The sequence below is a fragment of the Citrobacter sp. TBCS-15 genome, assembly GCF_005280815.1.
GTDB classification, from domain to species: domain Bacteria; phylum Pseudomonadota; class Gammaproteobacteria; order Enterobacterales; family Enterobacteriaceae; genus Citrobacter; species Citrobacter werkmanii.
In genome coordinates this window covers 283,853-341,523 of sequence record NZ_SZWK01000313.1, presented here as the reverse complement: position 1 = coordinate 341,523, position 57,671 = coordinate 283,853, and the positions used below count along the sequence as shown (strand labels likewise).

Genomic DNA, 57,671 nt, shown 5'->3' with positions numbered 1-57,671 from the left:
CGGCTACCAGGGGAAAATCGGTGGCTATTTTCGGCGATACAGGCCCGTGCGCAAGCGCCCTCGAACTGGCAAAAGGCGTGGATGTGATGGTGCATGAAACTACGCTGGACTCGTCAATGGAGGAGAAGGCCAATAGTCGTGGACACAGCTCAACCCGACAAGCCGCGCTTCTGGCGCTTGAAGCAAGTGTCGGACGCTTGATCATGACCCACGTTAGCTCACGCTACGATGAAAAAGGCTGTCAGCGATTACTCGAAGAGTGCAGAACGCTGTTCCCGGCAACAGAACTGGCTCACGATTTCGCCATTTTCACCGTTTAATGCTCTATTTTTTCGCCTCAGTGCCGATAACAGTGAAAAGGCTGGCTTTCACACTGAGGACAGGATGAACAATTTCCAGAAAGATATTGATGACAGGACCAACCTAACCCTGTCTAACCGTTTTGAACTGCTACTGTTTCGCCTCGGCAAATCTGTTGAGGAGCAGAAATCAGAGCTGTTTGGCATCAACGTATTTAAACTACGTGAAATCGTGCCGATGCCGACGTTTACGCGTCCGGCGGGAATGAAAGCTCCGCTGTTAGGTATGGTGAACATTCGCGATCAAGTGATTCCGGTGATTGACCTGCCGGCGGTGGCGGGCTGTAAACCCGAGACCGGACTCAACATCCTGCTCATTACAGAATACGCCCGCAGCGTACAGGCGTTTGCGGTGGAATCAGTGGAAAACATTATGCGTCTGGACTGGCAACAGGTGCATACCGCCGAGAAAGCCGTCAACGGCCGCTACATCACCAGTATCGCCTGCCTGGATGACGATAAAGAGACCAACAACCTGGCGCTTGTGCTCGACGTTGAGCAAATCCTTTACGACATCGTACCGTCCAATCACGATTTACGCGCGACAGACCTGAAAACCAGTAAATTCAACATCACGCCGGGTGCGGTGGCGATTGTAGCAGAAGATTCGAAAGTCGCGCGCGCGATGCTGGAGAAAGGGCTTAATGCCATGGAAATCCCGCATCAGATGCATGTGACAGGTAAGGATGCATGGGAAAAAATCCAGCAGCTTTCCGCAGAAGCGCAGGCGGAAGGCAAGCCAATCACCGAGAAGATAGCCCTGGTGCTCACCGACCTGGAAATGCCGGAGATGGACGGTTTTACGCTTACCCGTAAGATCAAGACCGACGAACGCCTGAAGAAAATCCCGGTCGTTATCCACTCCTCGCTTTCCGGTAGTGCCAATGAAGATCACGTTCGCCGGGTTAAAGCTGATGGCTACGTGGCAAAATTTGAGGTCAATGAACTCTCTTCTGTGATTCAGGAAGTCATGGAGCGCGCAGCGAAAGACATTAGCGGTCCGCTGGTGAGCCGTCAGCTTTCGGCCTGACGCCCAACCATCCCCCCTTACTCTGCGGTTCTCCAACGAGTAAGGGAGTCGTTCCCCCACAAAAATAATCTCCTTACCATACCCTCCCTTTAATTATCATTAAAAATTGCCGCTTTTAGATATCAGCCGTTGAGTCAAAAAATAGCCTCAACAATTATCCTACATGATTTTCACATTTCTAAGCAGGCAGTGACGTGGATAAACACCGTTTCATAAAAGATCTCCAAAAACATGCAAAATCCCTGGCCAAATACAAGCTTAATTTAGACATCGACAATATCAAGAATACTTTAATCGCAGGCCAGCAACATATAGAGGAGAATGAACAATCTGTCACCTTAATCAATAACCTCATACCGCTCACGACAAGAGATATCACCGAAAAAGACGTAGACATTATTCTTCCTATAATTTCAGAATACTGGATGACGCTCCTGCGCTCCGCGCAATATAAGATTTTCTTTTATGGCACCCATAGTCATTATCTCAGTTTTAGTACCATTATCGCGGATCGTTTTCAGTCACAACTTGTACATCTGGACATCACCGCTGACGTTGAACACTGTATCCAGGCCATCAATCATCCGTCACCCGATAATGCAACTAAAATTCTCATCTATGATGATGAAGGAAGCCATATTTTAAGAAGAAAATTCGACTGCGCGAATGTCTTCTCTTACATCTACTATAGTCCTCTACGTGTGACTTGTGGGACTAACAAAAAATATGCCATGTATCTGGAACATGAATACAAAAAATACAATACACAGATTATTGATAATGTCGTTACCGGGTCATCTTATGCCTGGTGGGGTGTACCAACACAATTGACTACCTGTACAGCCAATATGTCCGTTAAAAGTGGTGATACTGCCTTTGCCCTGGCTATCACTGAACATCTGTCTCAGAGTGGCAAGTTAAAAAACCATATTCATATCACGAGTTTTTTTGATTTACACCATGAATTGGCCAGAAGTAAAGGCAGCTTTAACAGTGGTGTATTTAAGGAGCTTAAATTTTTCGCCAAAAAAAATAATATCCCATACATTCAATATGATGAAGAAATTTTCACCAGCAATCATGATGAGATATACCAACCAGCGTCAATTAGCAGTAGCATTGAAAAAAACCTGTTAAGTTTATTTATATCTGAAGCAAAGTTGATAGCCGCAATAACAGACATTGTTAACCATAAATATCTCAACTTTGACTTTCATATGTTAATTGATGAGCAAAGAAATGAAAGTTTAATGTGCGAAGAAGAAATGGATAAACTCAGCATACAGCGCGGCAGCAATCACTCCAAACTTTTTCGTCATAAGGAATCATTGAGTTCGAATTCTCGTAATATTGAGAAAATGGTCCGCAATGCTGAGAAGAATAAATACGCTATGTATATAGTATTTCCCCCTCAGCCACAGAAATATATAGAAAACATTGCTAAAGAAATGGTCAATGAGGCTTTTTCATTTTACCAACAAATTACATTAAATAAGGGAAATATTGTACTTATCGATATGAGTGGTGACCCGGACTTTACTCGTCACGACTTTCAGGATGGCGACCACTTAAACTTTAATGGTGCGATTAAATTTATACAGAAACTTCATGCCTATGGCATCACAATATAGATAAAAAAAGAGTCTGGACATTGCCCAGACTCTTTTTTGTTTACAGCATGATGTATTACATCAGCGGCGTCGCTAACTGCACAATGCTGATCAGCGGTTGCGGATAGATACCCAATACCAGCACCAACAGAGCAGAAATCAGCACCACGATCCCGCCCGCGCTGTACTGCCAGTTAGACGGCGCATCGCGGTTCAGCTGTTGCGGTGCGCTCAGGTACAGGCTCACGGCAACACGCAGGTAGTAGTACAAACCAATTGCGGAACCGACCACCACGGCAGCAACCAGCCACCACAGGTTAGCCTGCACACCGACCGCCAGCACGTAGAACTTACCAATAAAGCCCAGCGTCATCGGGATACCCGCCAGAGACAGCATCATTACCGTCATCACTGCCGCGAGGATCGGACGATGCCAGAACAGACCACGGTAGGAGAACAGAGAATCGGCATCCGGGCCGCGGTACGGGCTGGACATCAGGCTGACCACACCGAACGCGCCGAGGCTGCTGAACAGATAACCGGCCAGGTAAACGCCAACCGCTTCCATCGACATTTCGCCACTCTGCAGGGCAATCAACGCCACCAACAGATAGCCGAGGTGAGAGATGGAGGAGTAACCGAGCAGACGCTTGATGTTGGTCTGGCTCAGCGCCATCAGGTTACCGAAGATGATGGAGGCAAAGGCAATCACACCCAGCACGGTACGTACCGCTTCGCTGTCGCCAACCGGTGCGTACAGGAACAGACGCATCACCACGCCGAAGATAGCGATTTTGCTCGCCGTCGCCAGGAAGGTGGAAACCGGAGCCGGAGCGCCCTGGTATACGTCTGGCGTCCACAGGTGGAACGGAACCAGCGAGAGTTTAAAGCCGAGGCCAACAATCATCAGACCGAAGCCCGCCAGCAGCAGCGGTTCGTGCAGCATGCCGTCGCCAAGGCTTTTACCGAGCGCAACAAACGACAGGTTGCCAGACTGCGCGTACACCAGCGCCATACCGAACAGCAGGAAGGAAGACGCTGCGGCAGACAGAATGGTGTATTTGATACTGGCTTCCAGCGAACGTTTCTGACGGAACGCATAGCCAACCAGACCAAACAGAGGCAGAGAAATAAGTTCGATACCGAGGAACAGCGCCGCCAGATGGTTAGCATTTGCCAGCAGAATACCGCCAAGCGCGGCAATCAACACCAGCAGGTAAAACTCTTCCCGGTTGTCGTCGTAGCCTTCCAGCCACGGGTAAGCAAAGGTACAGGTGGCAAGACTCGCCAGCAGCACCAGCCCGGTGTAGAGCATGGCGAAACCGTCAACCCGCATCAGCGGGGTGACGTCCATGGCGCCCGCCTGGCCAACAAACCAGAGCGAAACCAGCGCGGCGTTAAGCCCAATGACCGACAGCGTGGCATTGAGGAAGTGATTGCGTCGCCACGCAATGGAGAGCATCACAACCACCACCGTCAAGCCGACGATCAGCAGCGGTAGCAGCGCAATCAGGTGTTGTGGAGTTATTGTCATGGCGATTTACGGCCTTGTAGTAGTAACGGAATTAACAAACCACTGCTGGATGTTGCTCATCGCAGAATGCGAGGTATCCAGAATCGGCTGCGGATAGAAGCCAAGCAGTACCAGAAGCACGACCAGCAACAGGATGATAAACAGCTCACGCAGCGACATCCCTGGCAGTTCTACGCTGGCAATCTGGCTCTTCGCCTTACCAAAGTAAGCGCGATGCAGCATCGCCAGCGAGTATACAGAGGCAAACACCAGACCAAAGGTCGAGATCACGGTAATGACCGGAACCACCTGGTAGCTGCCGAACAGAATCATAAATTCGCCAACGAAGTTACCTGTACCCGGCATACCCAGCGTACATACTGCGAAGAACATGGACAGCGCAGGCAACCATTTCATTTTGCCCCACAGACCACCCATCATACGCATGTCACGCGTGTGCAGACGTTCGTACAGCTGACCACACAGGATGAACAGACCGGCTGCGGACAGACCGTGCGCGATCATCTGGATAACCGCGCCCTGGTAAGCCAGTTGGCTGCCGGTATAAATAGCAATCAGCACGAAGCCCATGTGGGATACGGAGGTGTAGGCAATCAGACGTTTGATGTCGTACTGATTAAAGGCCATCCACGCGCCGTAGAAGATACCGATTACGCCAAGCCACATGGCGATAGGCGCAAACTCCGCCGACGCGTTCGGGAACAGCGGCAGAGAGAAACGCAGCAGACCGTAGGCTGCGGTTTTCAGCAGGATCCCCGCCAGGTCAACGGAACCCGCGGTCGGTGCCTGGGAGTGCGCATCCGGCAACCAGCCGTGCAGCGGAACCACCGGCATTTTCACCGCGAAGGCGATGAAGAAGCCGAGCATCAGCAGATATTCCACGCCGTGGGACATCGGGGTATTCAGCAGATCTTCATAATTGAAGGTCCACACGCCGGTCGCTTTATAGTGCACAAACACCAGCGCCAGGATGGCAATCAACATCACCAGACCACTCGCCTGGGTGTAAATGAAGAACTTGGTTGCCGCCGTGATACGCGTTTTACCGTCAGAAGCTTTATGCCCCCACAGCGCGATCAGGAAGTACATCGGCACCAGCATCATTTCCCAGAAGAAGAAGAACAGGAACATGTCGATGGCCAGGAACACGCCGATCACGCCGCCTAAGATCCACATCAGGTTCAGGTGGAAGAAGCCCTGGTATTTTTCGATTTCATTCCAGGAGCAAAGGACCGCCAGAACACCGAGCAGACCGGTCAGCACTACCATTAGCAGCGACAAGCCGTCGATTGCTAAATGGATAGAGATGCCAAAACGTGGGATCCACGGCAGGACAAACTCAGACTGCCACTGCGGAATACCCGCGGATTGCGTCAGTGAATAGCCGCCCTGCAACCACAGTTGCAGGCCAAGCGCCAGCGTCAGTCCCATGGTAATCAGCGCGATCCAACGCGGCACCTTCACGCCAAAGCGTTCGGTCTGCCAGCACAGGAAGCCACCGATAAAGGGAATCAATATTAGCCAGGGTAGTAACATGGCGATTTTTATTCCTTTTTAAGGCCTCTGACAGAGGCCTGATTTTCAACGAATTTGGATAAAATTCACTTTACGATCAACGCAGTACCATCAACAGTGCCAGCACAACGACAGCGCCAATGCTCATTGATGCCACATACCAGCGCAGATAACCGTTCTCGCTTAACAGCAGGCCTTTACCTGCAAAGCGGGAAAGGACAGCCGGAATATTCATCATTGAGTTCAGCGGGTCGCGCTTCAGCAGCCAGGCAATGCCCAGGAACGGCTTAACGAACACTTTGTCGTACAGCCAGTCGAAGCCCCAGGCGTTATACCACCAGGTACCCAGCAGGCGGCCCGGCGCACTGTTGGCAATCGACGTAACAAGCGTACGTTTACCCAGCCACAGCCACGCTGCGATCAGGATGCCCGCAATCGCTACGATGCCGGAGGTAATTTCCAGCGTCATGACGCGACCATGCTCAAGTTCGGTCGTTGCAGGCAATACTCCCTGCAGCGGCGGCACAATCAGCGCGCCAACAAAGGTAGACAGGATCATCAGCACAATCAGCGGCAGATGATGGGTAATCCCCTTCCCGGCGTGAGCGTGAATTTGTTCTTTACCGTGGAACACGATGAAAATCATACGGAAGGTGTACAGCGAGGTCATAAACGCACCGACCAGACCTGCAACCATCAGATTAATATGACCGTTCGCCATCGCACCGGCCAGAATCTCATCCTTACTGAAGAAGCCCGCGGTAATCAACGGCAGAGCCGACAGCGCCGCGCCACCAATCAGGAAGCAGACATACACCAGCGGAATCGACTTACGCAGGCCGCCCATCTTGAAGATGTTCTGTTCGTGGTGGCAAGCCAGGATAACCGAGCCGGATGCCAGGAACAGCAGCGCTTTAAAGAAGGCGTGCGTCATCAGGTGGAAAATCGCCGCATCCCATGCCTGAACGCCAAGCGCCAGGAACATGTAGCCAATCTGGCTCATGGTGGAGTAAGCGAGAACGCGTTTGATGTCGGTCTGTACCAGCGCGGCAAAACCCGCCAGCACCAGCGTGATCGCACCGATAATCCCCACCAGATGCAGGATTTCCGGGGTCATCAGGAACAGACCATGGGTACGTGCAATCAGGTAGACACCAGCGGTAACCATCGTCGCGGCGTGGATCAGCGCGGAGACAGGCGTCGGGCCGGCCATCGCGTCAGCAAGCCAGGTCTGCAACGGCAGCTGCGCGGATTTACCCACCGCACCACCCAGCAGCATCAGGGTTGCCCACATCAGCATGTTATTACCCGCTTCAAAGTGCGCAGGCGCCAGTTCGACCATTTCGCGGAAGTTCAGCGTGCCCAGCTCGTTGTAGAGGATGAACAGCGCGAAGGCGAGGAACACATCACCGACACGGGTCACCACGAAGGCTTTCATTGCCGCAGCGCCATTCTTCGGATCGGTGTAATAGAAACCGATCAGCAGATAGGAGCACAGGCCCACGCCTTCCCAACCGAGGTACATCAGCAGCAGGTTATCCGCCAGTACCAGAACCACCATGCTGGCGATAAACAGGTTGGTGTAAGCGAAGAAACGAGAGTAGCCCTCTTCCCCACGCATATACCAGGAGGCGAACATATGGATCAGGAAACCGACGCCGGTCACCACGCTGAGCATAGTCAGCGACAGGCCGTCCAGCACCAGGTTGAAGCCGATGTTGAAGTCACCGACAGACATCCACGTCCACAGCGGCTGACTGTAGGCTTGTTGACCATTAGCAAAGAAGTCAACGCCAACAAACGCCGTCACCAGCGCAGCCAGGCCAATAGAGCCAACGCCCACGGTAGCGGACAGATTTTCTGACCAACGACCGCGAGAGAACGCCAGTAATACAAAGCCAATAAATGGCAGAATAATGGTTAAGGCAAGCATGTTCATCCACGCATCTCACTTACTGAATCGATGTTCAGGTTCTGGCGACGGCGATGAAGTTGCAGCAACAGTGCAAGTCCAATGCTCGCTTCCGCAGCCGCAAGGCTGATGGCGAGAATGTACATCACCTGACCATCGGTCTGGCCCCAGTAGCTTCCGGCGACCACAAAGGCCAACGCGGAGGCGTTAATCATGATTTCCAGCCCAATCAGCATAAACAGCAGATTGCGGCGGATAACCAGACCTGTTAAGCCCAGCACGAATAAGACAGCCGCGAGGATCAGTCCATGTTGTAAGGGGATCATGCGTGCTCCTCCGTTTTTCTTTTCGCACGGTCATCGGTGCGATTGCTCAGCACTTCACCTGAACGCTCTTCGCGACCCACGTGGAAGGCCACAACCAGGCCCGCCAGCAGCAGCATCGAAGCCAGTTCGACCGCCAGTACATACGGTCCGAACAGGGAAATACCGACCGCTTTCGCGCTAATTGGCGTACCGTCGATGCCCTGATCGTTAACGCCAAGAATGGCGTACACAATCACGACCAGCATGATGGCCGACAGAATCGCCGGACCAATCCACACCTGCGGTTTCAGCCACTGGCGTTCTTGTTCGATTTCAGAGCCACCGAGGTTGAGCATCATGACCACGAACACGAACAGCACCATGATGGCACCCGCGTAGACGATAATTTCCAGCGCACCGGCGAAATAAGCGCCTAACGAGAAGAACACCCCAGAAATCGCCAGCAGCGAAATAATCAGATACAGCAGCGCGTGTACCGGATTGGTGTGGGTGATCACCCGCAAGGTTGCGAGAATGGCTATCAGGCCACAGATATAAAAAGCGAACTCCATTGCCCCTCTCCTTACGGTAACAGGCTCTTGACGTCGATAGGCTTAGCTTCGTTCTCTGCTTCGCCCTTATCTTTGCCGTCGATTGCCATACCTGCCATCCGGTAGAAGTTATATTCCGGGTATTTGCCCGGACCGGAGATCAGCAGATCCTCTTTCTCGTAAACCAGGTCCTGGCGCTTGTACTCACCCAGCTCGAAATCTGGAGTCAGCTGAATAGCCGTTGTCGGACAGGCTTCTTCGCACAGGCCGCAGAAAATGCAGCGTGAGAAGTTAATGCGGAAAAACTCCGGATACCAGCGGCCGTCTTTGGTCTCTGCTTTTTGCAGAGAGATACAGCCTACCGGACATGCTACCGCGCACAGGTTACAGGCAACGCAGCGCTCTTCACCGTCCGGGTCGCGGGTCAGAACGATACGACCACGAAAACGGGGCGGGAGATAGACCGGCTCTTCCGGGTACATCTGCGTTTCACGTTTCGCGAACGCATGCAGGCCGATCATCCAGATACTGCGTACCTGGGTGCCGAAACCTACGAACAATTCTTTTAAGGTCATGGTCTTTGTGTCCCTTATTGCGCCTGCCACAGAATGACAGCCGCCGTTACCAACAAGTTGACGAGCGTCAGCGGCAGACAGACTTTCCAGCCGAAGGACATTACCTGGTCATAACGAGGACGCGGTAACGACGCACGAATCAAAATGAACATCATCATGAAGAACGCGGTTTTCAGCGCGAACCAGACGAATGGCGGTAAGAACGGGCCATGCCAGCCACCGAAGAACAAGGTAACCATCAGTGCAGAAATGGTGACGATACCGATGTACTCGCCCACGAAGAACAGACCGAATTTCATGCCGGAATATTCAATGTGGTAACCGTCGGCCAGTTCCTGCTCGGCTTCTGGCTGGTCAAACGGGTGACGGTGACATACCGCCACGCCCGCGATGGCAAAGGTGACAAAACCAAAGAACTGCGGAATAACGTTCCAGATATCAGCCTGGTTATTGACGATGTCGGTCATATTGAATGAACCGGCTTGCGCCACCACGCCCATCAGGGACAGCCCAAGGAACACTTCATAGCTCAGCGTCTGCGCAGAAGCACGCATCGCACCAAGCAGGGAGTATTTGTTGTTACTGGACCAGCCAGCGAACAGCACCGCGTATACCGCGAGGCCCGCCATCATCAGGAAGAACAGGATGCCGATGTTCAGGTCAGCAACGACCCAGTTTGGACTCACCGGCACGATGGCGAAAGCCAGCAGCAGCGAGGTAAAGGCGATCATCGGTGCCAGGGTAAAGATGACGCGATCCGAGAATTTCGGGATCCAGTCTTCTTTAAAGAACATCTTGATCATGTCCGCAACCAGCTGGAGCGAACCGCCCCAGCCAACACGGTTCGGTCCGTAACGGTTCTGGAACAGACCCAGCAGACGACGTTCGCCAAAGCTCATGAATGCCCCGCAGGTGACCACCACCAGCAGAATCACCACCGCTTTGAGAATGCTCAGCAGGATCTCAATCAGATCGGGTGTAATCCAACTCATTGTTGTGCCTCCTGCAGATCCTCAAGACGCGCGCCTGCCAGAACCGGCGCGATGCCAGGCATACCCATCGGTAAACCAACCTGCCCTGCCGTTAATCCTTCAGCGATTTCAACCGGCAGCGTGACCGTATTGCCATCGTAGCTGAAAGAAACACGGGTACCGGCATTAACACCCAACTTCGCGGCGTCTGCCGGGTTAAGTTTGATGTACGGCTGTGGCATACGGGTCTGGAAGACCGGCGCACGCTGAGACAATTCGTCACTACCAAACAGATGGTAGTACGGCGCGATACGCCACTGACCATCCTGAGCCTCGAAGCTCGCCGGAACGGTAGTGAAGTAATCCATACCATCCGCAGAAGCTTCGATCAGACGCACGCCCGGATCGCCATGACGCAGTTTCCCGCCCACTTCATCCTGGAACTTGTTCCACGCCTGTGGGGAGTTCCAGCCCGGAGCCCAGGCAAACGGAATTTGTGAACGCGGCGCAGACGGTTGGTTGTTCCCTTCCATCGAGAAGGCGAACATGGTGTCTTTATCCTGCGGCTGACGTGGTTCATGGACGCTAATGTTAGCGCGCATTGCGGTACGACCGCTGTAGCGGTGCGGCTCGCGCGCCAGTTTCTGTCCACGGATACGGAAGCTTGCATCCGGCGCGGCATCTTTAATACCAGCCAGTTGCGGCAACTTCTCAACAACCGCGTCGATAACGTGGTCGAGTTGCGTCCAGTCCACTTCCCGGCTCTGTACGGTGCTGTGCAGCGAGTGCAGCCAGCGCCAGCTTTCCAGCATCACGGTGTTGCTGTCATAGTAGGACGGGTCATAGACCTGGAAGAAGCGCTGCGCGCGGCCTTCGTTGTTAATCACCGTCCCATCGCTTTCGGCAAAGCTCGCGGCGGAAAGCACCAGATGGGCGTTTTCCATAATTGCCGTACGCTGATGGTCAACAACCAGTACCAACGGCGCTTTCGCCAGCGCGGCGTTCACACGCGTAGCTGAAGCATGGCGATGCAGGTCATTTTCCAGCACCACAACGGCGTCAGCACGACCTGTTTCCAGCTCGGTCAGCGCATCGTCAAGGGAACCACCGCCAATCATACCCAGGCCCATGCTGTTAACAGAGCGAGCAATCATGGTGATGCCGACGTCAGCGCCACGACCTTTCAGCGCCTTCGCCACGTTGGCAGCCGCCTGAATCACCTCGGCGCTACCGGCGTTGGTACCGGAAATAATCAGTGGTTTCTTCGCTCCGGCCAAGGCCTGAACGATAACGTCAATTTTGTTCTGCAGGTCACGATCGATACCGTCAACCGCCGGGGCGTTGTTATCCAGCGCGTGGGCGATAGCGAAACCTAAACGCGCCTGATCTTCAACCGGCGCACGGTAGGTCCATGCGGCGATATCATCCAGACGGGTGTTATCGACGTTGGTGACGAACAGCGGATGCTTGGCGCGCTGGCCGATGTTCAGGATGGCCGCAATCTGCCAGTCGGCCACTTTCTGCGCCGCCGCCATTTCGCGTGCTTTACCTTTCACCGCCTGACGCACTGCCAGCGCAACGCGCGCGCCGGTCTGGGTGACATCTTCGCCCAGCACCAGAACCGCATCGTAGGATTCGATTTCGCGCAGTGCCGGGGTATGAATACCGCCGTCACGCAGAACGCTCAGCGCCAGTTGCAGACGTTCCTGCTCACCCTGGGCGATACCGGTATAGAAGTTATCCGCCCCGACCAGTTCACGCAGTGCGAAGTTGCTTTCAACGCTGGCACGCGGGGAGCCGATACCAATCACTTTCTTCGACTGGCGCAAAATATCTGCCGCGCCCTGCATCGCCTGTTCGGCGTTGAGCGTGATCAGGTCATCGCCACGACGCTGTACCGGCTGACGCGGACGGTCTTTCAGGTTCACGTAACCATAGCCAAAACGACCACGGTCGCAGAGGAAGTAGTGGTTAACGGTACCGTTGTAACGGTTTTCGATACGACGCAGTTCACCATAGCGTTCGCCCGGGCTGGTGTTACAGCCAATGGAACACTGCTGGCAGATGCTCGGCGCAAACTGCATGTCCCACTTACGGTTGTAGCGCTCGGAGTGCGTTTTATCGGTGAACACGCCGGTCGGGCAAATCTCGACCAGGTTACCGGAGAATTCGCTTTCCAGCGTACCGTCTTCCGGGCGACCGAAGTAGACGTTGTCATGCGCGCCATACACGCCCAGATCCGCGCCATCGGCGTAATCTTTGTAGTAACGTACGCAGCGATAGCAGGCGATGCAGCGGTTCATTTCGTGAGAGATGAACGGCCCCAGGTCCTGGTTGCGGTGCGTACGCTTCGTGAAGCGATAGCGACGGAAGCTATGACCGGTCATGACGGTCATATCCTGCAGGTGGCAGTTACCGCCCTCTTCGCAGACCGGACAGTCGTGCGGGTGGTTAGTCATCAACCACTCCACAACGCTTTCGCGGAACTGTTTCGCTTCTTCGTCATCAATAGAAATAAAGGTGCCTTCGGTGGCTGGTGTCATACAAGACATCACCAGGCGACCACGCGTATCTTCCGCGTTTTGATATTGCTTCACCGCACACTGGCGGCAAGCACCGACGCTGCCCAGCGCCGGGTGCCAGCAAAAGTACGGAATATCAAGGCCAAGAGACAGACAAGCTTCCAGCAGGTTGTCCGCTCCGTTGACCTCATATTCTTTGCCGTCTACATGAATCGTAGCCATAGTCAGCATGCTTCCAGTTGGCTTAGTCAGGGACTAAGCGTTAATCGAATTACTTATCGCGATGCAGGGGTAACCTGCAATTACCAGCGCTCTTTCAGCAGGTTCGGCTGAATACCACCAATAGCGTGGGTATTGCTGAAGGTCTGCTTGATGCCAGCTTCGAATTCTTCGCGGAAATATTTAATGGCGCTCTGTAACGGCTCCACCGCGCCCGGTGCGTGTGCACAGAAGGTTTTACCCGGGCCGAGGAAACGACACAGTTGCTCAAGTGTCTCGATATCCCCAGGCTGGCCTTCGCCACGCTCCAGCGCACGCAGAATTTTCACGCTCCACGGCAGACCGTCACGGCACGGCGTACACCAGCCGCAGGACTCACGGGCGAAGAACTCTTCGAGGTTACGCACCAGCGGTACCATGCCAATCTCGTGATCGACAGCCATTGCCAGCGCGGTGCCCAGACGGCTGCCTGCTTTACCAATGCTTTCGAATTCCATCGGCAGATCGAGGTGTGCTTCGGTCAGGAAGTCAGTCCCCGCGCCGCCAGGCTGCCAGGCTTTGAACTTCAGACCATCGCGCATGCCGCCTGCGTAATCTTCGAGGATCTCACGCGCGGTAGTACCGAAAGGCAGTTCCCACAGGCCAGGGTTCTTCACGCGACCGGAGAAGCCCATCAGCTTGGTGCCCGCATCTTTGCTCTTCGAGATGTTCTGGTACCACTCCACGCCGTTGGCGAGGATGGCCGGTACGTTACACAGCGTTTCGACGTTGTTTACGCAGGTCGGCTTACCCCATGCGCCAGAGCTTGCCGGGAACGGCGGCTTGGAGCGCGGGTTAGCACGACGACCTTCGAGAGAGTTAATCAGCGCAGTTTCTTCACCGCAGATGTAACGCCCTGCCCCGGTGTGGACAAACAGTTCGAAATCGAAACCCGTGCCCATGATGTTTTTGCCAAGCAGACCGGCTTCGGTTGCTTCAGCGATCGCGCGGCGCAGATGCACAGCCGCCTCGATATATTCACCGCGCAGGAAGATGTAACCACGGTATGCTTTCAGCGCAAACGCGGAAATCAGCATGCCTTCCACCAGCAGGTGCGGCAGCTGTTCCATCAGCAGACGGTCTTTATAGGTACCCGGTTCCATTTCATCGGCGTTACACAGCAGGTAACGGATGTTCATGGATTCGTCTTTCGGCATCAGGCTCCACTTCAAGCCGGTAGAAAAGCCTGCGCCGCCGCGCCCTTTCAGGCCAGCGTCTTTTACCTGATTGACGATTTCGTCCGGCGACAAGCCGGTCAGGGCCTTACGCGCACCTTCGTAACCGTTTTTGCTACGGTACTCGTCCAGCCAGACCGGCTGTTTGTCATCACGCAGACGCCAGGTCAGCGGATGTGTTTCGGGAGTACGGATAATGTCTTTCATTTATACCGCTCCAGCAGTTCAGGAATGCCTTCCGGGGTCAGGTGAGCATGAGTGTCGTCATCGATCATCATGTTCGGCCCTTTATCACAGTTCCCCAGGCAGCAGGTCGGCAGCAGCGTAAAGCGACCATCAAAAGTCGTCTGCCCCGGCTTGATGTTGAGTTTTTTCTCCAGCGCAGCCTGGATCCCCTGATAACCATTGATATGGCACACCACGCTGTCGCAATAGCGGATCACGTGGCGACCTACCGGCTGGCGGAAGATCTGGCTGTAGAACGTGGCAACACCTTCTACGTCGCTCGCCGGGATACCCAGCACATCCGCGATCGCATAGATCGCGCCATCCGGCACCCAGCCACGCTGCTTCTGAACGATCTTCAGCGCTTCAATGGACGCCGCACGGGGGTCTTCGTAGTGGTGCTTCTCGTGCTCAATCGCTTCACGCTCAGCCGCACTCAGCTCAAAAGCCTCGGTTTGTGGTTGTTGATTCTCGTGCATAATTAGCGGTCCACATCTGACATAACAAAATCAATACTACCCAGATGGACGATAAGGTCGGACACCAGGCTGCCACGTACCGCTACCGGGATCTGCTGCAGGTGCGCATAGCTCGGGGTACGGATACGAGTACGATAACTCATGGTGCTGCCATCGCTGGTCAGGTAGTAACTGTTGATACCCTTGGTCGCTTCCACCATCTGGAAGGACTCGTTTGCCGGCATAACCGGTCCCCACGAAACCTGCAGGAAGTGGGTGATCAGGGTTTCGATATGTTGCAGCGTGCGCTCTTTCGGCGGCGGCGTCGTCAGCGGGTGATCCGCTTTGAACGGGCCTTCCGGCATGTTGTTGAGGCACTGCTCAAGGATGCGCAGACTCTGGCGCAGCTCTTCAACTTTCAGCATTACGCGGGTATAGCAGTCGGATACGCCGCCGCCAACCGGAACTTCAAAGTCAAAGTTTTCGTAGCCAGAGTATGGACGGGCTTTACGCACGTCGAAATCAATACCGGTCGCACGCAGCGCAGCACCGGTACAACCCCAGTCCAGCGCTTCTTTCTTGCCATAGGCGGCAACGCCCTGGGAACGACCTTTCAGGATGGTGTTACGCAGTGCGGCTTTCTCGTAGGAATCCAGACGTTTTGGCATCCAGTCGAGGAAGTCACGCAGCAGCTTGTCCCAACCGCGCGGCAGATCGTGTGCGACACCGCCGATACGGAACCAGGCCGGGTGCATACGGTAACCGGTGATCGCTTCCACCACGTCATAAATTTTCTGACGGTCGGTAAAGGCGAAGAAGACCGGCGTCATCGCGCCGACGTCCTGAATGAACGTGGAGATGTACAGCAGGTGGCTGTTGATACGGAACAGTTCAGACAGCATCACGCGAATCACGTTGACGCGATCCGGCGTGGTGATGCCCGCCAGTTTCTCAACCGCCAGTACGTAAGGCATTTCGTTGACGCAGCCGCCGAGGTATTCGATACGGTCAGTGTAAGGAATGTAGCTGTGCCAGGACTGACGTTCACCCATCTTTTCAGCGCCACGGTGGTGGTAGCCGATGTCAGGTACACAGTCGACGATTTCTTCGCCATCAAGCTGCAGCACAATACGGAACGCACCGTGAGAAGACGGGTGGTTAGGACCGAGGTTGAGGAACATAAAGTCCTCGTTTTCGGTGCTACGTTTCATGCCCCAGTCTTCGGGTTTGAAGGTCAGAGACTCCATCTCCAGATCCTGTTTGGCTTTGGTCAGCTCAAACGGATCGAATTCGGTCGCACGCGCCGGGTAGTCTTTACGCAGCGGGTGACCTTGCCAGGTATGCGGCATCAGCAGACGCGTCAGGTGCGGGTGACCTTCGATATCAATGCCAAACATTTCCCAGGTTTCACGCTCATACCAGTTGGCGTTCGGGAACAGTTTGGTAAACGTCGGTACACGCAGATCGTTTTCAGACAAAGCCACCTTGAGCATGATATCGCGATTGCGTTCAATGGAAATCAGGTGATAGAAAACGGAAAAATCCGCGGCAGGTAACCCTTCGCGGTGCGTACGCAGACGTTCGTCCATGCCGTGTAAGTCAAACAGCATGACGTAAGGTTTCGGCAGTTTCTTTAAGAAATCGCCAACTTCCAGTAATTGTTCACGCTTGACCCAAACAACGGGTACCCCGGTGCGAGTCGCCTGAACGGTAAAGGCATCCGGCCCAAAACGGTTGCGCAGTTCGCCAATGACTGGGTCATCAAGGTGATCCCGTGTTTGCCATACAGCGTCTTGCGCGGTTAAGTCGGTCATATTGTTCACCATTGCAAATGGTCCGTGGTAGTCGGCAGTGCTTCGCGCTATTTATGTAGTGATAAGCGAAGGAAGGGCTGCTGCCGACAGGCGCAAATTAAATCTCGTCTGGTGTACGAAGATTCGTTACAGCAATACGTTCGCCGCGTTTACGCTCGCGTTCTGACTGCATATTGGCGCGATAAACGCCCTGATCGCCAACCACCCAGGAGAGTGGACGGCGTTCTTTGCCAATGGAATCCTGCAGCAGCATCAGAGCCTGCATATACGCTTCCGGACGCGGCGGACATCCCGGGATGTACACATCAACCGGAATAAATTTATCAACGCCCTGCACCACAGAATAGATGTCGTACATACCGCCGGAGTTGGCGCATGCGCCCATGGAAATAACCCATTTTGGTTCCAGCATCTGATCGTAGAGGCGCTGAATAACAGGAGCCATTTTGGTAAAGCAGGTTCCAGCCACGACCATCAGGTCAGCCTGACGCGGCGAGGCACGCAGTACTTCCGCACCAAAACGGGCCACATCGTGCACGGCGGTAAACGAGGTCACCATCTCAACGTAGCAGCAGGAAAGGCCAAAGTTATATGGCCAAATTGAGTTTTTACGGCCCCAGTTAACCATGTCATGGAGCTTACCCATGAACACATTTTTATTAACTTCTTGCTCCAGGGGGTCGGTTACGATCTCCTGTTTTTGCAGGGGGTAACGGTCGTTCTCACCGTTAGGATCTATGCGGGTGAGCGTATAATCCATCTTAATGCCTCGCGGTTAGCGTTGACGATTAGCGATACTGTTCGTTTCCGGGTTCATACGCTCGCGGCGTGAACGCGCGGGCGTCCAGTCCAGCGCGCCAATACGCACCAGATAAACCAGACCAGCCAGTAACACAAAAATAAAAATTGCAGCTTCCACAAAGCCAATCCAACCGCTTTCACGGATAGATGTTGACCATGCGAACAGATACAGCGCTTCAACGTCGAAGATAACGAAGAACATGGCTACCAGATAAAACTTGGCAGACAGGCGCAAGCGGGCGGTGCCGACCGAGTCGATACCTGATTCAAACGGCACGTTTTTAGATCTCGCGCGCGCGCGACCACCTAAAAACCAGCCGCCGACGAGCATCAGGCAGCACAGGCCAATGGCGACAATAAGAAAGATAGCGAATGCCCAGTGATGAGCGATGATTTCAGTGGATGTTGACATACTCATTGCTTACTCATCAAAAGTAGCGCCAAATTCTCTGCTCTTTTCGGCAGATGAACGCCACATCGATTCATGGGGAGGAATAAAAAAAACCTTACAATCACTGTAGAAAACCATTTTATACAGCCAATTGATGGGGTTTTTTACTCCTTTCTATAACCTTTTGTCAACTTTAACAAAAGTTTCCTCACATTATTTTACACTGTTCCAACCTCATTAACATAAAGTGCTGTTTAGACCCATTTCGATCGCATCATCGGTCTTTTTTAATGTTGTTGAATCGTGTCCGTAGTGAAGTAAAAAAGATAATACACGTCTATTTTGACAGGAATTCACACTAATGCCTCCCCCTAAATGGGAGTATTTTCTTGATCTGTGACACGCTTTTGTTAATTCACCATAAAAAACAGCAACAATTTCTCTAGTTTTTTAACATGGAAACAATTAACACTTCTGCTGATTATTTTTCACCCTATTTGCAGGCTGTTTTTTTAGCCGCTGATTTTGTTAAGTTTTAGTATAGCAAATGACATAAACCAACGTTATTTGCATAAAAAAAGAGCCGCTGGATGTTTTTTCATCATTAGCGGCTCTTTTTTTACACTTACATTTTAAAACGTTTTTTGTGACGCGTTACTCGAAGTCCCCTTCAACAAGGAGCGAATCATCTCCCCCTTCGGGGGTAAACTGATTGTATTGCCAAGGATTTTGATAAGTCTGCATCGAGTTAAAGATAACCTGAGCTAAATCATTTTGCGTAGCCGGATCGCAGCACAACAGATACTCGGTATCAGGCAGTGGCGGTAATCCGTCCGCCGCGCCCAGTACGCGTAAATCAGGACTCATCATTTCAACGGGACGCGCAGTAACGCCCAGACCGGCTTTGACCGCAGCACGAACCGCAGGCAATGTTGAAGCAACATACGCTAAGCGCCACGGGATCTGTGCAGCATTCAGCGTTGCCAACACCATATCGCGGAACGGGCTCGGATCGTCCAGCAGAACCAACGGAACCGGCTCACCTTTTTGCAGGATATATTCAGCTGCACAATACCAGTGCGTCGGTGAAGTGCGCAGATTCAGGCATTCAAAATCGCCCGGACGGTTAGTCGTTACCACCAAATCCACTTCTTGCGACTTCAGCATATCCACCATATAGGCGTTGCGCTTGACCCTCACATCCAATGCAAGCTTCGGATAAACCGAACTTATACGGTTGAGCAGGAAAGGCAGTATAGTATCGGCAGATTCATCAGAAGCTCCGATAGTTAACACTCCCTGAAGATTGTTAAACATTAATGATGAGCATGCCTCATCATTAAAACGCAAGATTTTTCTGGCGTAACCCAACAGCTGTATACCATGTTCGGTCAGCAGTTTGTTGCGTCCATGGCGCGCGAACAACTCTTTCCCCACGAGTTGCTCAAGACGCTGCATTTGCTGACTCACCGCAGACTGAGTGCGACATACCGCAGCTGCCGCAGCCGCGAAGGTATTCAGGTCGGCAACAGCAACGAAGGTTCTCAGCAGATCGAGGTCGAGGTTAATTATCGGACGATTTGCATTTATCATAGTTTTTCACTTACTCGCGGGTCATACCGTGTTAATGCTGTGCATTCAGAATCAAACAACTCCATTTGTTATCTGCCTGCCTTCCTTGCAGTTTCGCTTAGTGTAACCAAGTGAAAATAAGGATGTATTTGGTTTAACAAACGAAACAATTCTCTTTCTACGCTATATAATAACCGTGACACTCATCGGAATATAGCAACGAGAAAGGGCCATATTTTTAGCTGCTGGATGATTCTGACTAATGGAAAACATGTAAATTTTGTAAATTTAAAAAAAGTTAACGAACAATAATTTACACATTAAAAACTAACTTTTCAGTATGTTAGGAACAACCAACAAACATTTGAATTATCGTAAAATTCTTACTACGCACCATTTCATGAGACTTATCTTAACCTAAAACCACTATATTTATAAGTGTTATCGCGAATAATTCGAGGCAACAAGGCGTTATGTCAGAACTGAGGTTTTCGTATTATTAGTCCATTCAAATTAATGCGATTTAAATATTAAATAATAATTAATTAAGAATCCCTCAATTCATTAATTATGCTTAACAATGAATTCACACCGTACCACGCGCGGATCAGGCCGATAACAGCCCTCGCAGATAAAACCTCAGTATTTTCGAATGACGTCATACAGCTTAAGTGTCGGTTACCTTTTGCTTTCCAGACTTAAGTTTTTTTGACCAGACAAACCACCACATCAAAACCGAATACATAAAATATAAAACTAATAAAATACATTTTATTAGTTTATTATCCTAATATTTTGGATGTATTTAGATATTAACAGTCAATTATAACTTCATGGATTTTCAAAATCTTCTACTAAAGACCCTTCAAAACTTACCGTCGTGGGAGTACATTGTGCTGGGCTGACTTCCATGGCAGGGAGTGGCATTCACAGCTAAAAAGGTCAACGTTCATGTCCCCCATTGAAAAATCCAGCAAATTAGAAAACGTCTGTTATGACATTCGCGGCCCGGTTCTGAAGGAAGCAAAGCGCCTGGAAGAAGAAGGCAATAAAGTTCTGAAACTGAACATCGGCAACCCGGCGCCATTCGGGTTTGAAGCGCCAGATGAAATTCTGGTTGATGTGATCCGCAATTTGCCAACAGCGCAAGGATATTGCGACTCAAAAGGTCTCTATTCAGCCCGTAAAGCGATCATGCAGCATTATCAGGCCCGTGGGATGCGCGATGTGACCGTGGAAGATATCTATATCGGCAATGGCGTTTCCGAATTGATTGTGCAAGCCATGCAGGCATTGCTGAACAGTGGGGACGAGATGCTCGTTCCGGCACCTGATTACCCGCTGTGGACGGCGGCGGTATCGCTCTCCGGCGGTAATGCCGTGCACTACCTGTGTGACGAATCATCTGACTGGTTCCCGGACCTGGACGACATTCGCGCAAAAATTACCCCGCGCACGCGTGGGATCGTCATCATTAACCCCAACAACCCAACCGGCGCTGTTTACTCCAAAGAGCTGCTGATGGAGATTGTTGAAATTGCTCGCCAGAACAATCTCATCATTTTTGCGGACGAGATTTACGACAAAATTCTCTACGATGACGCTGAACACCACTCGATCGCCGCAATGGCGCCGGACCTGCTGACTATTACCTTCAACGGCCTGTCAAAAACCTATCGCGTTGCCGGTTTCCGTCAGGGCTGGATGGTGCTGAACGGGCCGAAGAAACATGCCAAGGGGTACATCGAAGGTCTTGAGATGCTGGCCTCTATGCGCTTATGTGCTAACGTTCCGGCGCAACATGCGATTCAGACCGCGCTGGGCGGATACCAGAGCATCAGTGAATTTATCATGCCTGGCGGGCGCCTGTATGAACAACGCAACCGCGCCTGGGAGTTACTCAATGATATTCCCGGCGTCTCCTGCGTGAAACCACGCGGCGCGCTGTATATGTTCCCGAAAATCGACGCTAAACGCTTCAACATTCATGACGACCAGAAAATGGTGCTCGACTTCCTGTTGCAGGAAAAAGTGCTGCTGGTTCAGGGGACGGCGTTCAACTGGCCGTGGCCGGATCATTTCCGCATCGTCACGCTCCCGCGCATTGACGATATCGAAATGTCGCTGAGTAAATTTGAGCGCTTCCTGTCAGGGTATCACCAGCTGTAATAAAACACGGGCTGTTGGATCAGTATGACGAGTATTTGCATCTGACAGCCTTCTCTGCGCACAATGACTCTTAGGTTGCCATCATATAAGGGTCGTTATGAAGCAGAGCCATTTTTTTGCCCACCTCTCCCGTCTGAAGCTCATTAACCGCTGGCCGCTGATGCGCAACGTGCGCACCGAAAATGTGTCCGAGCATAGTTTGCAAGTTGCCATGGTCGCTCATGCGCTGGCCGCGATCAAAAACCGTAAATTTGGTGGTCAGCTTAATGCAGAGCGCATTGCCCTGTTGGCAATGTACCATGACGCTTCAGAGGTGCTGACCGGTGACCTCCCTACCCCGGTAAAATACTTCAACTCACAAATAGCCCAGGAATATAAAGCGATAGAGAAAATTGCCCAGCAAAAGCTGGTCGATATGGTGCCCGACGAGCTGCGCGATATTTTTGCTCCGCTGATTGATGAACATGCTTACAGCGAAGAAGAGAAATCTATCGTCAAACAAGCCGATGCGCTGTGCGCCTATCTGAAGTGTCTGGAGGAACTTTCGGCGGGCAATAATGAGTTCCTATTGGCGAAAACGCGGCTGGAAAAAACGCTGGAGTCGCGGCGCAGCGAAGAGATGGACTATTTTATGGAGGTGTTTGTCCCGAGCTTTCACCTCTCATTAGATGAGATCAGCCAGGATTCACCGCTTTAAACGATTTTGCCGGATGGCGACGTCAACGTCTTATCCGGCACATAAAAATCAAAACGGGAACAGCATCGGGATCATCACCACGCACACCGCCATCACGATCACCGTAAACGGCACGCCAATTTTCACGAAATCGCTAAAGCTATAGTTACCCGGTCCCAGCACCAGCGTGTTTACCGGCGAAGAGACCGGTGTCATAAAGGCTGCGGATGCCGCCATTGCAATCACCATCGCAAAAGGATACGGCGAAACCCCCATCGACTTTGCCGCCGCCAGGGCGATTGGCGCCATGAGTACCGCCGTTGCAGTGTTAGAGATAAATAACCCAATGCTCGCGCACAGGACGAACAGGCAGCCCAGCATCATGTACGGGCCATACCCGCCGCCGACGTCCATCAGTCCTTTTACCACCAGATCGACACCGCCAGTTTTTTGTAGTGCCAATGCGAAGGGCATCATCCCGACGATCAAAATAATGCTTGGCCAGTGAATCGCTTTATAGGCGCTTTCGGCATCGATACAGCGGAATTTCCCCATCAGCAGGCAGGCGATAATTGCGGCAACCGTATTAGGAATTTCATCGGTGAGCATCAGGGCGACCATCAGCACCAGGCAGAAAATGGCATGCGGCGCCTGGCTGTGCGCCGGGGAAGCTTCACTGACCTCAGCTGGCATGTTCAACACCACGAAGTCGCGCCCTTTTTGTCCCAGCAGTGTGATGAGCTTCCAGTTACCCACCACCAGAATGATATCCCCCATCAGCAACGGTTCATCCACCACCGCGCCTGCCAGCGCCGTACCATCGCGTTTCAGGCCGACCACATTCAGACCGTAACGCGTACGAAAGGCTATCTCCCGTACCGTTTTGCCAATCAGTTCCGATTCTGGGATCAGTGAGATCTCGGCCATGCCCACATCCAACGCCTGCTCGGAGAAGTATTCCCCGCGCAGCACCATCGGCTCCAGCAGTTGCTCACTGCAAAATTCTCGCAGATCGACATCCGCTGCAGACATATCAATCAGCAGCACGTCACGGGCGCGAAACTCAGAAACCCCGTTAACGTCAACAATCACGCGACGAAAGCGCCGCCAGCGCTCCACGCCAATCACGTTTGCTCCGTAACGCTCACGCAGTTTCAGGTCGTCCAGACGCTGGCCAATCATCGGTGAACCAGGGCGAATAGCCAGACGGCGGGCACGCCCTGTAAGGCGATACTCTTTGATTAAATCGCGAAAAGTCCGGCGTTTCCAACCGTCTCCTGGCTGCCCGGAGTCTTCGCCCTTCAGCATAAAGCGCATCAGCAGCATATAAATTATGCCAAGCACCAGAACCACCAGCCCCAGCGGAGTGACGCTAAAAAAGCTGAAACCGTTAAGTCCTTCGCGTAGCAACTCACTGTTGACGACCAGGTTTGGCGGTGTCGCCACCAGCGTCATCATGCCGCTTATCAATCCGGCAAAGCTCAGCGGCATCATCAGACGTGAGGGAGAAATTTGCATGCGCATGGAAACGCTTAAGACAACCGGTATAAAGATAGCAACCACGCCGGTCGAACTCATAAACGCACCGAGCCCGGCCACGGTTATCATCAGCAACACCAGCATTTTGACTTCACTGCTGCCGGCGACCTTCACCAGCCAGGCCCCCATCACCGTCGCCACCCCGGTACGCACCAGACCGTCGCCGATAATAAATAAAGCCGCGATCAAAATAACGTTAGGATCGCTGAACCCGGAAAAAGCTTCTGTGATGCTCAATGTTCCACTCAGAACAAAGGCAATAATGACCAGCAAAGCGATCGCGTCCATACGCACTCTGCCAGTTGCAAACAAGACGACGGCAATCGCCAGCAATGAGAGAACCCATATCAATTCACCGTTCACAACATATCCTTGTTAAATGAGATGGATGGACCGATTCTGCCATAAAAAAGCCCCAACAATCTGGGGCTAAATCATGATCAGGTATTTCTTACAACGACCACATTTCCGTTGGGCTGTTTGGTCACAGAAATCTGTTCCAGACTGGTCAGCGAAAAATCGACCTCATCCAGACGCGGCGTGTCCGCTGGCGCATTTACCGCTATTACATGGCACCCTGCCGCCAGTCCCGAGAGCACCCCTGCGGGCGCATCCTCGACTACCGCGCATTCCTGTGGCGCCAGGCCCAGTAACTGAGCGCCTAACAGATAGGCGTCAGGCTCTGGTTTACCTCTTTTTACCCGTTCGGCAGTGACAAACACCTCAGGAGCAGGAAGTCCTGCGACACGATGGCGCGCCCGTGCGACCGGCATTGATCCTGAAGTCACAATCGCCCATGGAATGCCCGCTTTGTTGAGATGGTTGAGCAAGTCAACCGCCCCTGGCAGCGCGGTGATCCCCGCGGTTTCCGTCGCTTCGATCTGCTCCAGGCGGGTGAACTCCGCAGCGATCTCCGCCTCGGACTTGCCCACCATAAAGTGTCGCAGGGAGGTAATGGCCTGCTTACCATGAATAAAGCCGAGCACCTCGGCGTGATCGAGGCCAAAACGATCGGCCCAGTTGCACCACGCGCGTTCTACTGCGGGTAAGGAATCGACCAGCGTTCCATCCAGATCAAACAGAAAACCTTTGCACTGCACGCTCGCCCCCTCAGGCATTAATGATTTGGTTAATTTCATTCGCGCTCAGGTGATACTGGCGCGGGCAAGAGTGCCAGATATTCAGCATACGCTGATATTTTTCCCACATCGGGGTCTGGGCGTTGAAACCATGCGTACCCGCATCGAAGTGGGTATAACGCCCTTCCACATTGACCATAAAACGAACGTACCCGAGGAAACGGGCTTCCGTTGCGGCGTCAAAACCGAGGAAGGTCACGCGGCGCTCATCAATAGACTGCGCGTCTTTTAGATTGGTCCAGGAGACATGTAATGCGTGATACATCTCCATAATATCGATAATCGTACGACAGGTTTCTTCCGTCAGCTCACCAAACTCACGATCCAACTCACGCATCTGCAAGCCGTAACCGCGTTCAATAATCGTCTGCAAACGACGATAACGCTCGGCGTTAGTGGGATCGAGCATAGTCATCATTTTGTACTGGTTAGACAAAATCAGACGTTGAGCGTTGGTCATTTCCATTTGGGACTCCTGTATCACTGCTACTACGATGAAAAAAAGAAGGCATCTTGTGCCTTCTTTTATATGCGTAATCAGGGGTCAATTACAAATCATCGAGGAAAGTTTTATCCAGTTGTTTGAAGGCGCGCTTAAGCGTGTCAGCCAGCGCCTGATAATCAGGCTTTCCTTCTACCGGAGCGAGCGCCTGTCCGGCCTCTTGCAATTTACCCCGAACTTCGTAGAACCAGTTGAGTATTGAAGGCGGCAGCGGTGTGACGGAACGCTTACCCAGCCACCACATGCCCTGCATCGGCAGGCTGAGTGCAAACAGCGCTGTCGCCACGGCCGGTCCCAACTGCCCGCCTAAAGCAATTTGCCAGCATAAGGTGAAAACAGCGATGGGCGGCATAAAACGGATTGCGTAACGCGTCATGCGGATCACGCGGTTCTCAACAAACACGGGCGCGAGGCGCTTTTCCATCGGCCACGTCTTCGCATAGTGCTGCCCCCGGCGAAACAAACTAAAAAAATTGACGGAACGATTATCCGGTGTCGACATGGCGGTTACCTCAACTTCACATATAAAAATTAAAAAATTTGTGCAAAACAACAACTACAAGGGACATCGTTCAAAACATTTTGTCTTTGATACCCACATTCAGGTATCCTGTGCCGGCCTGTAAGGCCTTTAGTCCAAAATCATTGAGTCGTCAAATTGGCATACAGTATGCCACTGGCTGAAAAATACGCAAAATGACATAGACTCAAAGGTATTTATTCCATCGTGCCCAAAAAGACTCTGGCGCATGATGTTAATCATAAACGTCGGTGTCATCATGCGCTACGCTCTATGACTCCCTGACGTTTTTTTAGCCACGTATCATAAATAGGTACTTCCATGTCGAGTAAGTTAGTACTGGTTCTGAACTGCGGTAGCTCCTCACTGAAATTTGCCATCATCGATGCAGTAAACGGTGAAGAATACCTCTCTGGTTTAGCCGAATGTTTCCATCTCCCAGAAGCACGCATCAAGTGGAAAATGGACGGCGGTAAACAAGAAGCGGCTTTAGGTGCAGGCGCCGCTCACAGTGAAGCGCTGAACTTTATCGTTAACACTATTCTGGCACAAAAACCAGAATTGTCTGCGCAATTGACCGCTATCGGTCACCGTATCGTACACGGCGGCGAGAAGTATACCAGCTCTGTGGTTATCGATGATTCTGTTATCCAGGGCATCAAAGATTCTGCCTCTTTCGCACCGCTGCATAACCCTGCTCACCTGATCGGTATCGCAGAAGCGCTGAAATCCTTCCCAAGCCTGAAAGACAAAAACGTGGCTGTATTCGACACCGCGTTCCATCAGACTATGCCGGAAGAGTCTTACCTCTATGCTCTGCCGTACAGCCTGTACAAAGAACACGGCGTTCGTCGTTACGGCGCGCACGGTACCAGCCACTTCTTTGTTACTCAGGAAGCGGCAAAAATGCTGAACAAACCGGTTGATGAACTGAACATCATCACTTGCCACCTGGGCAACGGCGGTTCTGTATCTGCTATCCGTAACGGTAAATGTGTTGATACCTCCATGGGTCTGACCCCACTGGAAGGTCTGGTGATGGGTACGCGTTCCGGTGACATCGACCCGGCGATCATCTTCCACCTGCACGACACCCTGGGCATGAGCGTTGACCAGATCAACAAAATGCTGACCAAAGAGTCCGGCCTGCTGGGTCTGACCGAAGTCACCAGCGACTGCCGTTATGTTGAAGATAACTACGCAACCAAAGAAGACGCTAAACGTGCAATGGACGTTTACTGCCACCGTCTGGCGAAGTACATCGGTTCTTACACTGCGCTGATGGATGGTCGTCTGGATGCGGTTGTCTTCACCGGTGGTATCGGTGAAAACGCAGCGATGGTTCGTGAACTGTCTCTGGGCAAACTGGGCGTTCTGGGCTTTGAAGTTGACCACGAACGTAACCTGGCCGCACGTTTCGGCAAATCTGGTTTCATCAACAAAGAAGGTACCCGTCCTGCGGTGGTTATCCCAACCAACGAAGAACTGGTTATCGCGCAAGACGCGAGCCGTCTGACTGCCTGATTTCACACCGCCAGCCTAGCTGGCGGTGCTGTTTTGTAACCCGCCTGAAATGGGCGGTAACGAAAGAGGATAAACCGTGTCCCGTATTATTATGCTGATCCCTACCGGAACCAGCGTCGGCCTGACCAGCGTCAGCCTCGGCGTGATCCGCGCTATGGAACGCAAAGGCGTTCGTCTGAGCGTCTTTAAGCCAATCGCTCAGCCTCGTGCCGGTGGCGATGCGCCAGACCAGACTACTACTATCGTTCGTGCGAACTCTAACCTGCCAGCTGCTGAGCCGCTGAAGATGAGCCACGTTGAATCTCTGCTGTCCAGTAATCAGAAAGATGTGCTGATGGAAGAGATCATCGCGAATTACCACGCGAACACCAAAGATGCTGAAGTCGTACTGGTTGAAGGCCTGGTCCCAACCCGTAAACATCAGTTCGCGCAGTCTCTGAACTACGAAATCGCGAAAACGCTGAACGCGGAAATCGTCTTCGTGATGTCTCAGGGCACCGATACTCCGGAACAGCTGAACGAGCGTATTGAACTGACTCGCAGCAGCTTCGGCGGCGCGAAAAACACCAACATCACTGGCGTTATCGTTAACAAACTGAACGCGCCGGTTGATGACCAGGGCCGTACTCGCCCGGATCTGTCCGAGATTTTCGACGACTCTTCCAAAGCGCAGGTGATCAAAGTTGATCCGGCTAAACTGCAAGAATCCAGCCCGCTGCCGGTTCTGGGCGCGGTGCCATGGAGCTTCGATCTGATCGCTACCCGTGCAATCGATATGGCGCGTCACCTGAACGCCACCATCGTTAACGAAGGCGATATCAACACCCGCCGCGTGAAGTCTGTGACTTTCTGCGCACGCAGCATTCCGCACATGCTGGAGCACTTCCGCGCAGGTTCTCTGCTGGTGACTTCTGCCGACCGTCCTGACGTGCTGGTTGCAGCATGTCTGGCAGCTATGAACGGCGTAGAAATCGGTGCTCTGCTGCTGACTGGCGGCTACGAAATGGACGCGCGCATCAACAAACTGTGCGAACGTGCATTCGCTACCGGCCTGCCGGTATTCATGGTGAACACCAATACCTGGCAGACCTCTCTGAGCCTGCAGAGCTTCAACCTGGAAGTTCCGGTTGACGATCACGAGCGCATCGAAAAAGTTCAGGAATACGTTGCTAACTACATCAACGCTGACTGGATTGAATCTCTGACCGCGACCTCTGAGCGCAGCCGTCGCCTGTCTCCACCGGCGTTCCGTTATCAGCTGACCGAGCTGGCGCGTAAAGCAGGCAAACGTGTTGTTCTGCCGGAAGGCGACGAACCGCGCACCGTTAAAGCGGCTGCTATCTGTGCTGAACGCGGTATCGCTACCTGCGTTCTGTTGGGTAACCCGGACGAGATCACCCGCGTTGCGGCCTCTCAGGGCGTTGAGCTGGGCGCTGGCGTAGAAATCGTTGACCCGGATGTGGTTCGCGAAAGCTACGTTGCTCGCCTGGTTGAGCTGCGTAAGAACAAAGGCATGACCGAAACCGTTGCCCGCGAACAGCTGGAAGACAACGTGGTTCTCGGTACCCTGATGCTGGAGCAGGACGACGTTGACGGTCTGGTTTCTGGTGCCGTTCACACCACCGCAAACACCATTCGTCCACCGCTGCAGTTGATCAAAACTGCGCCGGGTAGCTCTCTGGTGTCTTCCGTGTTCTTCATGCTGCTGCCGGAACAGGTTTACGTTTACGGTGACTGTGCGATCAACCCGGATCCAACTGCTGAACAGTTGGCAGAAATCGCCATTCAGTCCGCTGAATCCGCCATCGCCTTCGGTATCGAACCGCGCGTTGCGATGCTCTCCTACTCCACCGGTACCTCTGGTGCAGGTAGCGACGTAGAGAAAGTTCGCGAAGCGACTCGTCTGGCGCAGGAAAAACGTCCTGACCTGATGATCGACGGTCCGTTGCAGTACGACGCCGCAGTTATGGCTGACGTAGCGAAATCCAAAGCGCCGAACTCGCCGGTTGCAGGTCGCGCTACCGTGTTCATCTTCCCGGATCTGAACACCGGTAACACCACCTACAAAGCGGTACAGCGTTCTGCCGACCTGATCTCCATCGGGCCAATGCTGCAGGGTATGCGCAAGCCGGTAAACGACCTGTCCCGTGGCGCGCTGGTAGACGATATCGTCTATACCATCGCCCTGACCGCGATCCAGTCTTCCCAGCAGCAGTAATTTGCTGCAGTGTGCCGGATCTCTTATCCGGTAACGCTTCTGCTTATCAAACCGGAAATAGCTGATATTTCCGGTTTTTTTATATCCGTTTTTTTCTTTTGTAAATTCTGAAACATTTGCCTGGATGCGCTGCATCAATGAATAACTATTCTTCTGTTTGCATACTTACTCTCTTTTGCATTGCAACAGGGATAGTCTTTCATGTCAGCAGTCACAGAATCACAGCCAGCCAAAAAATGGGCGATGCCCGATACGCTGGTGATTATTTTTTTCGTCGCCATTTTAACCAGCCTGGCGACATGGGTAGTTCCGGTCGGGATGTTCGACAGCCAGGAAGTGCAGTATCAGGTTGATGGGCAAACCAAAACCCGTAAAGTTGTTGACCCCCACTCTTTTCGTATTCTGACCAACGACGCGGGTGAAGAGCAGTATCACCGGGTGCAGTTTTTCACCACCGGAGATGAACGCCCCGGCCTGATGAATTTTCCGTTTGAAGGGTTAACCTCCGGCTCTAAGTTCGGCACGGCGGTTGGTATCATCATGTTTATGCTGGTGATTGGCGGCGCATTTGGCATCGTTATGCGTACCGGAACCATTGATAATGGCATTCTGGCGCTCATTCGTCATACGCGGGGTAACGAAGTTCTGTTTATCCCGGTGCTGTTTATTCTCTTCTCATTAGGCGGCGCGGTGTTTGGCATGGGCGAAGAGGCGGTTGCTTTTGCCATTATCATTGCGCCTTTGATGGTACGCTTAGGTTACGACAGTATCACCACCGTGCTGGTCACCTATATCGCTACCCAAATTGGTTTTGCCAGTTCATGGATGAACCCGTTCTGCGTGGTGGTCGCGCAGGGTATTGCAGGTGTCCCGGTGCTCTCTGGTTCCGGTCTGCGTATCGTAGTATGGGTCGTTGCGACCCTGATAGGGTTGACCTTCACCCTGGCCTACGCAGCGCGCATCAAAAAAAATCCGCTTCTCTCCCGGGTACATGAGTCCGACCGCTTCTTTCGTGAGCAGCAGGACGAGGTTGTAGAACGACGCTTCACGCTGGGCGACTGGCTGGTATTGCTGGTACTGACCGCGGTGATGATTTGGGTCGTCTGGGGCGTTATCGTCAACGCGTGGTTTATTCCTGAGATCGCCAGCCAGTTCTTCACGATGGGACTGGTGATTGGCATCATCGGTGTGGTGTTCCGTCTCAACGGTATGACGGTCAACGTCATGGCATCTTCCTTCACTGAAGGTGCGCGAATGATGATTGCTCCCGCCCTGCTGGTCGGTTTCGCCAAGGGCATATTACTGCTGGTCGGTAACGGAGAGGCGGGCGAAGCCAGCGTATTAAATACCCTGCTGCACAGTATTGCCAACGGTATCAGCGGGCTGGATAACGCTATCGCTGCATGGTTTATGCTGCTGTTCCAGGCGGTATTTAATTTCTTCGTTACGTCCGGCTCTGGCCAGGCTGCATTGACCATGCCGCTATTAGCGCCGCTGGGCGATCTGGTTGGCGTAAACCGTCAGGTCACCGTACTGGCCTTCCAGTTTGGCGACGGATTCAGCCACATTATCTATCCGACGTCGGCATCATTGATGGCAACGTTAGGCGTTTGTCGGGTGGATTTTCGTAACTGGCTGAAAGTAGGTGCCACGCTGTTAGGCCTGCTGTTTATTATGTCCAGCGTGGTGGTGATTGGTGCGCAGATAATGGGTTACCATTAAAAAATGATTGCCCGGCCTACATGATTTCTCGACGCTGTAGGCCGGATGAGCAGACGTTACTCGGCTTCTTCCTGCTTTTCGGCTTTTGCCCCTTCATTCTTGGCGTTGCGGGTCATCCACAGCGCCAGCGCTTTCAGAGAGTCCGGCGTAAATTCGTCGCAGCGTGCGGTAATTTCTTCCGGCGTAAGCCAGCAAACTTCACTGACCTCTTCTTCCTGTAACGCGAACGGTCCGTGGGACACACAGCTAAACAGCCCACCCCAGACGCGACAATTCTGGTCTTCAAAATAAAACTGACCGTGCTCGGCAAACGGCACGCCCGCAATCCCCAACTCCTCTTCCGCTTCACGGCGCGCTGAGTCCAGTAGCTGCTCGTCAGCCTGAACAACACCGCCAGCGGTGGCATCCAGCATGCCGGGCAAAAAGTCTTTTGTCTCAGTCCTACGCTGAACCAGAATTTTGCCCATACCATCGTGCACCACGATATACGTCGCACGATGGCGTAAGCGCTGCGCCCGCATTTGTTCCCGGCTGGACTGTGCGATGACTTCGTTGTCTTCGTTCACAATATCCACCCATTCCGTACTTGCCAAATGACGCTGTTCCACCATCAGGAAACCTTCTTTTTTCTGGCGCTCTTACGGCGCGTTTATGTTTGTGGGGTAAATTACGGATTAATCTCGATCTGCGCAATAACACTTTGATCATTGAGTGCCATGACGCTGAGAACATTATCATCCAGAATCCCGTAGCTTGCCGCAAAGCCTCCTTTCGGGATGCTTACCGAGCCGGGGTTAAAGTGATAGACATCCCCTTGCAACTCGGCAACCGGCAGATGCGTATGGCCATAAACCAGTACATCTCCCGCGCTGAGCGCTGGCATATTTTGCGGGCCAAAAAGATGCCCGTGCGTCAAAAAGAGTCGCTGGTTTTCTGTCAGAATTTGCTGCCACGGCGCGGTTATCGGAAAATGCAGGAGCATCTGATCCACTTCGCTGTCGCAATTGCCACGCACCGCAATAATCCGCGCTGCCAGTTCATTCAACCGCTCTGCAACCTGCGCGGGCGCATAGCCTTCCGGCAACGCATTACGCGGTCCGTGATTTAAAACATCACCCAATATCACCAGCCATTGCGCTCCGCTTGCGGTAAACAGTTCGAGTACGCGTTCCGTGGCTGGCAACGAACCATGAATGTCCGATGCGAACATCAGTTTCATCACTCACTCCTCGTTGAAAAGTACCTTGTAATGATACTGGATTACGCTTCGATGGTCAGCAGGAACGCTTCGCTGAAAGCGCGATAAAACGCTGAACGGAAGCGCGCTGCCACTGGAAGGTGGCATATTCCGCAAGCGCTTCTGGCACCTCATCGCCGTTAAGGACCAGACGATTAAGCATTAGCGCTAAATCGCAATCAGCGATACACCATTCGCCAAATAAATTTTGTTTACCGTGGCTCAGTAAACTGCTCGCAGTGGCGAACAATTTTTCTGCACTGGCTTTTCCGGCTTCGCTCAACGCCGCTTTTTTCACGCCAGCAAAAACTACATCCGTTGAACGTTCTTCACGAATAGGCATCAGATCGCTGCGGATCCACGCCTGCACCTGGCGAGCCCGCGCGCGCTTTTGCACATCGTGTGGGTAGATGCGCTCCCACTGCGGCGGGGCAAAGCTCTCTTCCAGAAACTCAGTAATTGCTGATGATTCGCTCAGCTCGAAATCGTCAATCTCCAGGACCGGCACGCGGCGCGTCAACGCATAACCTTGCCATGAAGGTTGCAAGTGTTCACCGCTGTTGAGATCAACAGTTTTCAGCGTAAAAGGTAGTCCTTTCTCTTGCAGAGCGACATAAACAGACAGCACGTAAGGGGAGAAAAAATTGGCATCTGACCACAGCGTAATTGCAGGTTTGCTCATAACGTCCTCTGAAGTGTATTGGCTTGCCTTCAAAATATAGAGTCTTTCTCTCGCTGTCACTTGATGAAAACTCACGCACGCTAACAGCCTCTATACTTGTAATGACCCGGTTCATGACAAAACGGACGCTGAAAATGATCGATCTCTATTACACGCCATCGCCAAACGGTCACAAAATCACGCTGTTTCTTGAAGAGACGCAGCTGCAATACCGTCTGATTCATGTTGATATCAACAAAGGTAGCCAGTTTCGTCCTGATTTTCTGCAGATCTCGCCGAACAATAAAATCCCGGCCATTATCGACAATGCACCGCAGGACGGCGGAAGCCCGATCAGCCTGTTTGAGTCCGGAGAAATTTTACTCTATCTGGCGGAAAAGAGCGGCAAGCTGCTGAGCGGTGAGTTACGTGAGCGCCACACCACGTTGCAATGGCTGTTCTGGCAGGTCAGCGGCCTGGGGCCCATGCTCGGTCAGAATCACCATTTCAGTCATTACGCCCCGCAGACGATCCCCTACGCCATTGAAAGATACCAGGTTGAAACTCAGCGCCTGTACAACGTGATGAATAAACGTCTGGAAACCTCCCCCTGGCTGGGGGGCGATCACTACAGCATTGCTGACATAGCCTGCTGGCCATGGATTCATGCCCACCAGCGTCAGCGTATCGACCTCGACAATTACCCGGCGGTTAATAACTGGCATGAGCGCATCCGTACGCGGCCTGCCACGGAACGCGCCATGCAGCAAGCGCAGAGTGAGAAGCGGTAACACGGTTCGATTCTCGTGTATCATGAATAGGTTCATACATGGAGGAAACCTGCAATGTCACAACCTGACGCTATTATTCGTATAAAAAACCTTCGTCTGCGCACCTTTATCGGCATCAAAGAAGAGGAGATCCTTAACCGCCAGGATATCGTCATCAACATTGCCATTCATTATCCGGCAGACAAAGCCCGTATCAGCGAAGACATCAACGACGCGCTGAATTATCGCACTATCACCAAAAGCATCATTGCGCACGTGGAGAGTAACCGCTTCTCACTATTAGAAAAATTAACTCAAGATGTGCTCGATATCGCACGCGAACATCACTGGGTCACTTATGCTGAAGTAGAGATCGATAAACTTCACGCATTGCGTTACGCCGACTCAGTATCCATGACGCTGAGCTGGCAGCGCTAAACGTAACCCGGGAGGCGACATGCAGATTCTGATTACCGGCGGTACTGGCATGATTGGACGTCATCTGATCCCCCGCCTGTTCGAACTGGGGCATCAGATAACCGTAGTGACACGTAACCCTGATAAGGCGCGTCAGATTCTCGACTCTCGGGTCACGTTATGGAAGGGGCTGGCAGAACAGCAAAATCTCGATGGCATTGATGCCGTGATTAACCTTGCCGGAGAGCCTATTGCAGATAAGCGCTGGAGCGCTGAGCAAAAAGAGCGCCTGTGCCAGAGTCGTTGGGGAATCACGCAGAAACTGGTCGATTTAATCAACGCCAGCGAGACGCCGCCCGCGGTGTTAATATCCGGTTCCGCTACCGGTTACTACGGCGATCTGGGCGAAGTTGTGGTCACGGAAGAAGAGCCGCCGCATAACGAATTTACCCATAAACTGTGCGCCCGTTGGGAGCAAATTGCCAGCACAGCGCAAAGTGACAAAACCCGCGTGTGTATGTTGCGTACCGGCGTGGTATTGGCCTCTGCTGGCGGGATTCTGGGGAAAATGGTCCCGCCATTTCGTCTTGGTTTAGGCGGCCCGATGGGTAACGGACGCCAGTATCTGGCCTGGATCCATATTGATGATATGGTCAACGGCATTATCTGGCTGCTGGATAACGATCTGCGTGGCCCCTTCAATATGGTTTCACCGTACCCGGTACACAATGAGCAGTTTGCCCACGCGCTGGGCCATGCCTTAAACCGCCCAGCCATTCTGCGCGTTCCCGCTGGCGTAATACGTCTACTGATGGGCGAGTCTTCCGTGCTGGTTCTCGGCGGACAGCGGGCGTTACCCAAACGTCTGGAAGCGTCCGGTTTCGCGTTTCGCTGGTACGATTTAGAAGAGGCGCTAGCGGATGTTATCCAATAGTTACTAAGCGCTATTCACATTCGCCGTTGCGATGGTAAGGTTATAGATCTGACTTCCGCAATGGCGACGTTATGGCAAAAATATCGACTCCCCGTCTTACCCTCTCTTTGTTTCAATTTTCTGACTGGTCATTTTTCCAGAGACTACGTGAAAGCCCTGAAGTCATGCGCTATATGGGCGATATCGCCCCGGCGAAGGATACGCGTCTGTTATTCGCCAGACGCCTTGCCGCACAGCACACATTTGTTATTCGCGAGCATAACAACCCGACGCCGCTCGGCGATATTGGTCTGCAAATAAGTCATCTTTATCCGCAGGAGGCCGACCTCGGTTACGCCATCATGCCACATGCGCAAGGGAAAGGTATTGCCAGCGAAGCCGTGCGCGCGGTGTGCCAGTATGCCTTTGAACATGCTGGCGTCACGGCGATAAATGCTTACGTGCTGGCTGAGAATAAGGGTTCGATACGTGTTCTGGAAAAGACAGGCTTTGTACGAACGCAGGTGCTGGAAAAAGCGTATGAGATTAATGGGATCGCGCACGACGACTGGGTTTATCGCCTGGAGTGCGATGCGTTAAAGCGGTAGGCCCGGAAAGCATGGCGCCTCCGGGCAACTGAATTACTTCAGCGATCCTTTGAGGAACTGCTGCAAGCGTGGGCTTTGCGGGTTGCCGAATACCTGCTCCGGGTCACCCTCTTCTTCGATTTTCCCCTGATGCAGAAAAATCACGTGCGTGGAGACATTTCGGGCAAACCCCATTTCATGGGTCACGACCACCATGGTTTTCCCCTCTTCGGCCAGTTGCTGCATAATGCGTAGTACCTCGCCGACCAGCTCTGGGTCAAGCGCCGAGGTGGGTTCATCAAACAGCAACACCTCCGGTTCCATCGCCAGCGCACGCGCAATAGAAACGCGCTGCTGCTGACCACCAGACAAATGCACCGGATATTTGCCCTGCGCTCGCTCATCAATACCCACTTTAGCCAGATACTTCACCGCGCGTGCGCGGGCTTCCTGCTTGCTCAGTCCCAGTACCTGAATCGGCGCTTCCATGACGTTTTCCAGCACCGTCATGTGGCTCCACAGATTAAAGTGCTGAAAGACCATGGTTAGTCTTGTGCGCAGCAAACGCAGCTGATTTTTGTCCGCAACCTTGAGCTGGCCATCTTTGTCACGCACCAGACCAATGTTCTGCCCACTGACGACAATGGAACCAGCACTCGGTTTTTCAAGAAAGTTAATGCAGCGCAGAAAGGTACTTTTACCGGAACCTGACGAGCCGATAATACTGATAACATCACCCGCATTAGCCTGCAGAGATACCCCTTTCAGCACTTCATGTTCGCCGTAGTGCTTATGTAAATCGATAACGTTTAATTTATTCTCAGACATCGTGTTACTCGAATTATTTAGAGGATACATGCTGCAACCAGCGTTTTTCCGCTTTACGGAACAGACTGATCAGGACATACGAAATAATCAAATACAGCACCGCGGCAATACCGAAAGCGGTAAACGGTTGATACGTTGCCGAGTTGATATCGCGGGCGATTTTCAACAAATCAGGCACCGTGGCGGTAAACGCCAGCGCCGTGGAATGCAGCATTAAAATCACTTCATTGCTGTATGCCGGCAACGCAATACGCAGCGCGGAAGGCAAAATTATGCAGCGATACAGTTTGAATGACGAGAAACCGTAAGCGCGCGCGGCTTCAATCTCACCGTGCGGCACGGAACGAATCGCCCCGGCGAAAATCTCCGTGGTATAGGCGCAGGTATTCAGCGTCAGCGCCAGTACGGTGCAATTCAACCCGCTTCGGAAAAACGCGTTGAGGAAGTCCGTTCCTTTGACTATCTCCAGCGTATACATCCCGGAATAAAACACCAGTAGCTGTACATACAACGGTGTCCCACGAAAAATATAGGTGAATAACCAGATGGGAAACTGAATAAATTTATTACTGGAAACGCGACCAATCGCCAAAAACAGCGCCAGTATCCCGCCCATCACCACCGACGAAATCAGAAGCCACAGGGTGATAGCCACGCCAGTAAAACGGTATCCGTCGGTCCACAGCAGGGACTTCCAGTATTCCTGAATAATCTCAATCACAGGTCAGCCCTCTTCACACCCACGGAGTAGCGGCGCTCAAGGTACAGCAGCACACCATTAGAAACTGTGGTAAACACCAGATAGATGACCCCGCACACGACGGCAAAATAGAACGGCTCCCAGGTACTTTTCCCGGCAAGCTGAGTCGCTTTCACCACATCTTCCAGACCGAGCAGCGATACCAACGCAGTGGCTTTGAGAATAACCTGCCAGTTATTACCAATTCCCGGTAAGGCATAGCGCATCATTGCCGGGAACATAATGCGGCGAAAAATTTGTGAACTGGTAAAGCCGAATGCCGTCGCGGCTTCAATATGGCCTTTGGGCACAGCCATAAACGCGCCGCGGAACGTTTCCGTAAAGTAGGCCCCGTAGATAAATCCGAGCGTGATTATCCCCGCTACCATCGGATCGATATCAATCTGGCTGACCCCCATTGCATCGGTAATGGTATTCAGCGCGATTTGTAATCCATAGAAGATTAGCAACATTAAGACCAGATCGGGCACGCCGCGGATAAGCGTGGTGTACGCTTCGAAAATAAGCCCCAACGCCCGGCTTTGCGACAGTTTTGCTGCCGCGCCGACAAGACCTATCAGAACCGCCAGCACCACTGAGCTGAGAGCCAGCTCAAGCGTAACAATTGCGCCCTGTAAAATAACACCTGAAAAGCCATACAACATGCTGCCTGTCCTGTCGTGTGTGGTGGAGTAATAAGCCTCTTTTGATTTCAGACTTACCGTTAAATGCCGGATGGCGGCTTTGCCTTATCCGGCCTACAAATCAACGTAGGCCGGATGAGCGCAGCGCCATCAGGCATAAATTCAACGCGTCAAAAATCTACGGGCTTTATCAGCACCTGCGGTGATTAACCGCCGTAAACATCAAAATCGAAGTACTTCTTAGCCAGCTTCTCGTAAGTGCCGTCGGCGCGCATCTCAGCAAAGGCTTTATTCAGTGCTTCGCGCAGTTCGTTATCGTCTTTACGCAGTCCCATACCGGTACCCACGCCAAACAATTTCTCGTCTTTCACAGACGGGCCGCCGAATTTGTAATCTTTACCAACTGGCTGTTTCAGGAAGCCTTCGCTGGCAGCAACTTCATCCTGGAATGCGGCGTCAATACGCCCGGCTGTCAGGTCAGAATAGATGTTGTCTTGTCCCTGATAGGAGACAATTTCAATGCCTTTTGGCGCCCAGTGTTCATTGCCGAACGTTTCCTGAGTGGTACCCTGCAGCACGCCGACACGTTTGCCTTTCAGCGACTCAATGGTCGGCTGAATAGCAGAATCCTTAGCGACAACCAGACGCGAGTCAGCTGCATAAAGCTTGTCGGTAAACGCGATTTCCTGCTGACGTTTTTCAGTAATGGAAAGCGAGGACATAATCGCATCGATTTTCTTCGCTTTTAGCGAAGGGATCAGCGCATCCAGCGGGTTTTCCACGAAGGTACATTGTGTATTAATACGTTTGCATAGCTCTTTAGCCAGATCGATATCAAAACCGACTAATTCACCCTGCGCATTTTTCGATTCGAACGGCGCATAAGTAGGATCGGTGCCGATACGAATTTTTTGCGGAATGGCTGCAAATGCTGCGGTAGCACTGGAGAAAGCCAGGACCAAAGAAAGAGACAACACCAGTTTTTTCATAACTATCCTCAACAGACTGTCTTTTATAGGGGATCTTTACAGGACCAGGTGCAGTTATCGTGCCATTAATCAGGCCGACAAGGCAAAGCATTCTACCTTGTCGGCGGTATTTATTTGCATGAAAAGCGCTTAAGTATGCACTCATGCTTATTAAGTCAGCGATAAAGGCACCAAAACAGTGCACTGAATTTATAATGCACCGTAATGGTTACCCGCAATGGTGCAGCCAACGCCCCCACGTCGATGAATTAATCGCCGTAGACATTAAAGTTAAAATACTTGCTCGCCATTTTGTCGTAGGTGCCGTCTTTGCGCAGTTCACCCAGCGCTTTATCGAAAGCCGCTTTCAGCTCCGCATCATCTTTGCGCAAGCCAATCCCGGTTCCGTCGCCAAAGTATTTTTTATCTTTAACTGAAGGACCGGCAAAAGCGTAGTCTTTACCTGCCGGTTGTTTCAGGAAACCTTCGCTGGCCGCGACTTCATCCTGCAATGCCGCATCCAGACGTCCCGCCGTCAGGTCAGAATAGATCAGGTCCTGGTTCGCGTAGGCCACCACATCCACGCCTTTGCTGCGCCAGTTATCATTGGCATAGGCTTCCTGAGTAGAGCCTTGTAGTACGCCTACGTGTTTACCTTTGAGGGAGTCCAGAGTCGGTTGAATCGGCGAACCTTTCGCGGCGATCAAACGAGAATCTGCGGCGTAAAGCTTGTCTGAGAAGGCAATCTCTTGCTGACGCTTCTCGGTGATGGAAAGCGAGGAGATGATGGCATCAATTTTTTTCGCTTTCAGCGACGGGATCAGTGCATCAAAGTCGCTGGCAACCCAGGTACATTTGATCTGCATGCGCTTACACATCTCATTTCCCAGATCGATATCAAAACCGACGAAATCGCCTTTGGCATCTTTAGAGGAAAAAGGTGCATACGTGGTATCTGTACCAATACGAACTGTCTGCGGAAGTGCTGCGTAGCTGGCCGCGGTTGCGGAAAGTCCTACCAGCAAAGACAAAGCAAGAACCGTCTTCTTCATACATAACCCTCAAGTGGCGTAATTTTATTATGTTTTACGTTGTGTTGTGTGTTTGCAGACTTTTTCATGCAGGTCTTATGCCATTTTCGCGTCGTTGAGGATATTCGACGTTAAATATGTTAATAAAACGTTGCAATATTGTCCTGATTTTGAAGATAGCAGGTCTGACGGTTGAAACGCAGCGTTTCGTTGAGTTTTGACGAATTAAATGTTGAGGATATGATCGCGGTTACAAAATTGCCCTGAAACAGGGCAACGGATGTTTCTTTGCACCCTGATGGAACGGCTTACGCCCCTTGCCAGCGGGTGAAGAGGTCATGAGGAAGGGAGATATCAAACTGGTCAAGGACACGATTAACTGTTTGATTAATCACGTCATCGAGGGTTTGCGGGCGATGATAAAACGCCGGCACCGGTGGCATAATCACCGCCCCAATTTCTGCCGCCTGCGTCATTAGCCGCAGATGCCCCAGATGCAGCGGCGTTTCGCGCACGCACAGCACCAGCGGACGACGCTCTTTCAGGACCACGTCAGCCGCACGGGTGAGCAGCCCATCGGTATAGCTATGAACGATGCCAGAAAGCGTTTTAATTGAACAGGGCAGGATGACCATCCCAGCGGTCTGAAAAGAGCCAGAGGAAATACTGGCGGCGATATCGCGCGTATCGTGAGTCACATTCGCCAGCACCTGCACGTCGCGTACAGAGAGGTCCGTTTCCAGCGCCAGCGTCTGCCGGGCAGCGGCGCTCATCACCAGATGGGTTTCCACATCAGTAACGTCACGCAAAACCTGCAGCAGGCGCACGCCGTAAATTGCGCCACTTGCGCCAGAAATACCAATGATGAGTCGTTTCATGTTTAATCGCCCTTGCTTGCTTCAGGGCCGACTTTGCAGGAATTTATGGGGAGTTGCAAGCAAGGGTGCGGATTGCGCCCTTGCTTGCGAGCAAACATTAACCTTCGTTATGCATCTCAAGGTTTTCCGCTTCATTCTGACGCAATATCGCTTTGGCATCGTCATTACGCAGGGAGTCGAGGAAATCGAGATATTGCTGGTCGACGTCTTTAGTAACGTACACGCCGTTAAACACTGAACATTCAAACTGCTGAATATCCGGGTTCTCAGCGCGAACGGCTTCAATCAGATCGTTCAGGTCCTGGAAGATAAGCCCGTCTGCGCCGATTATCTGACGAATCTCGTCCACTTCGCGACCGTGGGCAATCAGCTCCGTCGCCGTCGGCATATCGATACCATACACGTTCGGGAAGCGAATTTCCGGTGCGGCAGAGGCCAGATACACCTTCTTCGCCCCGGCTTCACGCGCCATCTCGATAATCTGTTCTGAGGTGGTGCCACGTACGATAGAGTCATCCACCAGCAGCACGTTCTTATCACGGAACTCCGCACGGTTGGCGTTCAGTTTACGTCGCACGGATTTACGGCGCAGATGCTGGCCCGGCATGATAAAGGTACGCCCCACGTAGCGGTTTTTCACAAACCCCTGACGGTACGGCTTGCCGAGAATACGGGCGATTTCCAGCGCGATATCACAAGAGGTTTCCGGAATCGGGATCACCACGTCGATATCCAGATCCTCCCACTCGCGGGCAATTTTTTCGCCGAGCTTAGTTCCCATATTCACACGGGCGCTGTAGACGGAAATCTTGTCGATAAAGGAGTCAGGACGCGCAAAGTAAACGTATTCGAACAGGCACGGATTGCTGACCGGGTTATCGGCGCACTGGCGGGTAAACAGCTGGCCTTTTTCGGTGATGTACACCGCTTCGCCAGGTGCTACGTCGCGCAGAAATTCAAAGCCCAGCGTATCCAGCGCCACGCTCTCGGAAGCCACCATATACTCGGTGCGACCGTCGCCAATATCGCGTTTGCCCAGTACCAGCGGGCGAATACCGTTAGGATCGCGGAAGGCAACCATACCGTGGCCGATAATCATCGCCACGCAGGCGTAGGCGCCACGGATCTGGCGGTTAGTTGCCGCAATGGCCGCAAAAATATTGTCTGCTTCCAGCGGGTAATGGCGGAAGTTATCCAGCTCGCTGGCGAAAATATTCAGCAGGATTTCAGAATCTGAAGTGGTGTTGATATGACGGCGCTTTTCTTCAAACAGCTTTTTACGCAACTCATGCGCGTTAGTCAGGTTGCCGTTGTGGGCAAGCGTGATGCCATACGGTGAGTTGACGTAAAAAGGTTGAGCTTCGGAGGCGCTGGAGCTGCCAGCCGTTGGGTAACGCACATGACCGATGCCCATATTGCCCTGCAAACGCTGCATATGGCGCGCTTCAAAAATATCGCTCACCATTCCGTTTGCTTTACGCAAGCGGAAGCAGTTGTTGGCATCAATAGTGATGATGCCCGCAGCATCCTGACCACGATGCTGGAGCACCGTTAACGCGTCATAAATCGACTGGTTTACCGGCATAACACCGGCGATACCGACAATACCGCACATACGTCTTTTCCTCGTTCAGCAACGACCCAAAGTTTATACTTTGGGCAAGAAACTTGACGAGCTTTGCAGATAGTCAAAGAACCATCTGATGATGAAACTGAACTGCGGGATCAGCTGCGACTTACTCCAGTCTTCACTTTTCGACAGACCGGTAAACGTATCGAGAAAGAACAGTATGGCGGCGACGATCAGCGCTCCTCGCAGAGCACCGAAGCAAATCCCCAACACCCTGTCGGTACCCGACAGACCTGTTTTCTCTACCAGTTGGCCTATCACAAAGTTAACGATAGCGCCGACGATAAGTGTCGCGATGAACAGTATCGCGATAGCAATCCCATTTCGAACCAGTTCGTCTTCAAAGCCCGTAAACCAGACAGACAGGTAAGTGTAGTAATGGCTGGCGACAAAGAAAGCACAACCCCAAGTCACCAACGATAATGCTTCACGAACAAAGCCACGGATCAGGCTAACCAGACAGGAAAAACCAATCACCGCGATAATGGCGTAATCAATCCAGACCATAAGTGTCCCACGATTTTACGCCCTGTCGTCCTGTTCGGGGCGCATTCTAACAGAAAAAGAAAACGTTTGCGTAGGGATTTCCTTTCCACGCGTAAATAAAAATGGCGCTGAAAAAATCTTCAACGCCATACGGTTTTATGCCTCTTCGGACACTGCCGGATAGCGGTGAAAACACCGTATCCGGCCGACATGAGACGGCCCCTTAATTAGGGGTATACCCCATCACAACCCCACTCAGACCAGAGATCTTCTGCAGCTCGCCCAGCGAGTTCTTCAGCTTATCTCTGGAGGCGTCAGGCCCTACGAGAATGCGGGTTATTTTACCCTGTACCGGCGTTGACGGGGAAGTATATACCCGGAAGCCCGCGCCACGAAGTTTACCCACGATCTCATTGACCTTATCCGCATTTTTCAGCGCGCCGAGCTGCACAACATACGCTTTGCCGGTCGGGGCTGGCGCTTCTTCCGCGACCGGTTTCGGTGCTGGAGCAGGCGCAGGGGTTGGTGCCGGTGTGGCTGCAACGGGTTGCGGCTTCGGTTTAGGTTTCGGCGGTTCAACAGGTGCGGGGACAGGATCTAACTCCGCGCTGTTTGCCGTTGCCATGCGCGATGGGTCCAGCGATGGCGCAGCGGCATCGCCCGCGCGCACCTCTTCTGCCGCCCCTTCAGGCGGTTGCGTCGGCAGCGCCTGCGTTGCCGCAGGCATCATGTCCGGTTCGTCGCGATCGCCCGGTTTGGGCACCAGAGGGATCGCAGCAAACTCATCCTGATAATGTTTTTTTTGCCCGTCAAGCAGCCCGGGGAGCACAATCACCCCAAGCGCGACCAGCACAATTGTGCCAACTAATCGATTCTGAAACTTACTCGCCACCGCTTCTCCCCACGTCTATCACTTCCATGACATGTGCGACAGTGTGAAACGATCCACACACCAACACGGTATCTTCTGGCTTCGCCTCGGCCAGTGCCGCAGACCATGCCTGCGCCACGCTGTCATAGGCTTCACCTTTGCCCAGATGTTCTAACAGCTGTTCTGCCGTTGCGCCACGCGGCCCTTCCAGTGGCGCGCAGTACCAGGCATCGACCACGCTTTTTAACCAGGCCAACGTACCGGCAATATCTTTATCATGTAGCATACCGATAACTGCAAGTACACGCCCGCTTTTCACTAACTTTTTCAGACGTCCGGTCAGATATTCCGCCGCATGCGGGTTATGGGCAACATCAAAAATCACCCGCGGCGACTCGCTCACAATCTGGAAGCGCCCCGGTAAAATCGCCTGTTTGATTCCGTCACGAATCGCCTGCTCGCTGACGTCAAGACCACTGGAACGCAGCGCAGCCAGTGCGGTCGCGGCGTTCGGTTGTGGAACCTGTGGCAATGGCAGATGCGCCAACGTGCCGTGAGCGTCCGTAAAGGACCAGTCGTTCTCCGTTACCGTATAGCGCCAGTCCACACCACAGCGTTGCAAAATCGCCCCGCACTCTTGCGCCACATCCGCAATAGTGTATGGCATTTCCGGTTCGCCAACGATGGCCGGTTTCTCTGCGCGGAAAATCCCCGCTTTCTCACGACCAATGCTCTCGCGATCCGGGCCCAGCCAGTCAGTATGATCAAGCGCAATACTGGTGACGACCGCAACATCGGCATCGACGATATTCGTCGCGTCAAGGCGACCGCCTAACCCCACTTCCAGAATGACGACGTCCAACTGAGCCTGTTTAAACAACCAAAGCGCCGATAGCGTACCGTATTCAAAGTAGGTCAGGGAAATATCGCCACGTGCGTCTTCAATCTCAGCAAACGAGGCGGTATGCGCGGATTCCGGCAGTTCACGCCCCTGCACGCGCACGCGTTCCGTGTAACGCACCAGATGCGGCGAACTATATACTCCGACTTTATAACCTGCTGCGGTCAGCACCGATTCCAGCGTACGGCAGGTCGTGCCTTTTCCGTTGGTTCCCGCCACCGTAAAGACAAATGATGCGGGTTTCAACACGCCCAGTTTGCGCGCCACCAGGCTTACGCGTTCGAGGCCCAGATCGATGGTTTTACTGTGCAGGTTTTCCAGATAAGAAAGCCACGACGCCAGAGGCGACGCGGCTTGAGGAATACGTTTATTGTCCATGATGCCTGTAGATTCTTTACGTTGAGAAAAGCAAAAGGCAGCGCCAACTGGCCCTGCCCTTTTGTACTCGTCGTCTTTCAAGCTGCAGGCTTGTTGGCTGCTCTCGTTCACCCGAATCACTTGCCTGTGCAAGCTCATCGGGATGAACTCTCTTGCCGCCTACCTGCAACTCGAAATCCATAGAGTAAATTATCAGGACTCTGATCCCTGATCGGGTACCGGAGGTACCACCTCGCCTTCACGCGGCTCATCCGGATTCGGCGCCGGAAGATTCATCAGCTTCGCCAGAATGCTTGCCAGTTTCAGGCGCATTTCCGGACGGCGGACGATCATATCGATAGCGCCTTTTTCAATCAGGAACTCGCTGCGCTGGAATCCCGGCGGCAGTTTCTCACGTACGGTTTGCTCGATAACACGCGGACCCGCAAAGCCGATCAACGCTTTCGGTTCGGCAATGTTGAGATCCCCCAGCATCGCGAAGCTTGCGGAAACACCGCCCATCGTTGGGTCGGTCAGTACAGAAATGTACGGTAAACCGCGTTCCTGCATTTTCGCCAGCGCAGCAGAGGTTTTCGCCATCTGCATCAGAGACATCAGCGCTTCCTGCATACGCGCCCCGCCAGAAGCGGAGAAGCAGATTAGCGGACAGTTGTCTTCCAGCGCCTGCTCAACGGCACGGACGAAACGCGCACCGACGACAGAACCCATGGAGCCGCCCATAAACGCGAACTCGAATGCAGCCGCAACGACCGGCATACCGTGAAGCGTGCCTTTCATCACCACCAGCGCATCTTTCTCGCCGGTTTCTTTCTGTGCTGAGGCCAGTCTGTCTTTGTACTTTTTGGAGTCACGAAACTTCAGCACGTCTTTCGGCTCAAGTTCGCTACCCAGTTCCACAAGAGTACCTTCATCTAACAGGCTATGCAGGCGATTGCGCGCCGACATGCGCATATGATGGTCACACTTCGGACAGACCTCAAGATTACGTTCCAGCTCAGCACGGTATAAAACCTGACCGCAGCTATCACACTTGGTCCACACCCCTTCAGGAATGCTTGCCTTGCGGGTGGGAGTAATGTTGCTTTTAATTCGTTCAATCCAGCTCATTGGTGACCTTTCTGCCTGAACCCTAGTCAGCTTTGTTATAAGGGGCGCATAATGCCATTTTTGCCCCTAACAGACCATGAATGTTGCACATTAAAACATAACAGCCCGAAACTTTGGATAAAAAAGTGGTCGAACCGCTGAGTTACTTTCTATTTTGCAGCCCGTGACGCAGCCCGTTTATGACGAATTACTTCAATCACACCCGGCAATACGGAAAGGACGATAATCGCCACAATCAATAATTTCAGGTTTTCCTGAACGATGGGCAGATCGCCAAACAGATAGCCTGCATAGGTGAACAGCAATACCCACAGCAGTGCGCCTACAACGTTATACATCGCAAAGTGGCGGTAGGACATGTGTCCCATACCGGCAACAAATGGCGCAAATGTCCGCACGATAGGCACGAAACGCGCCAGGATAATCGTTTTTCCGCCATGACGCTCGTAGAACGCATGGGTTTTATCCAGGTAGCTGCGACGAAAAATTTTGGAGTTCGGGTTACTAAAGAGTTTTTCACCGAACAACCGGCCAATCGTATAGTTCACCGCATCGCCGACAATCGCAGCTACAATCATCAACGCCACCATCAGATGAACATTGAGATCGTTAGTTGGCAGCGCAGAAAGCGCGCCAGCAACAAACAGCAGTGAGTCCCCCGGCAGGAACGGCGTCACTACCAGCCCGGTTTCACAGAACAGGATCAGAAACAGAATCGCGTATACCCAGATACCGTATTCCGCGACCAGCTCTGCCAGGTGCACATCAATGTGCAGAATAAAATCGATAAGAAAGTAAATCAGGTCCATAGTTTTGCCTTTATACGACTCAAATTAGTCCGCCAGAAATAGCGGGCCCATTGGCGGTTTTGGCAGGTCGAACCGGTCAGGGTAATCTACCGCGACCAAATACAGTCCTTCCGCTTTCGCCGTTGCCGCTGCCAGCGTTCTGTCCTTCGCTGCTAACAGTTCTGCTATCCAGCTCTCCGGCTGGTTGTTGGCGCCTACTTCCATCAGGCTGCCGACAATATTCCTGACCATATGATGTACAAAGGCATTCGCTTTAATATCCACCACCACATATGCACCAAAACGTTCAACGTTAATGTGCATCACGTTACGCCACGGTGTGCGTGACTGGCACTGCACCGCACGAAACGAGGTAAAATCATTTTCGCCGATCAGACACTGGGCTGCACGATGCATACGTTCAGCATCCAGCGGCTCATAGTAATGGGTTACCCCTTTGCCCAAAACCGCAGGGCGCAACCGATGATTGTAGATGATGTAGCGATAACGGCGAGCCGTGGCGCTAAATCGGGCATGAAAATCATCAGGTACAGCTTTCACCCAGCGCACGGCGATGTCACCAGGTAAATTCGCATTTACGCCCAACGTCCAGGCGGCGTCTTTACGCACAGCGTGCGTTTCAAAATGCACGACCTGTCCTGTGCCATGAACGCCCGCATCCGTGCGCCCCGCACAAAAGACATTGATACGCTCATTCGCGACCTGAGAAAGCGCTTTTTCCAGCTTTTCCTGAACGCTACGCACTTCGTTCTGGCGCTGCCAGCCATAATATTTGCTGCCGTCATACTCAATGCCCAGCGCAATTTTATGGGTTAGCGGCTGTTGCAGGTCCGACATTAGTACAGATACTCCTGCACCAGTTTCTCCGCAATTTTCACCGCCATCAACGCGCCGCCAAAACGCACGTTGTCTGCCACGGACCAGAACTGAACCTGCTCCGGCATACCGTAATCGTTATGTACACAGCCGATGGAAAGATGTGGCGTACCTGACGCATCGCCAACCTGAGTCGGGAAATCGGTCTCTTCCGACAACGCCACGTCTTCAGCGCGAGAAAACGCATCGCGCGCTTCTTCCGCAGCTAATGGACGCAGAGCTTCAAAATTCACCATCTGCGCGTGACCGTAGAATACCGGTGACTGTACGATGCTAGCGGAGATAAGCAGACCGTCATCCTGCATAATTTTGCGCACTTCATCAACGATACGACGTTCTTCACGCACGCTACCTTCGCGATCTGGCAGCAGCGGCAGCATATTGAATGCCAGCTGGCGACCAAAGAAATCGTCTTCGTCAATCGGGATACCATTGAGCAGTTTCGCACTTTGCCCTGCCAACGCATCCACCGCTTTTTTACCGTGCGCAGAGGCCGACAGAATATTGGTCACCGTAATACGTGAAAGACCACCGTCATCAATCAGCGGTTTCAGCGCAGACAACAGTTGACTGGTCAGGCTATTAGGGACCGCAATCACATTGCGGTTGCGGTAATCTGCCAGCACGAACGGGTTAACGTCCGGAACCACCAGCGGAACGTCAGGCTCAAGTGCGAACAAACCACTGCTGTCGATAACCAGGCAACCGGCATTGGTTGCTTCTTCCACCCATGCAGCGGTGGCCTCAGCGCCCGCAACAAAAAATGCCAGTTGTGCCTGGGTCCAGTCAAAGTCTGCAACATCCTGAACAATGACCGATTTACCGTTAAAACGCAGGTGCTCACCAGCGCTTTCGTTACGCGCCAGCGCAAAAATTTCACCGACCGGGAACTGGCGTTCAGCCAGCGTATCGAGCAGGGCTTCGCCTACGGCGCCCGTTGCGCCCAGAATGGCAATGTTCCAGCCTTCAGACATGGTGATTTACTCCAGAAATACATAAGCGTCCCTGTCGCATTATTCGACAGGGAGCATTAAGAAGACATTAATGTGCCGGGTGATGAACAGCGTTAAAACCCAGCTTACACAGCAAGGTGGCTGCCGTCTCGTCGTCACACATCACGTATAAAGACGACCATTCACGGCGCTCAAGATAATTTTTACGCAGTTTATCAAATTCACCCGGAATTCCAGCGACTTTACGCAGCGGCGCATCATCGCGGCGCACATCATACACTAAATGCGCCAACCTTTTCAGCGTTGGCTGATCTAACGGGCCATGCAACGTGATACGACCGAATTCCGGCGCAGGTAACAGGGTGTTCAGCGCCACGTGCTGCTCGCGACCAATAAACTTGCTATAGGCCTCAAAGACCTGCGTGGTCCCACGAGCCTTTCCTTCCAGGGTATATCCGGCAATGTGCGCGGTGCCAATATCGGCTTTCTCCAGCAACGCCACATTGAGATCCGGCTCGCCTTCCCAGACATCCAGCACCACGCTCAGCGCCTGCCCGGCGTTAAGCCGGTTCAGTAATGCCGTATTGTCGATAACCGGCCCACGGCAGGCGTTGATCAGAATAGTGCCGGGCTTCAGTCGACTCATCAGCGCGTCATCCGCCAGGTGCAGTGTCTTATACGGGCCGTCTTTAAATAGCGGCGTATGGAACGTCAGCACATCGGCCTGCTGTACCAGTTCGTCCAGCGAGCGGAAATCGCCCTCGTCACCGCGATCGGCTCTTGGCGGATCGCACAGCAAAGTACGGATCCCCAGCGCTTCCAGTCGCGCCTGCAAACGTCCACCTACGTTGCCAACACCGACGATACCCACGGTACGATCGCGTAACGCAAAACCGTCGCGTTCCGCCAGCATCAACAACGCTGAAAAAACATATTCTACGACCGCAATCGCATTACATCCGGGCGCTGCGGAAAAACCGATTCCCGACTGCGCAAGCCAGGCTTCATCCACATGGTCCGTGCCTGCGGTTGCCGTACCGACAAATTTAACCGGTTTTCCGCTGAGCAGTGATTCATTGACTTTCGTCACCGAGCGCACCATTAAAGCATCCGCATCATCCAGTTCAGCAACGGGAATCGGACGACCAGGAACCGCTTTGACCTCCCCCAAACGACTGAACAGTTCGCGGGCATAGGGCATATTTTCATCAACGAGGATTTTCACGTCTTTCGCACCTGTTTGAGAACGAGAGTTAACCGGGCAAGTGTGCCATAATCTCGCCGCCAGGCATACTGCGAGACCTGGTCAGCACAGATTTAAGGAACAGAGACGATGCAGCCCATTTCAGGTACGCCCGCTCGCCCTCCCGGCGAAGGCCAAAATGTCCCCTCCGTTGCAGGTGAGCAACCGTTATCCACGTTACAACGTACCGTGCTGGAACGGCTGATTACCCGTTTGATTTCGCTCACCCAACAGCAAAGCGCTGAGGTGTGGGCTGGAATGAAACACGATCTGGGCGTAAAAAGTGACACACCGTTGCAGTCACGTCACTTTCCTGCCGCAGAGCAAAACCTGAACCAGCGGCTGGAAGTCGCACAGCAGAACCATGCTAATCGTCAGGTACTGTCGCAGCTTACTGAACTGTTAAGTCAGGGAAATAACCGTCAGGCGGTGAGTGATTTTATTCGCCAGCAGTATGGGCAGACGGCGCTTAGCCAACTCACGCCGGAACAATTGAAGAACGTGCTGACACTGTTGCAACAAGGTCAGCTTTCAATACCGCAGCCGCAGCAGCGTCCGGCTACCGATCGCCCGTTATTACCCGCAGAGCACAATACGCTGAACCAGTTAGTTACCAAACTGGCGGCGGCCACGGGAGAATCCGGTAAGATGATCTGGCAATCTATGCTGGAGCTATCTGGGGTAAAAAGCGGAGAGCTAATCCCCGCCAAACAATTTACGCATCTGGTCACCTGGCTGCAGGCGCGCCAGACGCTCAGTCTGCAAAGTGCTCCGACGCTACAAACGCTGCAGGCGGCGCTGAAGCTGCCGTTAGAGCCCAATGAGCTGACGGCAATCAAAGAGTACGCGCAGCAGACATATCAGATCCAACCACAATCGATTCTGACCACAGTTCAGGTGCTGGACTTGTTGAATCAAATCTTCCTGCGCCGCGTGGAACGTGACCGGGAGCAGGAATTAAACGATCCGCGCCATCCCCAACCCATTTACAGCCCGTTCGCGCCGATGATTGAAACGGTTAAATCACTGTCGGCACGACCGGGACTAATATTTATTGCCTTGATGATTGCGTTAGCCATTTTCTGGCTGGTCGCTTAGCCTTTTCGCAGAGTCAGCAACGTCACAACAATCCCCACCACGGCGGATATCGCCCCGGCAAGGAATACCGAGGGATAACCGTACGCGGTGGCCAGCACACCGGCGACAGGGCCGCTTACGCCGTAGGAGATATCCTGAAATGCGGCGTAACCGCCTAACGCCGTACCACGAACCTGTGCTGGCACGCGCTTCACAACCTCAACGCCCAATGCCGGGAAGATAAGCGAACACCCGGCCCCGGTTAATGCCGCCCCGAGCAGAGCAACCCAGGCAGAGGGAGCCTGCCACAGCAGGATCAGGCCCGCAGTTTCAACCAGCAATGAAACAACGGCGACCTTCACGCCGCCGAACCGGTCCGGCATCCAGCCAAACAGAATGCGCATCAGCACAAATGCCCCGCCAAACGCGGTCAGGGTGAATCCCGCCATCGTCCAGCCATTGCTGACAAAATAGAGCGAAATAAACGTACCGATGACGGCAAAACCCACGCCCTGCAATGCCAGACCCAGGCCCGGTTTCCAGATAAGCCCGACCACGCTCCACAGTGAAGGTCGTTCCCCGGCATGCGCAGGCACTTTACGAACGGTGCCGTTGAATGCCCAGGCCAGCAGCGGTAATACCATAGTGGTTCCCGCCAGCGCCGCGAAGCCAAAGTGGCTATGGATCAGCAAGCCCAACGGCGCACCGGCAGCCAGCGCACCGTAAATCGCCATCCCGTTCCACGACATTACTTTACCGGATCGCGTTGGGCCAACCAGCCCCAGTCCCCAGGTCAGGGTTCCGGTGAGCAGTTGGCTTTCGCCAAAGCCGAGGATCAAACGCCCGACGATTAACAACGCAAATTTCACAGGGACAGAGACAGGCAATAGCGCGGCTAAAAGCCACGCCGCCCCCGCCAGCGCACAGGCAAACATCCCCTGTAGCGCCGAACGTTTAGCGCCATATTGATCGGCTAAGCGCCCGGCGTAGCCGCGGGTTAAGACCGTTGCCAAAAACTGTACGCCTACGGCGATACCAACCATGGTGTTGCCATAGCCCAGCTCGTGGTGCACAAACAGAGGAATGACGGGCAAAGGCAGACCGACCGTCATGTAGGTCAGAAAAACCGCAAAAGCGATACGAAACAGCGAAAAGTTCGCCGACGGTGTTTTTTCTTGTTGGGTTACTGCTGTCATGCGTTACTCCAAAATGCAGAGTAAGGCGAGGAATGCCCACGCCCCCTCTACCTGACTTTCAGGATTAAGGTGCGTTGGATAACGTTAAACGCTTACGCATTATCAAGAGGATAATGTTGAAGCTGGAGTCTGCCTGTGAGGGGCTAAACTTGTCAACCTCGAAATCACCGAAGGCATCCACAAAACAGAGGGTTATATTATTGAAGAAAAGCACTAACAATGAGGAAATAGTTTTCAATCAGGGGGACACTCAACGATCTTTTTTGCCGGAATATATTTTTAGGGAGACAGTAATGAAAGCATTTTCGCTTATTGCTCTCATCCTGATGCTTTGCGGCTGCTATGCGCCTCATCAAGACAGCACACAGGCTGTAAAACAATTCTATCTCGCGTGGATGTCCGCCTACACACAAGATCGAGATACGTCCGCGCTCATGCAACTTTATGTGGCGAAAGACGTTATCGACCGTCTGGCGCTGATTGACAGCCTTTACGAGCAGGAAATAATAAATTCTGACTATTTTATGTACGTGCAGGATTACGACCCTGAATGGATCCCGCGGCTACGGGTTGGAGCGGCTCAGCCCTTTCTCGGTGGTGAAAAGGTGGAAGTACAATTAGGTGGGCCGGCAGGCGAAGCCCCCATGCAACTGGAAGTGTATACGCGTTGGGAAGAAGGTCGCTGGAAAATTTATCGCGTGCGGGATCTGGATAATCAATTTGAACAGCCAATCTACAGCACTGGTGATATCACACGAGCCAAAGCCTGGTCGGCGGAAATCGCGCCGGAGTACGAAAAAATGAATAAATAAAAAAGGGAGCCATCGGGCTCCCTTCTACATCATCTTGCAGACTTACGCTTTCAGCTTACGCATGACCAGCGTCGCGTTAGTGCCGCCAAAGCCGAAGCTGTTGGACATCACGGTGGTCAGCGCCTGCTCAGTCGGTTTGGTCACGATGTTCAGACCTTCCGCCTGCTCGTCCAGCTCTTCAATGTTGATGCTCGGCGCGATAAAGCCGTGTTCCAGCATCAGCAGAGAGTAGATAGCTTCCTGCACGCCAGCCGCGCCCAGTGAGTGACCAGTCATCGCTTTGGTTGCAGAAATTGCCGGGCTGTTGTCGCCAAACACTTCACGGATTGCGCCCAGCTCTTTCACGTCGCCTACCGGAGTAGAAGTACCGTGAGAGTTCAGGTAGTCGATCGGGGTGTCTACACCGTGCATCGCCATCTGCATGCAACGTACTGCGCCTTCGCCAGACGGGGCAACCATGTCTGCGCCATCAGAGGTAGCGCCGTAACCGACGATTTCTGCGTAGATATGTGCGCCACGAGCCAGAGCGTGTTCCAGCTCTTCGACCACGACCATACCGCCGCCGCCTGCGATAACAAAACCGTCGCGGTTTGCATCATAGGTACGGGAAGCTTTAGACGGATCGTCGTTATATTTGGTAGACAGCGCGCCCATGGCGTCGAATTCACACGCCATTTCCCAGCACAGCTCTTCGCCGCCGCCAGCAAACACGATGTCTTGTTTACCCAGTTGAATTTGTTCTACTGCGTTGCCGATGCAGTGCGCAGATGTCGCACAGGCAGAGCTGATGGAGTAGTTTACGCCGTGAATTTTGAATGGCGTTGCGAGGCAGGCAGAAACGCCGGACGCCATCGCTTTGGTGACCACATACGGGCCAACCGCTTTCAGACCACGCGGGCTACGCATTGCGTCAGCGCCGAACACCTGAAAACGCGGGGAACCGCCGCCGGAACCTGCAATCAGGCCAACGCGCGGGTTATTCTGGTAATCTTCTGCAGCAAGACCGGCATCCGCCACAGCCTGCTCCATGGAAAGGAATGCATAGATGGATGCGTCGCTCATGAAGCGCACTACTTTGCGGTCAATGAGGCCAGTGGTATCCAGTTTTACGTTGCCCCATACGTGGCTACGCATGCCGGAGTCCTTCAGCTCCTGAGAGAAAGTGATCCCTGAACGTCCTTCACGCAGAGATGCCAGGACTTCCTGCTGGTTATTACCGATGCTGGAAACGATGCCCAAGCCAGTAATCACTGCACGTTTCATTCAATACCTCTGTAAGTCGCACTATTTTAAAGTTTCGAGTGGCACAATAGCGTACACTTGTACGCCGAACAAGTCCGATCAGCCATTTAATGTGGAAATTTGCGCAGCCAGGCACTCATCGTTAAGATCGGGGCACAGCCTGCCAGACGAGTAACTTACGTGAAACAATACGCTATACAACCTGCCAACCTTGAATTCAACGCTGAGGGTACACCTGTTTCCCGAGATTTTGACGATGTCTATTTTTCCAATGATAACGGGCTGGAAGAGACACGTTACGTCTTCCTCGGCGGGAATCATCTCGCACAGCGATTCCCTGTGCATTCACGTCCCCTTTTCGTGGTGGCGGAAAGTGGGTTTGGCACCGGGCTTAATTTCCTGACTCTCTGGCAAGCATTTGCTGATTTTCGTGATACGCACCCTGACGCTACCCTGAAAAGATTACATTTCATCAGTTTTGAAAAATATCCGCTGACGCGTGAAGATCTAACCTTAGCCCATCAGCACTGGCCGGAGCTTGCCCCGTGGGCCACGGCGTTACAGGCGCAGTGGCCGCTGCCGCTGGCGGGATGCCATCGTCTGCTTCTTGATGATGGGCGCGTCACGCTGGATTTGTGGTTTGGCGATATTAACGAACTGACCAGCAAACTCGATGATTCCCTGAATCAAAAAGTGGACGCCTGGTTCCTGGACGGTTTCGCCCCGGCGAAGAATCCGGACATGTGGACGCCAACGCTGTTTAACGCGATGGCCCGACTGGCTCGCCCCGGCGGCACGCTGGCTACCTTCACATCGGCAGGCTTTGTGCGACGGGGGTTGCAGGCAGCCGGATTTACGATGCAAAAGCGCAAAGGCTTTGGCCGCAAACGCGAAATGCTTTGTGGCGTTATGGAACAGACTCTGGCACTCCCTTCATCGGCTCCGTGGTTCACGCGCACGGGCACAGATAAGCGCGAAGCCGCTATTATTGGCGGAGGCATCGCCAGCGCATTGCTGTCGCTGGCGCTACTGCGCCGCGGCTGGCAGGTCACGCTCTATTGCGCGGACGATAAACCTGCCGGGGGCGCATCCGGTAATCGCCAGGGCGCACTCTATCCGTTACTCAGCAAGCATGACGCGGCCATTAATCTCTTTTTCCCCACCGCGTTTACCTTCGCCCGCCGCCTGTATGGTGCCCTTCCGGTAGAGTTCGCGCATGACTGGTGCGGCGTGACGCAGCTCGCATGGGATGAAAAAAGTCAGCAGAAAATCACTCAAATGCTGTCTCTTGAACTGCCCGATGCGCTTGCCGTCGGCGTTGACGCAGAGCAAGTTTTACAGACCACCGACGTCGAAACCGGGTGCGGCGGGATTCAGTATCCTGCCGGTGGATGGCTGTGCCCGGCGCAGTTAACCGCTGCCGTACTGGACTATGCCACAACCCTGGGATTACGCACCCGCTACCAACATACTCTGGCCTCACTTTCACGCCAGACAGCAGGCTGGCAATTGCAGTTTGCCTGTGGAGAAACCGCCACTCACGCAGCGGTGGTTCTGGCTAACGGCCATCGCATTAACAGCTTTGAGCAGACGCAGACGTTACCGGTCTATTCCGTTGGCGGCCAGGTGAGTCATATCCCCACCACGCCCGCGCTGTCAGCGCTACGCCAGGTGTTGTGCTACGACGGTTACCTCACGCCGCATAACCCGCAAAACCAGCAACACTGCATTGGCGCCAGCTATCACCGTGGGAGTGAAGAGACTGAGTATCGCGAGGAGGACCAGCAGCAAAATCGTCAGCGCTTAATCGACTGCTTCCCGCACGCCACATGGGCAAAAGAGGTGGACGTCAGTGCGCATGCCGCCCGCTGTGGGGTCCGCTGTGCCACGCGCGATCACATGCCGATGGTGGGGAATGTCGCGGACTATGACGCCACGCTCAGCCAGTACGCCACGCTTGCCGAAGACAAAGAGCACGCGGTGAACGCCCCAGTTTATGCTGATTTATTTATGCTGGGGGCATTGGGGTCACGCGGGTTGTGTTCAGCCCCACTGTGTGCAGAAATTCTGGCCTCGCAAATGAGCGATGAACCTATTCCTATGGATGCCAATACGCTGGCGGCACTGAACCCGAATCGGTTGTGGGTCAGGAAGTTATTGAAGGGAAAAGCGGTGAAATAAGATACCCTCTCATCATTGCCTGATGCGCTACGCTTATCAGGCCTACAAACTGAACCCGAATCGTCAGTCCACGTAGGCCGGATAAGACGCCTTAACGTCGCCATCCGGCACAATCCACTGCAATTATTGTTTTGTCGCCTTCTGGAACAGCATGTCCCACATCTCTTTCACTAACGCCTGATCACGCGGCGAAAGTTCGCCTGCGCTAATCGCTTTTTCCAGGCTGCTGGTCACATTGGCGTACAATGCCTCAGCGGAATGGTCCTCGCCAGCATCCAGCTCTGCTACGGCCAGCGTCAGGTGCCCACGCAAATAGCCACTGGCAAACAACTCATCATCGCTGGCGTGCTCTACCATATCGTCGATTAATGCCAGAATGCGTGATTCAAACTCCGCGATCATCTTCTTTCCTCATTGTAAACGTGGCGGCGGCTTCAGTTGAGCGCTTCGGGCCACGGGAATTGTTCCGCCTTAAGTTCAGGCGTGTGATAATAATTCTGTAACGCGTTAATAAAGCGCGCTGGACGCTCCGGGATCCCCTTTTCCAGATACTCCATCACCTGGGCATGCACACGACGCTGGAATACCACGCGATCCGGTTCAAAGTCTCCGTTCAGATTGTCGCAACTGACGTTAAACGGATAGCCCG

At 52.9% G+C, this 57,671-nt stretch carries 55 protein-coding genes (2 of these 55 running past the window's edge); 15 read left to right on the top strand and 40 right to left on the bottom strand.

Annotated features, from left to right (window positions below; all coding sequences use genetic code 11):
- The 3 genes from rbn to FDW96_RS24510 form a co-directional block, all read left to right on the top strand.
- A protein-coding gene (gene rbn / locus FDW96_RS24520; protein ID WP_137366473.1) for a ribonuclease BN crosses the window boundary here: on the top strand, positions 1-320 show its 3' end. It extends 598 nt beyond the left edge of the window; 320 of the gene's 918 nt are visible here — the last part of the coding sequence; the start codon falls outside the window, past its left edge; its stop codon occupies positions 318-320.
- Between the two features lie 64 nt (positions 321-384).
- Positions 385-1,389 (top strand): chemotaxis protein, encoded by a 1,005-nt coding sequence (locus FDW96_RS24515; protein ID WP_137366472.1) that lies wholly within the window; start codon positions 385-387, stop codon positions 1,387-1,389.
- Positions 1,390-1,583: 194 nt separating this feature from the next.
- The gene (locus FDW96_RS24510; protein WP_137366471.1) at positions 1,584-3,020 is read left to right on the top strand and encodes a hypothetical protein; all 1,437 of its coding nucleotides are present in this window, start codon (positions 1,584-1,586) and stop codon (positions 3,018-3,020) included.
- Between the two features lie 55 nt (positions 3,021-3,075).
- Here the strand turns inward: FDW96_RS24510 and nuoN are convergent, their stop codons facing one another.
- The 14 genes from nuoN to lrhA form a co-directional block, all read right to left on the bottom strand.
- Positions 3,076-4,533: an NADH-quinone oxidoreductase subunit NuoN gene (gene nuoN, locus FDW96_RS24505; RefSeq protein WP_042307100.1), complete on the bottom strand. Its 1,458-nt coding sequence runs from the start codon at positions 4,531-4,533 to the stop codon at positions 3,076-3,078.
- Between the two features lie 6 nt (positions 4,534-4,539).
- Complete coding sequence (nuoM, locus tag FDW96_RS24500; RefSeq protein WP_061382114.1) at positions 4,540-6,069, bottom strand: NADH-quinone oxidoreductase subunit M; 1,530 nt, start codon at positions 6,067-6,069, stop codon at positions 4,540-4,542.
- A gap of 76 nt (positions 6,070-6,145) precedes the next feature.
- Complete coding sequence (nuoL, locus tag FDW96_RS24495) at positions 6,146-7,987, bottom strand: NADH-quinone oxidoreductase subunit L (protein WP_042307099.1); 1,842 nt, start codon at positions 7,985-7,987, stop codon at positions 6,146-6,148.
- Positions 7,984-8,286 carry an NADH-quinone oxidoreductase subunit NuoK gene (nuoK, locus tag FDW96_RS24490; RefSeq protein WP_006683663.1) on the bottom strand — a complete coding sequence of 101 codons (303 nt, stop codon included), beginning with the start codon at positions 8,284-8,286 and terminating at the stop codon, positions 7,984-7,986. The genes nuoL and nuoK overlap by 4 nt, the downstream gene beginning before the upstream one ends.
- A complete protein-coding gene (gene nuoJ, locus FDW96_RS24485) occupies positions 8,283-8,837 on the bottom strand; it encodes an NADH-quinone oxidoreductase subunit J (protein ID WP_003028059.1) in 555 nt (184 codons plus the stop codon). Before nuoJ ends, nuoK begins: the two co-directional genes overlap by 4 nt.
- 11 nt (positions 8,838-8,848) lie before the next feature.
- A complete protein-coding gene (gene nuoI / locus FDW96_RS24480) occupies positions 8,849-9,391 on the bottom strand; it encodes an NADH-quinone oxidoreductase subunit NuoI (protein WP_003028062.1) in 543 nt (180 codons plus the stop codon).
- A 14-nt stretch (positions 9,392-9,405) separates the two neighbouring features.
- Positions 9,406-10,383 (bottom strand): NADH-quinone oxidoreductase subunit NuoH, encoded by a 978-nt coding sequence (gene nuoH, locus FDW96_RS24475; protein ID WP_003028063.1) that lies wholly within the window; start codon positions 10,381-10,383, stop codon positions 9,406-9,408.
- The gene (gene nuoG, locus FDW96_RS24470; RefSeq protein ID WP_042307216.1) at positions 10,380-13,106 is read right to left on the bottom strand and encodes an NADH-quinone oxidoreductase subunit NuoG; all 2,727 of its coding nucleotides are present in this window, start codon (positions 13,104-13,106) and stop codon (positions 10,380-10,382) included. The genes nuoH and nuoG overlap by 4 nt, the downstream gene beginning before the upstream one ends.
- A gap of 80 nt (positions 13,107-13,186) precedes the next feature.
- Positions 13,187-14,524 (bottom strand): NADH-quinone oxidoreductase subunit NuoF, encoded by a 1,338-nt coding sequence (nuoF, locus tag FDW96_RS24465; protein WP_003839356.1) that lies wholly within the window; start codon positions 14,522-14,524, stop codon positions 13,187-13,189.
- On the bottom strand, positions 14,521-15,021 hold the full coding sequence (nuoE, locus tag FDW96_RS24460; protein WP_006683660.1) for an NADH-quinone oxidoreductase subunit NuoE: 501 nt from the start codon (positions 15,019-15,021) through the stop codon (positions 14,521-14,523). The genes nuoF and nuoE overlap by 4 nt, the downstream gene beginning before the upstream one ends.
- A 2-nt stretch (positions 15,022-15,023) precedes the next feature.
- Positions 15,024-16,826 (bottom strand): NADH-quinone oxidoreductase subunit C/D, encoded by a 1,803-nt coding sequence (gene nuoC, locus FDW96_RS24455; protein WP_072276965.1) that lies wholly within the window; start codon positions 16,824-16,826, stop codon positions 15,024-15,026.
- Between the two features lie 85 nt (positions 16,827-16,911).
- Positions 16,912-17,574 (bottom strand): NADH-quinone oxidoreductase subunit NuoB, encoded by a 663-nt coding sequence (nuoB, locus tag FDW96_RS24450; RefSeq protein WP_003028075.1) that lies wholly within the window; start codon positions 17,572-17,574, stop codon positions 16,912-16,914.
- A gap of 15 nt (positions 17,575-17,589) precedes the next feature.
- Positions 17,590-18,033, bottom strand: coding sequence for an NADH-quinone oxidoreductase subunit NuoA (nuoA, locus tag FDW96_RS24445; protein ID WP_003028077.1), 444 nt, complete (start codon positions 18,031-18,033; stop codon positions 17,590-17,592).
- Positions 18,034-18,660: 627 nt separating this feature from the next.
- Positions 18,661-19,599, bottom strand: coding sequence for a transcriptional regulator LrhA (gene lrhA / locus FDW96_RS24440; protein WP_042307095.1), 939 nt, complete (start codon positions 19,597-19,599; stop codon positions 18,661-18,663).
- A 930-nt stretch (positions 19,600-20,529) separates the two neighbouring features.
- On the opposite strand from lrhA, the gene alaA reads away from it, so the two are divergent.
- Both alaA and yfbR read left to right on the top strand, forming a co-directional pair.
- Positions 20,530-21,747 carry an alanine transaminase AlaA gene (alaA, locus tag FDW96_RS24435; protein ID WP_005129483.1) on the top strand — a complete coding sequence of 406 codons (1,218 nt, stop codon included), beginning with the start codon at positions 20,530-20,532 and terminating at the stop codon, positions 21,745-21,747.
- Between the two features lie 97 nt (positions 21,748-21,844).
- The gene (yfbR, locus tag FDW96_RS24430) at positions 21,845-22,444 is read left to right on the top strand and encodes a 5'-deoxynucleotidase (RefSeq protein WP_042307093.1); all 600 of its coding nucleotides are present in this window, start codon (positions 21,845-21,847) and stop codon (positions 22,442-22,444) included.
- 48 nt (positions 22,445-22,492) lie between these two features.
- On the opposite strand, the gene FDW96_RS24425 is transcribed toward yfbR, so the two are convergent.
- The 4 genes from FDW96_RS24425 to yfbV all read right to left on the bottom strand — a co-directional run bounded on the left by FDW96_RS24425 (position 22,493) and on the right by yfbV (position 26,105).
- Positions 22,493-24,325: an SLC13 family permease gene (locus tag FDW96_RS24425; protein WP_038642308.1), complete on the bottom strand. Its 1,833-nt coding sequence runs from the start codon at positions 24,323-24,325 to the stop codon at positions 22,493-22,495.
- Positions 24,326-24,402: 77 nt separating this feature from the next.
- Positions 24,403-25,080 carry a sugar phosphatase gene (locus FDW96_RS24420; protein WP_094301032.1) on the bottom strand — a complete coding sequence of 226 codons (678 nt, stop codon included), beginning with the start codon at positions 25,078-25,080 and terminating at the stop codon, positions 24,403-24,405.
- Positions 25,073-25,567: a YfbU family protein gene (locus tag FDW96_RS24415; protein ID WP_137366470.1), complete on the bottom strand. Its 495-nt coding sequence runs from the start codon at positions 25,565-25,567 to the stop codon at positions 25,073-25,075. The genes FDW96_RS24420 and FDW96_RS24415 overlap by 8 nt, the downstream gene beginning before the upstream one ends.
- Before the next feature lie 82 nt (positions 25,568-25,649).
- Positions 25,650-26,105 carry a terminus macrodomain insulation protein YfbV gene (yfbV, locus tag FDW96_RS24410; RefSeq protein ID WP_038642312.1) on the bottom strand — a complete coding sequence of 152 codons (456 nt, stop codon included), beginning with the start codon at positions 26,103-26,105 and terminating at the stop codon, positions 25,650-25,652.
- 339 nt (positions 26,106-26,444) lie between these two features.
- Between yfbV and ackA the strand changes: the two genes are divergently transcribed.
- From ackA to yfcC, 3 genes are all read left to right on the top strand, one after another.
- Positions 26,445-27,647, top strand: a complete 1,203-nt coding sequence (ackA, locus tag FDW96_RS24405) for an acetate kinase (protein WP_042307090.1) — start codon at positions 26,445-26,447, stop codon at positions 27,645-27,647.
- 76 nt (positions 27,648-27,723) lie between these two features.
- Positions 27,724-29,865: a phosphate acetyltransferase gene (gene pta, locus FDW96_RS24400; protein WP_042307087.1), complete on the top strand. Its 2,142-nt coding sequence runs from the start codon at positions 27,724-27,726 to the stop codon at positions 29,863-29,865.
- A 201-nt stretch (positions 29,866-30,066) separates the two neighbouring features.
- On the top strand, positions 30,067-31,587 hold the full coding sequence (gene yfcC / locus FDW96_RS24395) for a putative basic amino acid antiporter YfcC (protein ID WP_042307085.1): 1,521 nt from the start codon (positions 30,067-30,069) through the stop codon (positions 31,585-31,587).
- 56 nt (positions 31,588-31,643) lie between these two features.
- On the opposite strand, the gene yfcD is transcribed toward yfcC, so the two are convergent.
- Genes yfcD through yfcF form a run of 3 tightly spaced genes read right to left on the bottom strand, consistent with a single transcriptional unit; the run spans position 31,644 to position 33,506 of the window.
- On the bottom strand, positions 31,644-32,198 hold the full coding sequence (gene yfcD, locus FDW96_RS24390) for an NUDIX hydrolase YfcD (RefSeq protein WP_042307083.1): 555 nt from the start codon (positions 32,196-32,198) through the stop codon (positions 31,644-31,646).
- Positions 32,199-32,254: 56 nt separating this feature from the next.
- On the bottom strand, positions 32,255-32,806 hold the full coding sequence (gene yfcE / locus FDW96_RS24385) for a phosphodiesterase (RefSeq protein WP_042307082.1): 552 nt from the start codon (positions 32,804-32,806) through the stop codon (positions 32,255-32,257).
- Between the two features lie 55 nt (positions 32,807-32,861).
- Positions 32,862-33,506 (bottom strand): glutathione transferase, encoded by a 645-nt coding sequence (yfcF, locus tag FDW96_RS24380; protein WP_061382116.1) that lies wholly within the window; start codon positions 33,504-33,506, stop codon positions 32,862-32,864.
- Between the two features lie 134 nt (positions 33,507-33,640).
- Here yfcF and yfcG point away from each other — a divergent pair, with 134 nt between their 5' ends.
- The 4 genes from yfcG to FDW96_RS24360 all read left to right on the top strand — a co-directional run bounded on the left by yfcG (position 33,641) and on the right by FDW96_RS24360 (position 36,193).
- Positions 33,641-34,276 carry a GSH-dependent disulfide bond oxidoreductase gene (yfcG, locus tag FDW96_RS24375; protein WP_042307078.1) on the top strand — a complete coding sequence of 212 codons (636 nt, stop codon included), beginning with the start codon at positions 33,641-33,643 and terminating at the stop codon, positions 34,274-34,276.
- A gap of 54 nt (positions 34,277-34,330) precedes the next feature.
- Positions 34,331-34,693, top strand: coding sequence for a dihydroneopterin triphosphate 2'-epimerase (folX, locus tag FDW96_RS24370; RefSeq protein ID WP_038642324.1), 363 nt, complete (start codon positions 34,331-34,333; stop codon positions 34,691-34,693).
- 19 nt (positions 34,694-34,712) lie between these two features.
- On the top strand, positions 34,713-35,606 hold the full coding sequence (locus FDW96_RS24365) for a TIGR01777 family oxidoreductase (RefSeq protein ID WP_137366469.1): 894 nt from the start codon (positions 34,713-34,715) through the stop codon (positions 35,604-35,606).
- Between the two features lie 71 nt (positions 35,607-35,677).
- Positions 35,678-36,193 carry a GNAT family N-acetyltransferase gene (locus FDW96_RS24360; RefSeq protein ID WP_072014720.1) on the top strand — a complete coding sequence of 172 codons (516 nt, stop codon included), beginning with the start codon at positions 35,678-35,680 and terminating at the stop codon, positions 36,191-36,193.
- A gap of 33 nt (positions 36,194-36,226) precedes the next feature.
- Here the strand turns inward: FDW96_RS24360 and hisP are convergent, their stop codons facing one another.
- The 15 genes from hisP to pdxB form a co-directional block, all read right to left on the bottom strand.
- Positions 36,227-37,000: a histidine ABC transporter ATP-binding protein HisP gene (hisP, locus tag FDW96_RS24355; protein ID WP_038642330.1), complete on the bottom strand. Its 774-nt coding sequence runs from the start codon at positions 36,998-37,000 to the stop codon at positions 36,227-36,229.
- Positions 37,001-37,013: 13 nt separating this feature from the next.
- Positions 37,014-37,721 carry a histidine ABC transporter permease HisM gene (hisM, locus tag FDW96_RS24350; protein ID WP_006683637.1) on the bottom strand — a complete coding sequence of 236 codons (708 nt, stop codon included), beginning with the start codon at positions 37,719-37,721 and terminating at the stop codon, positions 37,014-37,016.
- On the bottom strand, positions 37,718-38,404 hold the full coding sequence (locus FDW96_RS24345) for a histidine ABC transporter permease HisQ (RefSeq protein ID WP_038642334.1): 687 nt from the start codon (positions 38,402-38,404) through the stop codon (positions 37,718-37,720). The genes hisM and FDW96_RS24345 overlap by 4 nt, the downstream gene beginning before the upstream one ends.
- Positions 38,405-38,589: 185 nt before the next feature.
- Positions 38,590-39,372, bottom strand: a complete 783-nt coding sequence (gene hisJ / locus FDW96_RS24340; protein WP_003028120.1) for a histidine ABC transporter substrate-binding protein HisJ — start codon at positions 39,370-39,372, stop codon at positions 38,590-38,592.
- A 248-nt stretch (positions 39,373-39,620) separates the two neighbouring features.
- Complete coding sequence (gene argT, locus FDW96_RS24335) at positions 39,621-40,403, bottom strand: lysine/arginine/ornithine ABC transporter substrate-binding protein ArgT (protein ID WP_006683634.1); 783 nt, start codon at positions 40,401-40,403, stop codon at positions 39,621-39,623.
- Between the two features lie 287 nt (positions 40,404-40,690).
- A complete protein-coding gene (locus FDW96_RS24330) occupies positions 40,691-41,260 on the bottom strand; it encodes a UbiX family flavin prenyltransferase (protein WP_137366468.1) in 570 nt (189 codons plus the stop codon).
- A 97-nt stretch (positions 41,261-41,357) separates the two neighbouring features.
- Entirely contained in the window at positions 41,358-42,875 is a 1,518-nt protein-coding gene (gene purF / locus FDW96_RS24325; RefSeq protein ID WP_137366467.1) for an amidophosphoribosyltransferase, read from the bottom strand.
- 33 nt (positions 42,876-42,908) lie between these two features.
- Positions 42,909-43,397 carry a colicin V production protein gene (cvpA, locus tag FDW96_RS24320; RefSeq protein WP_005129678.1) on the bottom strand — a complete coding sequence of 163 codons (489 nt, stop codon included), beginning with the start codon at positions 43,395-43,397 and terminating at the stop codon, positions 42,909-42,911.
- 202 nt (positions 43,398-43,599) lie between these two features.
- Positions 43,600-44,268 (bottom strand): cell division protein DedD, encoded by a 669-nt coding sequence (dedD, locus tag FDW96_RS24315; RefSeq protein ID WP_061382124.1) that lies wholly within the window; start codon positions 44,266-44,268, stop codon positions 43,600-43,602.
- Positions 44,258-45,526: a bifunctional tetrahydrofolate synthase/dihydrofolate synthase gene (gene folC / locus FDW96_RS24310; RefSeq protein WP_042307066.1), complete on the bottom strand. Its 1,269-nt coding sequence runs from the start codon at positions 45,524-45,526 to the stop codon at positions 44,258-44,260. The genes dedD and folC overlap by 11 nt, the downstream gene beginning before the upstream one ends.
- Before the next feature lie 192 nt (positions 45,527-45,718).
- Positions 45,719-46,633 (bottom strand): acetyl-CoA carboxylase, carboxyltransferase subunit beta, encoded by a 915-nt coding sequence (accD, locus tag FDW96_RS24305; protein ID WP_042307064.1) that lies wholly within the window; start codon positions 46,631-46,633, stop codon positions 45,719-45,721.
- Positions 46,634-46,782: 149 nt separating this feature from the next.
- A complete protein-coding gene (locus tag FDW96_RS24300; RefSeq protein ID WP_003028140.1) occupies positions 46,783-47,442 on the bottom strand; it encodes a DedA family protein in 660 nt (219 codons plus the stop codon).
- A gap of 24 nt (positions 47,443-47,466) precedes the next feature.
- Positions 47,467-48,279, bottom strand: coding sequence for a tRNA pseudouridine(38-40) synthase TruA (gene truA, locus FDW96_RS24295; RefSeq protein ID WP_042307062.1), 813 nt, complete (start codon positions 48,277-48,279; stop codon positions 47,467-47,469).
- Positions 48,279-49,292: an aspartate-semialdehyde dehydrogenase gene (locus FDW96_RS24290; protein ID WP_042307061.1), complete on the bottom strand. Its 1,014-nt coding sequence runs from the start codon at positions 49,290-49,292 to the stop codon at positions 48,279-48,281. The genes truA and FDW96_RS24290 overlap by 1 nt, the downstream gene beginning before the upstream one ends.
- Before the next feature lie 67 nt (positions 49,293-49,359).
- Positions 49,360-50,496: a 4-phosphoerythronate dehydrogenase PdxB gene (gene pdxB / locus FDW96_RS24285; RefSeq protein ID WP_137360964.1), complete on the bottom strand. Its 1,137-nt coding sequence runs from the start codon at positions 50,494-50,496 to the stop codon at positions 49,360-49,362.
- 108 nt (positions 50,497-50,604) lie between these two features.
- Here pdxB and flk point away from each other — a divergent pair, with 108 nt between their 5' ends.
- Positions 50,605-51,612, top strand: a complete 1,008-nt coding sequence (gene flk / locus FDW96_RS24280) for a flagella biosynthesis regulator Flk (protein WP_042307059.1) — start codon at positions 50,605-50,607, stop codon at positions 51,610-51,612.
- Here flk and FDW96_RS24275 read toward each other — a convergent pair.
- Positions 51,609-52,787, bottom strand: a complete 1,179-nt coding sequence (locus tag FDW96_RS24275; RefSeq protein WP_061382126.1) for an MFS transporter — start codon at positions 52,785-52,787, stop codon at positions 51,609-51,611. The two genes, flk and FDW96_RS24275, sit on opposite strands and share 4 nt — an antisense overlap.
- A gap of 293 nt (positions 52,788-53,080) precedes the next feature.
- On the opposite strand from FDW96_RS24275, the gene FDW96_RS24270 reads away from it, so the two are divergent.
- Complete coding sequence (locus FDW96_RS24270; RefSeq protein WP_061382231.1) at positions 53,081-53,599, top strand: YbjP/YqhG family protein; 519 nt, start codon at positions 53,081-53,083, stop codon at positions 53,597-53,599.
- 42 nt (positions 53,600-53,641) lie between these two features.
- Here the strand turns inward: FDW96_RS24270 and fabB are convergent, their stop codons facing one another.
- Positions 53,642-54,862 (bottom strand): beta-ketoacyl-ACP synthase I, encoded by a 1,221-nt coding sequence (fabB, locus tag FDW96_RS24265; RefSeq protein WP_042307055.1) that lies wholly within the window; start codon positions 54,860-54,862, stop codon positions 53,642-53,644.
- Between the two features lie 159 nt (positions 54,863-55,021).
- On the opposite strand from fabB, the gene mnmC reads away from it, so the two are divergent.
- The gene (gene mnmC, locus FDW96_RS24260) at positions 55,022-57,022 is read left to right on the top strand and encodes a bifunctional tRNA (5-methylaminomethyl-2-thiouridine)(34)-methyltransferase MnmD/FAD-dependent 5-carboxymethylaminomethyl-2-thiouridine(34) oxidoreductase MnmC (RefSeq protein WP_061382127.1); all 2,001 of its coding nucleotides are present in this window, start codon (positions 55,022-55,024) and stop codon (positions 57,020-57,022) included.
- A gap of 123 nt (positions 57,023-57,145) precedes the next feature.
- Here mnmC and FDW96_RS24255 read toward each other — a convergent pair whose 3' ends face one another.
- On the bottom strand, positions 57,146-57,424 hold the full coding sequence (locus FDW96_RS24255) for a YfcL family protein (RefSeq protein WP_042307051.1): 279 nt from the start codon (positions 57,422-57,424) through the stop codon (positions 57,146-57,148).
- Between the two features lie 32 nt (positions 57,425-57,456).
- Positions 57,457-57,671, bottom strand: partial view of an elongation factor P hydroxylase gene (locus FDW96_RS24250; RefSeq protein WP_042307050.1) — the 3' portion only. The gene runs 334 nt beyond the window's last position; 215 of the gene's 549 nt are visible here — the last part of the coding sequence; its start codon lies beyond the right edge, outside the window — the gene reads right to left on this strand; the stop codon is at positions 57,457-57,459.

Bases quoted from the DNA above. Each gene is read 5' to 3' on its own strand.
- FDW96_RS24515 (WP_137366472.1), top strand. From the start codon at position 385: ATGAACAATTTCCAGAAAGATATTGATGACAGGACCAACCTAACCCTG.
- nuoN (WP_042307100.1), bottom strand. From the start codon at position 4,533: ATGACAATAACTCCACAACACCTGATTGCGCTGCTACCGCTGCTGATC.
- nuoM (WP_061382114.1), bottom strand. From the start codon at position 6,069: ATGTTACTACCCTGGCTAATATTGATTCCCTTTATCGGTGGCTTCCTG.
- nuoL (WP_042307099.1), bottom strand. From the start codon at position 7,987: ATGAACATGCTTGCCTTAACCATTATTCTGCCATTTATTGGCTTTGTA.
- nuoK (WP_006683663.1), bottom strand. From the start codon at position 8,286: ATGATCCCCTTACAACATGGACTGATCCTCGCGGCTGTCTTATTCGTG.
- nuoJ (WP_003028059.1), bottom strand. From the start codon at position 8,837: ATGGAGTTCGCTTTTTATATCTGTGGCCTGATAGCCATTCTCGCAACC.
- nuoI (WP_003028062.1), bottom strand. From the start codon at position 9,391: ATGACCTTAAAAGAATTGTTCGTAGGTTTCGGCACCCAGGTACGCAGT.
- nuoH (WP_003028063.1), bottom strand. From the start codon at position 10,383: ATGAGTTGGATTACACCCGATCTGATTGAGATCCTGCTGAGCATTCTC.
- nuoG (WP_042307216.1), bottom strand. From the start codon at position 13,106: ATGGCTACGATTCATGTAGACGGCAAAGAATATGAGGTCAACGGAGCG.
- nuoF (WP_003839356.1), bottom strand. From the start codon at position 14,524: ATGAAAGACATTATCCGTACTCCCGAAACACATCCGCTGACCTGGCGT.
- nuoE (WP_006683660.1), bottom strand. From the start codon at position 15,021: ATGCACGAGAATCAACAACCACAAACCGAGGCTTTTGAGCTGAGTGCG.
- nuoC (WP_072276965.1), bottom strand. From the start codon at position 16,826: ATGGTGAACAATATGACCGACTTAACCGCGCAAGACGCTGTATGGCAA.
- nuoB (WP_003028075.1), bottom strand. From the start codon at position 17,574: ATGGATTATACGCTCACCCGCATAGATCCTAACGGTGAGAACGACCGT.
- nuoA (WP_003028077.1), bottom strand. From the start codon at position 18,033: ATGAGTATGTCAACATCCACTGAAATCATCGCTCATCACTGGGCATTC.
- lrhA (WP_042307095.1), bottom strand. From the start codon at position 19,599: ATGATAAATGCAAATCGTCCGATAATTAACCTCGACCTCGATCTGCTG.
- alaA (WP_005129483.1), top strand. From the start codon at position 20,530: ATGTCCCCCATTGAAAAATCCAGCAAATTAGAAAACGTCTGTTATGAC.
- yfbR (WP_042307093.1), top strand. From the start codon at position 21,845: ATGAAGCAGAGCCATTTTTTTGCCCACCTCTCCCGTCTGAAGCTCATT.
- FDW96_RS24420 (WP_094301032.1), bottom strand. From the start codon at position 25,080: ATGCCTGAGGGGGCGAGCGTGCAGTGCAAAGGTTTTCTGTTTGATCTG.
- FDW96_RS24415 (WP_137366470.1), bottom strand. From the start codon at position 25,567: ATGGAAATGACCAACGCTCAACGTCTGATTTTGTCTAACCAGTACAAA.
- yfbV (WP_038642312.1), bottom strand. From the start codon at position 26,105: ATGTCGACACCGGATAATCGTTCCGTCAATTTTTTTAGTTTGTTTCGC.
- ackA (WP_042307090.1), top strand. From the start codon at position 26,445: ATGTCGAGTAAGTTAGTACTGGTTCTGAACTGCGGTAGCTCCTCACTG.
- yfcC (WP_042307085.1), top strand. From the start codon at position 30,067: ATGTCAGCAGTCACAGAATCACAGCCAGCCAAAAAATGGGCGATGCCC.
- yfcD (WP_042307083.1), bottom strand. From the start codon at position 32,198: ATGGTGGAACAGCGTCATTTGGCAAGTACGGAATGGGTGGATATTGTG.
- yfcE (WP_042307082.1), bottom strand. From the start codon at position 32,806: ATGAAACTGATGTTCGCATCGGACATTCATGGTTCGTTGCCAGCCACG.
- yfcF (WP_061382116.1), bottom strand. From the start codon at position 33,506: ATGAGCAAACCTGCAATTACGCTGTGGTCAGATGCCAATTTTTTCTCC.
- yfcG (WP_042307078.1), top strand. From the start codon at position 33,641: ATGATCGATCTCTATTACACGCCATCGCCAAACGGTCACAAAATCACG.
- folX (WP_038642324.1), top strand. From the start codon at position 34,331: ATGTCACAACCTGACGCTATTATTCGTATAAAAAACCTTCGTCTGCGC.
- FDW96_RS24365 (WP_137366469.1), top strand. From the start codon at position 34,713: ATGCAGATTCTGATTACCGGCGGTACTGGCATGATTGGACGTCATCTG.
- FDW96_RS24360 (WP_072014720.1), top strand. From the start codon at position 35,678: ATGGCAAAAATATCGACTCCCCGTCTTACCCTCTCTTTGTTTCAATTT.
- hisP (WP_038642330.1), bottom strand. From the start codon at position 37,000: ATGTCTGAGAATAAATTAAACGTTATCGATTTACATAAGCACTACGGC.
- FDW96_RS24345 (WP_038642334.1), bottom strand. From the start codon at position 38,404: ATGTTGTATGGCTTTTCAGGTGTTATTTTACAGGGCGCAATTGTTACG.
- hisJ (WP_003028120.1), bottom strand. From the start codon at position 39,372: ATGAAAAAACTGGTGTTGTCTCTTTCTTTGGTCCTGGCTTTCTCCAGT.
- argT (WP_006683634.1), bottom strand. From the start codon at position 40,403: ATGAAGAAGACGGTTCTTGCTTTGTCTTTGCTGGTAGGACTTTCCGCA.
- FDW96_RS24330 (WP_137366468.1), bottom strand. From the start codon at position 41,260: ATGAAACGACTCATCATTGGTATTTCTGGCGCAAGTGGCGCAATTTAC.
- purF (WP_137366467.1), bottom strand. From the start codon at position 42,875: ATGTGCGGTATTGTCGGTATCGCCGGTGTTATGCCGGTAAACCAGTCG.
- cvpA (WP_005129678.1), bottom strand. From the start codon at position 43,397: ATGGTCTGGATTGATTACGCCATTATCGCGGTGATTGGTTTTTCCTGT.
- folC (WP_042307066.1), bottom strand. From the start codon at position 45,526: ATGGACAATAAACGTATTCCTCAAGCCGCGTCGCCTCTGGCGTCGTGG.
- accD (WP_042307064.1), bottom strand. From the start codon at position 46,633: ATGAGCTGGATTGAACGAATTAAAAGCAACATTACTCCCACCCGCAAG.
- FDW96_RS24300 (WP_003028140.1), bottom strand. From the start codon at position 47,442: ATGGACCTGATTTACTTTCTTATCGATTTTATTCTGCACATTGATGTG.
- truA (WP_042307062.1), bottom strand. From the start codon at position 48,279: ATGTCGGACCTGCAACAGCCGCTAACCCATAAAATTGCGCTGGGCATT.
- FDW96_RS24290 (WP_042307061.1), bottom strand. From the start codon at position 49,292: ATGTCTGAAGGCTGGAACATTGCCATTCTGGGCGCAACGGGCGCCGTA.
- flk (WP_042307059.1), top strand. From the start codon at position 50,605: ATGCAGCCCATTTCAGGTACGCCCGCTCGCCCTCCCGGCGAAGGCCAA.
- FDW96_RS24275 (WP_061382126.1), bottom strand. From the start codon at position 52,787: ATGACAGCAGTAACCCAACAAGAAAAAACACCGTCGGCGAACTTTTCG.
- FDW96_RS24270 (WP_061382231.1), top strand. From the start codon at position 53,081: ATGAAAGCATTTTCGCTTATTGCTCTCATCCTGATGCTTTGCGGCTGC.
- fabB (WP_042307055.1), bottom strand. From the start codon at position 54,862: ATGAAACGTGCAGTGATTACTGGCTTGGGCATCGTTTCCAGCATCGGT.
- FDW96_RS24255 (WP_042307051.1), bottom strand. From the start codon at position 57,424: ATGATCGCGGAGTTTGAATCACGCATTCTGGCATTAATCGACGATATG.